The sequence below is a fragment of the Pseudoalteromonas sp. HM-SA03 genome (assembly GCF_002289345.1).
Lineage (GTDB): Bacteria > Pseudomonadota > Gammaproteobacteria > Enterobacterales > Alteromonadaceae > Pseudoalteromonas.
On record NZ_NSDG01000082.1, the window covers coordinates 69,446 to 120,367 of the forward strand.

Annotated in this window: 45 protein-coding genes and 1 tRNA gene (1 of these 46 running past the window's edge); 28 read left to right on the forward strand and 18 right to left on the reverse strand. The window is 44.5% G+C overall.

The annotated features are described in order from the left end of the window. Window positions 1–60: the 5' end (the start) of an NADPH-dependent FMN reductase gene (locus CKO50_RS16425; RefSeq protein WP_095729033.1), read on the reverse strand. Its footprint begins 507 nt before the window's first position; 60 of the gene's 567 nt are visible here — the first part of the coding sequence; the start codon lies at window positions 58–60; the stop codon falls past the left edge of the window. Window positions 61–167: 107 nt separating this feature from the next. On the opposite strand from CKO50_RS16425, the gene CKO50_RS16430 reads away from it, so the two are divergent. Beyond that, window positions 168–1,055 (forward strand): LysR family transcriptional regulator, encoded by an 888-nt coding sequence (locus CKO50_RS16430; RefSeq protein ID WP_095729034.1) that lies wholly within the window; start codon window positions 168–170, stop codon window positions 1,053–1,055. Between the two features lie 23 nt (window positions 1,056–1,078). Here the strand turns inward: CKO50_RS16430 and CKO50_RS16435 are convergent, their stop codons facing one another. From CKO50_RS16435 to CKO50_RS16450, 4 genes are all read right to left on the reverse strand, one after another. Then, a complete protein-coding gene (locus tag CKO50_RS16435) occupies window positions 1,079–1,465 on the reverse strand; it encodes a hypothetical protein (protein ID WP_095729035.1) in 387 nt (128 codons plus the stop codon). Further along, window positions 1,465–2,808 carry a S41 family peptidase gene (locus tag CKO50_RS16440; protein ID WP_255230118.1) on the reverse strand — a complete coding sequence of 448 codons (1,344 nt, stop codon included), beginning with the start codon at window positions 2,806–2,808 and terminating at the stop codon, window positions 1,465–1,467. Before CKO50_RS16440 ends, CKO50_RS16435 begins: the two co-directional genes overlap by 1 nt. 298 nt (window positions 2,809–3,106) lie before the next feature. Beyond that, on the reverse strand, window positions 3,107–3,727 hold the full coding sequence (locus CKO50_RS16445) for an endonuclease (RefSeq protein WP_095729036.1): 621 nt from the start codon (window positions 3,725–3,727) through the stop codon (window positions 3,107–3,109). An 85-nt stretch (window positions 3,728–3,812) separates the two neighbouring features. Beyond that, window positions 3,813–4,523, reverse strand: coding sequence for a hypothetical protein (locus CKO50_RS16450; RefSeq protein ID WP_095729037.1), 711 nt, complete (start codon window positions 4,521–4,523; stop codon window positions 3,813–3,815). A 155-nt stretch (window positions 4,524–4,678) separates the two neighbouring features. On the opposite strand from CKO50_RS16450, the gene CKO50_RS16455 reads away from it, so the two are divergent. After that, window positions 4,679–5,059, forward strand: a complete 381-nt coding sequence (locus CKO50_RS16455; RefSeq protein ID WP_010376275.1) for a hypothetical protein — start codon at window positions 4,679–4,681, stop codon at window positions 5,057–5,059. A 118-nt stretch (window positions 5,060–5,177) separates the two neighbouring features. Continuing rightward, window positions 5,178–6,347: a DUF3103 family protein gene (locus tag CKO50_RS16460; protein ID WP_095729038.1), complete on the forward strand. Its 1,170-nt coding sequence runs from the start codon at window positions 5,178–5,180 to the stop codon at window positions 6,345–6,347. Window positions 6,348–6,415: 68 nt separating this feature from the next. On the opposite strand, the gene CKO50_RS16465 is transcribed toward CKO50_RS16460, so the two are convergent. Then, on the reverse strand, window positions 6,416–8,026 hold the full coding sequence (locus tag CKO50_RS16465; RefSeq protein WP_095729039.1) for an endonuclease: 1,611 nt from the start codon (window positions 8,024–8,026) through the stop codon (window positions 6,416–6,418). Between the two features lie 299 nt (window positions 8,027–8,325). Here CKO50_RS16465 and CKO50_RS16470 point away from each other — a divergent pair, with 299 nt between their 5' ends. The 5 genes from CKO50_RS16470 to CKO50_RS16490 all read left to right on the forward strand — a co-directional run bounded on the left by CKO50_RS16470 (window position 8,326) and on the right by CKO50_RS16490 (window position 14,113). Further along, a complete protein-coding gene (locus CKO50_RS16470) occupies window positions 8,326–10,143 on the forward strand; it encodes an assimilatory sulfite reductase (NADPH) flavoprotein subunit (RefSeq protein ID WP_095729040.1) in 1,818 nt (605 codons plus the stop codon). A 44-nt stretch (window positions 10,144–10,187) separates the two neighbouring features. Next, a complete protein-coding gene (gene cysI, locus CKO50_RS16475; protein WP_095729041.1) occupies window positions 10,188–11,909 on the forward strand; it encodes an assimilatory sulfite reductase (NADPH) hemoprotein subunit in 1,722 nt (573 codons plus the stop codon). Between the two features lie 38 nt (window positions 11,910–11,947). Beyond that, window positions 11,948–12,688 (forward strand): phosphoadenylyl-sulfate reductase, encoded by a 741-nt coding sequence (locus tag CKO50_RS16480; RefSeq protein ID WP_095729042.1) that lies wholly within the window; start codon window positions 11,948–11,950, stop codon window positions 12,686–12,688. Between the two features lie 104 nt (window positions 12,689–12,792). Next, window positions 12,793–13,560, forward strand: a complete 768-nt coding sequence (locus CKO50_RS16485) for an amino acid ABC transporter substrate-binding protein (RefSeq protein ID WP_176474689.1) — start codon at window positions 12,793–12,795, stop codon at window positions 13,558–13,560. A gap of 13 nt (window positions 13,561–13,573) precedes the next feature. After that, the gene (locus CKO50_RS16490; RefSeq protein ID WP_095729043.1) at window positions 13,574–14,113 is read left to right on the forward strand and encodes a DUF4124 domain-containing protein; all 540 of its coding nucleotides are present in this window, start codon (window positions 13,574–13,576) and stop codon (window positions 14,111–14,113) included. On the opposite strand, the gene CKO50_RS16495 is transcribed toward CKO50_RS16490, so the two are convergent. The 3 genes from CKO50_RS16495 to CKO50_RS16505 all read right to left on the reverse strand — a co-directional run bounded on the left by CKO50_RS16495 (window position 14,110) and on the right by CKO50_RS16505 (window position 16,000). Beyond that, window positions 14,110–15,195, reverse strand: a complete 1,086-nt coding sequence (locus tag CKO50_RS16495; protein WP_095729044.1) for an NAD(P)/FAD-dependent oxidoreductase — start codon at window positions 15,193–15,195, stop codon at window positions 14,110–14,112. The genes CKO50_RS16490 and CKO50_RS16495 overlap by 4 nt on opposite strands. 71 nt (window positions 15,196–15,266) lie before the next feature. Beyond that, window positions 15,267–15,485: a hypothetical protein gene (locus CKO50_RS24795; RefSeq protein ID WP_095729045.1), complete on the reverse strand. Its 219-nt coding sequence runs from the start codon at window positions 15,483–15,485 to the stop codon at window positions 15,267–15,269. Window positions 15,486–15,562: 77 nt separating this feature from the next. Further along, a complete protein-coding gene (locus CKO50_RS16505) occupies window positions 15,563–16,000 on the reverse strand; it encodes a hotdog fold thioesterase (protein WP_095729046.1) in 438 nt (145 codons plus the stop codon). Window positions 16,001–16,144: 144 nt separating this feature from the next. Between CKO50_RS16505 and CKO50_RS16510 the strand changes: the two genes are divergently transcribed. Beyond that, window positions 16,145–16,858, forward strand: coding sequence for a hypothetical protein (locus CKO50_RS16510; protein WP_255230132.1), 714 nt, complete (start codon window positions 16,145–16,147; stop codon window positions 16,856–16,858). A gap of 49 nt (window positions 16,859–16,907) precedes the next feature. Here CKO50_RS16510 and acnA read toward each other — a convergent pair whose 3' ends face one another. Further along, a complete protein-coding gene (gene acnA, locus CKO50_RS16515; RefSeq protein ID WP_095729048.1) occupies window positions 16,908–19,643 on the reverse strand; it encodes an aconitate hydratase AcnA in 2,736 nt (911 codons plus the stop codon). Between the two features lie 268 nt (window positions 19,644–19,911). Further along, complete coding sequence (locus CKO50_RS16520) at window positions 19,912–20,280, reverse strand: RNA-binding S4 domain-containing protein (RefSeq protein ID WP_045962213.1); 369 nt, start codon at window positions 20,278–20,280, stop codon at window positions 19,912–19,914. A 198-nt stretch (window positions 20,281–20,478) separates the two neighbouring features. On the opposite strand from CKO50_RS16520, the gene CKO50_RS16525 reads away from it, so the two are divergent. Together CKO50_RS16525 and CKO50_RS16530 are read left to right on the forward strand one after the other, a co-directional pair. Further along, window positions 20,479–20,748 (forward strand): hypothetical protein, encoded by a 270-nt coding sequence (locus CKO50_RS16525; RefSeq protein WP_010607806.1) that lies wholly within the window; start codon window positions 20,479–20,481, stop codon window positions 20,746–20,748. Window positions 20,749–20,833: 85 nt separating this feature from the next. After that, a complete protein-coding gene (locus tag CKO50_RS16530; RefSeq protein WP_095729049.1) occupies window positions 20,834–21,496 on the forward strand; it encodes a hypothetical protein in 663 nt (220 codons plus the stop codon). Here the strand turns inward: CKO50_RS16530 and CKO50_RS16535 are convergent. After that, window positions 21,473–22,480, reverse strand: a complete 1,008-nt coding sequence (locus CKO50_RS16535) for an extracellular solute-binding protein (protein WP_095729050.1) — start codon at window positions 22,478–22,480, stop codon at window positions 21,473–21,475. The two genes, CKO50_RS16530 and CKO50_RS16535, sit on opposite strands and share 24 nt — an antisense overlap. A 129-nt stretch (window positions 22,481–22,609) precedes the next feature. On the opposite strand from CKO50_RS16535, the gene CKO50_RS16540 reads away from it, so the two are divergent. After that, a complete protein-coding gene (locus CKO50_RS16540) occupies window positions 22,610–25,267 on the forward strand; it encodes a bifunctional diguanylate cyclase/phosphodiesterase (RefSeq protein WP_255230156.1) in 2,658 nt (885 codons plus the stop codon). A gap of 141 nt (window positions 25,268–25,408) precedes the next feature. Beyond that, window positions 25,409–26,239, forward strand: a complete 831-nt coding sequence (locus CKO50_RS16545) for an arylamine N-acetyltransferase (protein WP_095729051.1) — start codon at window positions 25,409–25,411, stop codon at window positions 26,237–26,239. A 48-nt stretch (window positions 26,240–26,287) separates the two neighbouring features. Here CKO50_RS16545 and cysQ read toward each other — a convergent pair whose 3' ends face one another. From cysQ to cysG, 6 genes are read right to left on the reverse strand one after another with little or no spacing between them, the layout of a single operon-like run. Further along, the gene (gene cysQ, locus CKO50_RS16550; protein WP_095729052.1) at window positions 26,288–27,058 is read right to left on the reverse strand and encodes a 3'(2'),5'-bisphosphate nucleotidase CysQ; all 771 of its coding nucleotides are present in this window, start codon (window positions 27,056–27,058) and stop codon (window positions 26,288–26,290) included. A 3-nt stretch (window positions 27,059–27,061) separates the two neighbouring features. Continuing rightward, complete coding sequence (gene cysC / locus CKO50_RS16555) at window positions 27,062–27,658, reverse strand: adenylyl-sulfate kinase (protein ID WP_095729053.1); 597 nt, start codon at window positions 27,656–27,658, stop codon at window positions 27,062–27,064. A gap of 11 nt (window positions 27,659–27,669) precedes the next feature. Then, window positions 27,670–29,394: an SLC13 family permease gene (locus tag CKO50_RS16560; protein ID WP_176474690.1), complete on the reverse strand. Its 1,725-nt coding sequence runs from the start codon at window positions 29,392–29,394 to the stop codon at window positions 27,670–27,672. Window positions 29,395–29,427: 33 nt separating this feature from the next. Beyond that, entirely contained in the window at window positions 29,428–30,843 is a 1,416-nt protein-coding gene (cysN, locus tag CKO50_RS16565; protein WP_095729055.1) for a sulfate adenylyltransferase subunit CysN, read from the reverse strand. After that, a complete protein-coding gene (gene cysD, locus CKO50_RS16570) occupies window positions 30,843–31,742 on the reverse strand; it encodes a sulfate adenylyltransferase subunit CysD (protein WP_010376235.1) in 900 nt (299 codons plus the stop codon). Before cysD ends, cysN begins: the two co-directional genes overlap by 1 nt. A gap of 42 nt (window positions 31,743–31,784) precedes the next feature. After that, complete coding sequence (gene cysG / locus CKO50_RS16575) at window positions 31,785–33,206, reverse strand: siroheme synthase CysG (RefSeq protein ID WP_095729056.1); 1,422 nt, start codon at window positions 33,204–33,206, stop codon at window positions 31,785–31,787. Window positions 33,207–33,554: 348 nt separating this feature from the next. Here cysG and deoC point away from each other — a divergent pair, with 348 nt between their 5' ends. From deoC to CKO50_RS16650, 15 genes are all read left to right on the forward strand, one after another. Then, window positions 33,555–34,304: a deoxyribose-phosphate aldolase gene (gene deoC, locus CKO50_RS16580; RefSeq protein WP_095729057.1), complete on the forward strand. Its 750-nt coding sequence runs from the start codon at window positions 33,555–33,557 to the stop codon at window positions 34,302–34,304. Then, complete coding sequence (locus CKO50_RS16585) at window positions 34,288–34,788, forward strand: hypothetical protein (RefSeq protein WP_095729058.1); 501 nt, start codon at window positions 34,288–34,290, stop codon at window positions 34,786–34,788. Before deoC ends, CKO50_RS16585 begins: the two co-directional genes overlap by 17 nt. 96 nt (window positions 34,789–34,884) lie before the next feature. Further along, window positions 34,885–34,961, forward strand: a tRNA-Trp gene (locus CKO50_RS16590). A 133-nt stretch (window positions 34,962–35,094) separates the two neighbouring features. Then, complete coding sequence (gene secE, locus CKO50_RS16595; protein WP_010376231.1) at window positions 35,095–35,472, forward strand: preprotein translocase subunit SecE; 378 nt, start codon at window positions 35,095–35,097, stop codon at window positions 35,470–35,472. Window positions 35,473–35,476: 4 nt separating this feature from the next. Further along, window positions 35,477–36,034 carry a transcription termination/antitermination protein NusG gene (nusG, locus tag CKO50_RS16600; RefSeq protein WP_010376230.1) on the forward strand — a complete coding sequence of 186 codons (558 nt, stop codon included), beginning with the start codon at window positions 35,477–35,479 and terminating at the stop codon, window positions 36,032–36,034. Between the two features lie 167 nt (window positions 36,035–36,201). Continuing rightward, window positions 36,202–36,630 carry a 50S ribosomal protein L11 gene (gene rplK / locus CKO50_RS16605; RefSeq protein WP_010376229.1) on the forward strand — a complete coding sequence of 143 codons (429 nt, stop codon included), beginning with the start codon at window positions 36,202–36,204 and terminating at the stop codon, window positions 36,628–36,630. 6 nt (window positions 36,631–36,636) lie between these two features. Continuing rightward, on the forward strand, window positions 36,637–37,341 hold the full coding sequence (gene rplA / locus CKO50_RS16610; RefSeq protein WP_010376228.1) for a 50S ribosomal protein L1: 705 nt from the start codon (window positions 36,637–36,639) through the stop codon (window positions 37,339–37,341). Window positions 37,342–37,678: 337 nt separating this feature from the next. Continuing rightward, a complete protein-coding gene (rplJ, locus tag CKO50_RS16615; RefSeq protein ID WP_010376227.1) occupies window positions 37,679–38,173 on the forward strand; it encodes a 50S ribosomal protein L10 in 495 nt (164 codons plus the stop codon). 71 nt (window positions 38,174–38,244) lie between these two features. After that, window positions 38,245–38,607: a 50S ribosomal protein L7/L12 gene (rplL, locus tag CKO50_RS16620; RefSeq protein WP_070982798.1), complete on the forward strand. Its 363-nt coding sequence runs from the start codon at window positions 38,245–38,247 to the stop codon at window positions 38,605–38,607. A gap of 349 nt (window positions 38,608–38,956) precedes the next feature. Next, the gene (rpoB, locus tag CKO50_RS16625; protein WP_095729059.1) at window positions 38,957–42,982 is read left to right on the forward strand and encodes a DNA-directed RNA polymerase subunit beta; all 4,026 of its coding nucleotides are present in this window, start codon (window positions 38,957–38,959) and stop codon (window positions 42,980–42,982) included. A gap of 110 nt (window positions 42,983–43,092) precedes the next feature. Continuing rightward, window positions 43,093–47,274, forward strand: coding sequence for a DNA-directed RNA polymerase subunit beta' (gene rpoC / locus CKO50_RS16630; protein ID WP_039494556.1), 4,182 nt, complete (start codon window positions 43,093–43,095; stop codon window positions 47,272–47,274). A gap of 350 nt (window positions 47,275–47,624) precedes the next feature. After that, entirely contained in the window at window positions 47,625–47,999 is a 375-nt protein-coding gene (gene rpsL, locus CKO50_RS16635; RefSeq protein WP_010367657.1) for a 30S ribosomal protein S12, read from the forward strand. A 101-nt stretch (window positions 48,000–48,100) separates the two neighbouring features. Next, complete coding sequence (rpsG, locus tag CKO50_RS16640; RefSeq protein WP_010376219.1) at window positions 48,101–48,571, forward strand: 30S ribosomal protein S7; 471 nt, start codon at window positions 48,101–48,103, stop codon at window positions 48,569–48,571. A 27-nt stretch (window positions 48,572–48,598) separates the two neighbouring features. Continuing rightward, entirely contained in the window at window positions 48,599–50,713 is a 2,115-nt protein-coding gene (gene fusA, locus CKO50_RS16645) for an elongation factor G (RefSeq protein ID WP_095729060.1), read from the forward strand. Window positions 50,714–50,770: 57 nt separating this feature from the next. Further along, window positions 50,771–50,922: GTP-binding protein (locus CKO50_RS16650; RefSeq protein WP_255228785.1), on the forward strand; the 152-nt coding region annotated here is incomplete at its 3' end.

A 50,922-nucleotide genomic window follows, 5' to 3' on the forward strand; every position in this document is an offset into this window, starting at 1 on the left:
TTGGTTATAGCTGTCTTTTCTTAAACTGCCTGCGAGTGCGATAATTTTTGCTGTAGTCATCTTGCTGATACCTTATTTTGTTTCGTTAAAGTGATAGTAGCAAAATTTTACTTGCACAAAACCGAAATAAACGCAAAGCTTGTGTGCATATATGCACAGAGGTGGTTATGGATAAATTCACAGATTGGCAGGATCTTAAGGTCGCTTATACGGTTGCCAAGCTTGGTACCTTATCAGCGGCGGCAGAGCATTTAGAGATCCACCACAGTACGGTACTGAGGCGAATAAATAGCTTAGAAGAAGCACTGGGAACGCGGTTATTTCACCGTCATGCCCGAGGTTATCAGGTAACACAGGCAGGAGAAAAGTTACTTGCGACGGCGAGTCAAATAGACGAGCGCTTGATGGAGTTGAGTGCTTCTATTGTTGCTTCGGACAGCCAGCTTAGAGGTAAGCTTTTGGTGACAACGGTCAGTGGTTTTATGGATATGCTGTCGGAGCCTTGTTTGACTTTTCAGCAATTACACCCACAGGTACAACTTGAAGTCATTCTCGACCAAAAGCGTTTACGCTTAGATCATGGACAGGCGCATGTTGCGGTGAGGGCAGGACCAAAGCCCGATGAGCCCGACTACATAGTGCAGCATCTAAATACTTTAGAAGCAGGCTTGTATGCGTCTTCAAGCTATATCAAGCGTATGGGGATCCCCAAAACACTTGAAGCGTTACAGACGCATTACTTTGTCTCTGGTGTGGCCGGGTTTAATGCAAGAGTGCCATATTTCGCTTGGGTAGATGAACATATCCCTGAGACACAAGTGACACTTAGGGTATCTGAAACGTCAGACGCGTCGCGTGCCATTGTTAACGGTTTAGGTATTGGTGGGCTACAGCACGATGTAGCAAAGCGTTATCCAGATTTACAGCCGGTGTTGCATGATGAGTTAAAATGGTTAAGCCAAGTTTGGCTAGTTACCCATGTACTGGTTCACCGAACTGCAAAAGTACAGGCATTGTGTGACGTGTTAAAGCGCCATTTTGCTAATTTGAGTTGAGGCTAATAGATTGAGCTCAGGCGCTATTTTTCCAGCTTTTTGCAGCTAACTTTACTGAGCACGACATAAGTATCTTTTTTCGGATAGTAGAGTACACACTGGGTGTAACGAAGCTGCAAGATGAAACTCTCATAAGCGAGATTATGGGCACCTAAAATTGGACTGCCATTGCCATCTAGGCTTTGGCCATGCTCAAGCAGTAGTGTTGGACTACGTTGAAAAACGGTGCTTGCGAGCGTCGGTGGTACGCCGCCTTTGAGTTTTACTATAGCTTGCTTGAGTTGTGATAACACCTCGGGCGTAGAAGCCGAGAGTACAGCCTCATTAACCGAAGTTGATGCAGGCGCGCTATTGCATGCTTGCATCAATAAAGCCAAAGCGATGATTTTCACCGCTTTTAGCGGCGCCATTATTGCGGCTCCTTAGGCTTCATTAAAATTGCATTTTCCCGCAGTGGATAGACTGGGAGCGTAACCGCATGCTCCTTATTTGGATACTGTGGCAGAGCAGTAGGCGCAAATTGCGCTACATTTGGGCAACGACCGGTATCTATATGTGTCAGTGCTGCGGCGAAAAGATCTTCCTCTTGACTGCCTAGCGGTGCTGAGAAGTCATCTGCGACAATACAGCCTGGCACTTGTGCGCTTAGGCCAATTTCACCACTGCTTGACGCTCCTGAAGGGGTAAAGCCATCGGCATAAGCATCAAAGCCCTTCGCATTTTCCGAACCAAACTGAATGGTATAGTAAACCGTGCCGCAGTTTTGTGCGGGCACAAAGCCATAGGGCTTACCTCGAGTGGTACCACCGATCAAAAAGACTTCAACATCAATGCCGCGCAGGCCATTAATTACATTTTCACTGGCAGAGGCCGTGCCTCGTGTCGAGAGGATATAAACTCTAGGTAAAGTTACCGTGGGTAAAGAGGTGGTTGTAAACTTGTTTTCAGCCCAGTTAATTGCTCTAGACTCAAAAGCGGTGCGCTCTTCTTCAGCAGTACGCTTGTCATTTAAGGTGCTATAAGTGAAGGTTTTGTTTAGGCTGCTGTTGCCCGCAACCATATAGCCTAGTTGCGCTGCCATAATGACGCGACCACCACCGTTGTAACGCATGTCGAGTACCAGGTCGTCTATTTGCCGTGTTTTAAATAGATTAAATGCTTCAATTAATCCTTCTTGGGCTGTTGGAATAAATTGATTGAACTGCACATACCCAACCTGCTTGCCGCCATAGCTAATGACTTTAGCGTTTTGCACCGGTGAGGTTTCAATATCGACTGAAGTCAGGGTGACGGATTTTTCGTTGCCTGATTTATCTTCTAATACAAAGTTATGTGGCTCGCTTTGCTCTGGTGACAGGCCTGCATTCAGCGCAGCGGTATTATCACTTGCAATAAAGTCGACGCCATCTATCGAGAGGATCTTATCTCCACGTACGATCCCTGCATTCGCGGCTGGTGAATTAGGCTCTACTGCGGCGACAGTAAAGTTACGTGGTGGCGATGTGGATATGGCTGCCCAACGAATGCCATAACCGGTTGCAACGCCCGATTGCGCTTCTTTTTGGAAGCTTTCATAAGATTCGTAGAAATGAAATTGATCTTTGGCATTGCCCGATGCCGTCGTTTGGTTTGTCTTTAATTGCTCGAAGTAATCAATAACAGTATCGAATTGTGTTGGGTCGTTATCTAGTACTTCGTCGTACCAAAGGTAGGTTTCGTTGGTAAAAGAGCGGAGCCACATTTTTTCATGCATCGCCGTACCAACCTTATCGGGATAAGGTTGGTCGTTGTTATATTTGTCTGTACCCGTTCTTGGGGAGGCACAATAATTAATAAACTGACTTGACGCAGGAAATTGATTAAACGTCCAAGTTGGCGGCTCGGTTTGTCCCGTATTATTACTAGGGTTATCGGTGGTTAATGAATCGTTGCCACCGCCACCACANGCTCATTGCTGTTGATGCGAAAACTAGAGTAATACGTTGCATCGTATTCACGTTCCTGTTTTAGTTGTATGACTAAAAACTAGCACCGCTTGGGTTATCTCGCAATCACTGTTTCTGCCAAGCCGTGAATAATTTCCGCTGTTGTGGGGAGATTTTTAGTCCGTAGGTTTTTTCCATATAAAAATACGCCTCAGCAATGCGTTTTCTTGCATATTCTGGTGGTTCAATTCGGCGTAATTTAAAGTCTATTTTCACTGGACATGCGCCATAGTTTGCTTCAGTGTTTGGTAACATGCCGAAACGAAAATTAGAGCGATCCCCATTAATTTCACCAATCGCTGGAGCGAGATTGTGAATATCGGCTTCCATCTTCCTAAATTGTTCACTAACCTTACGGCAGTGCTTTCTGCCGCCATCTTGCCAGCACTGCAACTGATGTCCAAATTCCCACGCGGGCACGATATGCTCCCACTCAATGCGCTGAGCACGGGCGTTTTCTTTGCCATTGCGAGTGTAAGGTAACCTCGGGGTATAACCACAACTTGCGGGATCAGGCACCAGCTTTTTGCCTTGCTTTTTGATATTACAATTACAATAAAGCGTGCGGGTATTGTCGGTAACTTGTTGTGATAAATGTTTCTTTGCTTTTGAGAAAGACGTGAATTCTTGAGCGTTAGCTGTTAATACAAATAAGCTAAGCGCTAAGATATAGCAATATCGTGGCATAACCTCTCACCAAATGGTGGAATACAGGGAATACCACTATATCAAAAAAATCATCAATACCAACAAGCGTATACGGTAAACCCCTTTATTTAATCAGTGCAGGGCGACGTTTTCGCCAAGGTGGAGATTGCAATAATAACAATATCCCTGTTAGACAAAAGAGCACACTCGTAGCGGCGAAAGAAATGAGCAAGGGGTTATTAAAATCCTCACGTTCGTCGTAATCCATAATGTGTAACATCCAAAAAAAATCAAAGATGCGCCACAACGTGCTACGCACCGTCACAACTTCACCGCTAGTTGCACTTAGATACAGCGTGGTGGAGAGGGTATCGTTATATTCGACTCGCCAAACATCTTCCTTGTAACCTGCTTCTCTGGGGGCTGTGGCAAGTCGTTCAATATGGCTCACATCCGCTGCAATTAATAGGTGTTGCTTGGCCTGTTGTATTATTTGCTGTTGATTTGGAGTGGTAAAAGGTGCGCCTGTTATTCCGTTGAAAATGAGCTTTTCATCTTGGTTTAGCTTGATGATGGGAGTATCGAGAAAATGGCCGAACTGGATTTGGCGCACTTGCACCGTGCTTTGTACTAACTGATTGAGATCAGCTTGGTACGCGGCGGTGGGAAAGGGGTTGTCTAAGCTTCTATGCGCTAAGTGTTTACCATGGATCTTTGCCAATGGGATCGCGCTCATGACCAGCCCGCCTAATAGCCAAGCAAAGATCTGTAAAAACAATAAATAGCCAAGGTACTTGTGGAGTTTACGTGCGGGTTTTAGCAGTTTTTTAATCATCACAATATGTTATTCTAGTTGCTCGTGAGTATGATAACTATAATGCACGGTGCTTAGAATGTGACAAATTGTCGCATTGTCCAATAAGTAATGTCCTTATCACACTGATAAATAAGTCATTACTAGATTTAGCTTTACAAGGTAGCTTTTAATACATGTCTGAAATTCAATTTTTAAATGTCGATTTGGAACTGGAGTCAAAGCAGGATATCAGTGCGCTAGTTTCGGATTTAAAGAAAAATGCTATCGTGCTGCATTACGATCAAGATGACTATCGTCAATTGGCTCGCATCGAAGCAAATACCAATGAATTAACCCCTGATAAAGCGATTAACCAACTGTGTGAGTTAATTGAGTCTTGCTCTAAAGCGGCACTTAAGCAATGGCTAGGTTGTACCAAGCGAACTTTTGACATTGGCTTTAACTCAGGCAAGTCACCCAAGTGCTTTTCGCAAGCACTACAGGCCGATACGTTGCTTAGGATCTCTGCAATAGGTGCCGGTATAGAAATTACTATCTACCCAGTAGAAGAATAAAAACTCTAAAAGCTAGATTAAATTGTTTTATATGTTAACCATGTTAACGTGTTGATAATTTACTTTTGTTGTTTTATCTTGTTTATTCCATAACACGGATTATTTCTAGGAACGCAAGATGAAACAACATGTAACCCTCTCTACACTAATGATAGCCATGCTCGGCGGAATGTCTTTCGCAAGTTCTGCGGCAGACAAGGTTAATCTTAATACCTACAGTTCACTTAAGCAGCTTGATAAATTTAACGCTGCACCAGTTCAAGTTGCTGATATAAAAAAGCAAATTGCGAAAAAATTAGCGCTATCACTTAATCACTTAGGTCCCCAAGTTCAAACTCAACTTAGCCAGTATCAGGATGCAGTTTCACTGGAGCAGCTACAAGTTCAGGGGTCAACTAAGCAGCTCATGACAGAAGCGAGCCAGTACACTCGCTCATTAAAAGGCCTGACTGACTATAGCTCTAATCTATACCAGCTGCGTATTGCTTCTAGCGAAATGCTAACAAAGTGGCAACAAGGTGAAGCGCCATTAATTGCTTTTGCGCCTAAAGGTGATGATAAGCACTGGCAATATGTAGAGGCTTTTGATGAGCACGGTCAATTGCATTTACTTGACGCACATACAATGCCAGAGCGACCTGTGCTAATCGTTGAACTTGATAGTGATAAGGTAAAACAAGAAGGCATTCAGGTAATGAAGCAAGTGTTTGCCAAGCAAGGCTTGGCAATGCCACCAACAGCTGTGCAGAGCAACGATGATGCTGAGCCGATTTCAACCAGTGTATTGAAGAAAATCAGACTAAATGACGATGAAGAGCCTTGGGTATCTGGGGCTGCGGAAGTTTACGGCATTGTAACAGGCGTCAACCCATCCCGAGATGAGCCTGTTCTAGATATTGTGGATATGCCATATTTGGACCACGATGGTACGGACTATACGCCTAACCAAATTATCATTCATTGGGAGCGATATCGTTGGCAAGCGGCAGATTTATTGCTGATGGAGCAAGACGACAATACTAACTATCAAGACTTAGCAACAACACTTTTGGATATTGTGACGCAAGTGATGCGCGCTATTCCTGATCCTAATGTTCAAGGCTATGCGATTATCCCGCAACTGACGAATCAATTGATCAAAGCAATGCCAAGCCATTGGTTTACTAACGATGATGACTATGTTGATGTATTTTACACCTTGTTTGAAGGACAAACTTACAACGGGCATATGGGCGCAAGTGGTAATGCGAAAGTGACGATTGAGCCACTTACAATTAATCCTCGCTAAATATTAGCCAAAATGATGTTATCGAAAAAGGCCAGTTACTGGCCTTTTTTATTTCTTTTTATTTATAGTTACCAAATTGCTTCGACAAACTCTGGATGGTCTACAAATGGATTTCGGTTACCCTGAAATTCATAAGCCGCTTGGTTGCGCGTTTGCTCTAGGGCATCGACAGGATCTTCGTTATGCCATCTTTTTAGCATGTTGACGACCCAAGTTTCGAATACCTGGTGTTGTGTGCCATTGAGTACTGCATTGCTGTAGCTGGTATTATTTTGCCAGTTTGCAATCACATCTTGATAACGTGTTGCCATATAAAAGTAGACACGAGCAAAATCGCCTTTGAAATTGTCAATTGGCTCAAATACAGTGCCACTGTAATTAATACCAGATGCTGAACCTAGACGACTCCCGTTACTAGAGGTATAAGAAGCGCTTCCTACTTCACCAAATGGATAATTACTGCGCTTTGAATTTACATAGCCATCGGAAGCAAAAATATGATGGATATCCGAATTCATCGGTTCTACTTGACCGCCAAACCAAGATTTGGGGAAGGAGTGTTCTCGGTTATAGCAATCGCCTTCGCTTCTGTAACTGCCGCACTGGGATCCTGTAGAAACATAGCTAACACTATCATTTGCCGTTGGCTTCTCAGAGTAGCGATCTAAGATGCTGTTATCTTTTTCAAAATGGCGATCGCGCTCGTTCTGATCGATAAAGCCCCAAATAGCAGAATAACCTTGTGATTGGTGGTTACGAATAATCTGGTGTAACTCTGTTTTCAGTGCATAACCGCTAAGTCCAGCAGTGGAAGCATAGTAACCATCGCCTGAAGGAGGAGGCGTGGTTGTGCCAAGCGTAAAGGTATGATCTTGACGATTGCTGAACTGGCTGCCGGAAGCGAGCGTTGTACCCGCATGCGTTAAGGTATATTGGCCATTACCATTGGTGCAACAAATCCCGTCGCCATAGCTGTCTAAAATCGTAAAGGTATAACTACCGTCGTTAAGGCATAGGTTTTCGTTTACCGATTGATTATTGCTATAGCCACTACCACTAGCAACGGTTGTGTTTGCTGTATTAGTGATTTGCCAGCTTGTTTCGCTACCATAATTATCGGTCATCAAAGCGAGAGTGACACTATTATTTTGACAGCTCTGAGGCGGCTCTGGCGTGGTAGAAGTTGGACCAAAGCCGTCAACGTAGACAATTTCATTACCGTCAAAACCACTGCCATCGTAAAAACGTAAGCCAACATTAATCGCAGTGGTTGCAGTTGCGGTATAGGTATAGCTAAGTTGTTGCCACTGCCCGACATTGAACTGATCAGAATAGCCATGATAGCCGTCCACCACTAATCGTGCTTTGACACCACCTTCTGTGTGATAGACCCAAGTGCTAAATTGATAGCTTTTACCCGCTTCAACGTTTACTTGCTGTTGTAAGTCTGTGCTACTTTGTGTTGCAGTAGTTACCTGCACCGCTGCGGCAAGATTACCGTCTTTTATTGGCGTCGTAACCGAGCTAAGTGTGATGCCCGAGTCTATCGTCGTCCATCCACTAGGGACTTGACCACTCCAGCTCTCGAAACTGCCATTTGTCACCTGTGCGGTAGCGCTAATACTCAGTAAAGCGCAGCATGATCCGAAGATCAGACCTTTATATTTCCCGTGTTTCATTATTACTCTCATTATTTTGATTATCTATATTATAGTTTGTCTGTATATGACAGTTTGATTTTGCATCAAAACTGTTACGGCAATGTTAAACTTTTTAGCGGTTAAATATCGAACTTCTTTTAATCTGTTTTCTTTGGACTTTTCAATCTTCAATAACTAAAAGGAATATAAAAGCAGATTCTATTCTTTTTGATCTCTCAATTTGCCACGTATGCTTCACGCTAATAAAAGTAGGCTACGCTCTGTGCGAGCCAGTTATGCAATGAGCAAGCAAAACCTTTTGGGTACGGGGATCCATGATGTTGTTAAGTCAACTTAATGCTGCAGCAAGTCCGCTGACACATGAACAACTGCAAAAACTACAAGGCTTAGTTGGAGAGTTAAATCCAATCCAACAGGCATGGGTAAGCGGCTATTTAGCTGCAACCGCAAATTCAGCTGCATTATCAGGTATTGCTGGACAAGCAACAGCGGGCGCTGACGAGTCTGCACCTCTGACTATTTTATTTGGTTCACAAACCGGTAACGCAAAAGGGGTTGCAAACCAAATTAAAGCTCAGGCGGAAGCGCGTGGCTTGACGACTAAGTTGGTCAATATGGCTGACTACAAACCTGCCAACCTGAAGAAAGAGAAATTCTTAGTGATTGCTGTCTCTACTTACGGAGAGGGGGAGCCACCAGAAGATGCAGAAGCATTGCATGAATTCTTAGCGGGTAAGAAGGCGCCTAAACTGGAAGGTGTAAAGCAAGCTGTGATTGGCCTTGGTGATTCAAGTTATGAATTCTTCTGCCAAACGGCAAAGGATTTTGAAGCGCGCTTGGCTGCCCTTGGTGCTGAAATTGTTGTGCCGCGAGCTGACTTAGATGTGGATTATGAAGCTGAAGCCGAGGCGTGGATCGCACAGGCGCTAGATGCATTAGAGCCTGCGCTTAAAGCTCAGCAGCAAGCAGGTGGTGGTAACGTTATCAGCATGCCGTTTGGCGTTCCTCAGGCAGCAGCGAGCCAATATACAAAGCAAAACCCATTTGCGGCTGAGTTGAGTGTGGTACAAAAGATCACTGGCAGAAACTCAAGCAAAGATGTGCGTCACATTGAAATTTCGCTTGAAGGTTCCGATATCACTTATCAGCCGGGTGATTCACTTGGCGTGTATTTCTTAAATGACCCACAAGAAGTGGCGGCGGTGATCGATGCCTTAAAACTCGACAAAGCACAAACCGTAAAAATAGGTGAACTCACCGTTTCATTAGAAACGGCGTTAATTGAACATCTTGAGCTAACACAGTCGTATCCTGGCTTTGTTGAAAAGTATGCGATTGCGACTGGGAATGAGGAGCTAAGCGCACTTGCAAACGATAAAGCGGCATTGCGTGCTTATATTGAAGAGCGTCAAATCTTTGATGTGATTAAGCAAAACCCTGAGAGCATTGAGGCGCAAGCACTAGTTGATTGCTGTCGAAAATTACAAGCGCGCCTGTACTCTATCGCGTCAAGCCAAGCAGAGGTGGAAGAAGAGGTGCATTTAACCGTAGGTTTAGTTGAATTTGATACCTTTGGTGAAAAGCATTTTGGCGGCTGTTCAGGTTATTTAGCGAATCGTGCTGAAGAAGGTACGAAAGTGAAAGTATTCAGTGAGCATAACGACAACTTTAGGTTACCTGTCGACAATGCTACACCTGTGATCATGGTTGGCCCAGGTACAGGTATCGCACCGTTCAGAGCCTTCTTGCAAGAGCGTGAGGCGCGTGACGCTGAGGGTGAAAACTGGCTGTTCTTTGGTAATCCACACTTTACAGAAGATTTCCTTTATCAAGTAGAAATTCAAAATTACGTAAAGTCGGGTTTATTAACACATGTAGATTTGGCATTTAGTCGTGATCAGGCTGAAAAGATTTACGTGCAAGATAGACTGCGCGAGAAGGGCGAAGCTGTATTTGCATGGCTTGAAAAGGGCGCCCATTTTTATGTCTGTGGTGACGCTAGCAGAATGGCCAAAGATGTACACCAAGCACTTATCGACATCATTAAAACCCATGGAGGGAAAGATGATGAACAAGCTGAGCAATATCTTAAAGCATTGCGTAGCGCAAACCGTTATCAGAAAGACGTTTACTAACGCGTCTTGTTATACCGTCAGCCAATTTTAATGTAGGAAAGACAATGAGCAACTCTGAAATAAAACCGAATAGTAAGCTCGATGCAAGCGCAAAGTTTTCTGATAATGAGCGTTTGAAGTCACAAAGTGCCCACTTACGTGGCACAATTTCAACGGATCTGACCGATCAACTAACCGGCGGCTTTACTGCGGATAACTTCCAATTAATCCGTTTCCACGGTATGTATCAGCAAGACGACCGCGATATCCGCCCAGAGCGCACTAAGCAACGCCTTGAGCCACTGCATAACGTGATGCTTCGTGCTCGTATGCCTGGTGGTATCATTAAACCACATCAGTGGTTGGCGATTGATGAGTTTGCAGCGGATAAAACCATGTATGGCAGCATTCGTCTGACAACGCGTCAAACTTTCCAGTTTCACGGTGTACTGAAGCCAAACATCAAAGGGATGCACCAGCTGCTGAATAGCGTAGGTATCGATTCTATTGCGACGGCGGGGGATGTAAACCGCAACGTGTTATGTACAACTAATCCGGTCGAGTCTGAGTTACACCAAGAAGCGTACGAGTGGGCGGCTAAAATTTCAGAGCACTTGCTGCCAAAAACTAAAGCTTACGCTGAGATCTGGCTGAACGGTGAAAAAACCGAGACAACGGCAGAGCCGATTTTGGGTGATACGTATTTACCACGTAAGTTCAAAACTACTGTGACTATCCCTCCGAACAATGAAGTCGATGTGCATGCCAATGACCTCAACTTTGTTGCTATTGCAGATGAGGGCAAGCTAGTTGGCTTTAATGTGCTAGTGGGTGGTGGTTTGGCGATGACCCATGGTGACGTTAATACCTATCCACGTAAAGCAGATGAGCTTGGCTTTATTCCGCTTGAGCATACACTTGCCGTTGCTGAGCATGTGGTTTCTGTGCAACGTGACTGGGGTAACCGAGTAAACCGTAAAAATGCAAAAACCAAATATACGCTAGATACATTTGGTACTGAGGTGTTTAAAGCGGAAGTTGAAAACCGTGCCGGTATGACGTTTGAGCCAAGCCGTCCTTATGAATTCACTCACCGTGGCGACCGCTTTGGTTGGGTTGAAGGTATTGATGGTAAGCATCACTTAACAGTGTTTATCGAAAATGGCCGTATTTTAGATTTCCCAGATAAACCACTTAAAACAGGTTGTCGCAAAATTGCAGAAATCCACAAAGGGGATTTCCGCATGACTGCAAACCAAAACTTAATTATTGCTGGAGTTGCAGCTGAGGATAAAGCGCAAATCGAACAAATTGCCCGCGAGCATGGTTTGATAGATAGCAAACATTCAGAGCAGCGCAAAAACTCGATGGCGTGTGTATCGCTACCGACGTGTCCACTTGCGATGGCAGAGGCGGAGCGTTATTTACCTGAGCTTGTGACAAAGGTAGAAGGGTTGCTCGCCAAGCATGAGGTTGCTGAAGAGAATATTATCCTTCGTGTAGTTGGCTGCCCTAACGGCTGTGGCCGAGCGATGCTAGCCGAGGTTGGATTCGTGGGTAAAGGACCTGGTAAATACAATATGTATTTAGGTGGTAACCGTGCTGGTACTCGCATTCCTAAGCTGTACTTGGAGAATGTTGGCGAAGACGTATTCTTGCCAGCGCTAGATGAGTTGATTGGTCAGTGGGTCAGTGAGCGCAACGAAGATGAATGTTTTGGTGACTATGTCATCCGCAAAGAAATCGTTGCGGAAGTAAAAGTGTCAAAAACTGATTTCCACGCTTGATATAGAACGGGCAGCTACGTTGCCCATTGGATGAGAAAATGAGTGATTTTAAGCAAATATTGACTCTGGACCGTGCAACTCAGCAGATGCTACTCGCGGATGCTAATGCCCTACTGAGTGATAAAACTGCCGAGCAGAGAGTGGCTTGGGCATTGGAAAACTTACCGGATACTCACTTTTTGTCTTCTAGTTTCGGTATCCAAGCTGCGGTTATGTTACATCTTTTGACTCAGCAGCAGCCTGATATCCCCGTGGTACTTACCGATACGGGCTATTTGTTTCCTGAGACGTATCAATTTATTGAGTCACTGTCAGATCGTTTGGCACTCAATCTTAAGATATACCGTGCAAAGCAGAGTCCTGCTTGGCAAGAGGCTGTGTATGGTAAGTTATGGGAGCAAGGCGAAGAAGGTATTAAAAAATACAATACGCTAAACAAAGTTGAGCCGATGACTCAAGCGTTACGCGAACTTAGCGCAGGTACTTGGTTCAGTGGCTTACGTCGTCAGCAATCTTCAACGCGTGCGGATAAGCCAATCGTTGAGCTCAGTCGCGGCACGGTCAAGTTTTACCCTATTATTGATTGGCATAATCGTGACGTGTATCAATATCTTACAAAATTTGATTTGCCTTATCATCCGCTCTGGGAACAAGGCTATGTTTCTATGGGGGATGTTCACACCACCCGTAAACTTGAGCCTGGCATGACAGAGGAAGAAACACGCTTCTTCGGTCTGAATCGTGAATGTGGGTTGCATATTGATGGTGATGGTATTTAGATCCGTAATGTTCATTTAGTAGATTTGAGTGTGGCAGGCTTTTTGACTTGGAAATTCCCAGCGATCGGCCATACTTAGTCTATTATTTGTTCAAGGTCTTGGAGGTGGCTTTGATCTACTTTCCAAAGACGATATTATTATTGCTACTTAGTTGTACTCTGTCTTTTCCCGGCCATGCTAAAACAGCAAAAGAGGGCAAAACATTTATCAACTTTGCAGTGCAATATTATCCTCCCTTTATTATCGAACATGCCCAAGAGCAGGGCGTACTCATTGATATTTTCGAGCTGTTTGCAGCACAATACCATTACCAACCAAATTACCCTGTTTATCCAGAAAAGCGTTCGTCTATAGAAATCGAGCGAGGAAATGTTGATGTGCGGATGGAGTCTGAACATTGGTATCGTGGCACAATGCAAATGTGTTGGAGTGAGCCAATTTACACAATCGAAGATGTATTTGTTACACACAAGCAGGCTGAACAATTTGATGTAAACGGCTTCAATGAACATCTATTTTTAGGTCGATTTGGTTACACCTATCCTCAGTTAGAGCCGTATTTTGACAGTAATTTGCTGCAGCGCAAAGACTATTACTCGGAATTTGATATCTTATCCGTGCTTGCAGGCGGAAGTGACAAAAGTCTCGCTTTTTCTATTGTTGGCGAACCAACACTGCGTTGGTTACAGCTGAAATATCCAGTATTAAAAAGTACTATCAGCGTGCGCGGCGTTTCGGATGTGGCGCCGTTACAATTGCAGTTTGGTCGCACTCAAAGAGCAAAAAAGTTGTGTGATGACTTTAATCACTTTTATGCTGACTTTAAAAAAACGGAGCAATTTAAGCAGATACTGTTAAAGTATGGGCTCTAAGGAAAGTCAGAGTATGAAGATGAAAGCCGCAAGTTACTTGATGATTATGATAATGCTGGTGGCGTTAGCCAGTTTATTTGTATTGAAGCGCCCTGATGGAAAACCATGGTTAAGTGTAAATTCTTTGACCAACAAGGTTGAGCAGCAGGTAACAGAATTAACGGTTCAAGGTGTGACAGCGCTTGATAAAGTAAAAACACACACGAAGAAGCTAGTGAGTGACGACACTCAACAGCCCACATCTGGGGTACAAGTATATCGTTGGCAGGACGCAAAAGGGCAATGGCATTACTCAGATAAACCCAATCCAAACGGCGAGTCGCAGCATTATCAACTAGATGAGCGCAAAATTACCGTGATAGCAGCTGAAGACACAAGCATTCTGAATAAACAGCCAGAGCAAGCCGCAAGTAAAGAAACCGCTTCGGCATTACCAACTGTATTAAATCCAAAAGCGGTAAAACAGGTCATGGAGGATGCGAAAAACATCCAACAGCTGATGGATGATAGAACGAAACAGCTCGACAAGGCACTGGAGGAAAACCAGCGCTAAAGTCGTTGTTCAATATATTCAGCAATGGCAAGACTTGCAGTCAGTCCCGGTGACTCAATCGCCATTAAGTTAACAAAGCCTGATATTCCATGGTTTGCCTCGAACTGGATTACAAAGTCGCTTTGCCGATCTTTGCTTAATTTAGGTCTTATCCCAGTGTAATCCGCTGTGAGCCTACTCTCATCCAGAGTCGGCCAGTATCGCTTTATTGCGGTGACAAAGCGCGCTTTTTGGGAGTCATCAAACTGATAATCTATGTTTTCAATATAGTCGGTATCAGGGCCAAACTTGAGTTGCCCAGCTAAATCCAATGTCGCGTGTACGCCTAATCCATGCGTGTTAGGGAGAGGGTAGATGAGCTGTTGAAAAGGGTGCTTACCTTGGTAGCGATAGTAACGGCCGCGACAATAATAGGCGATGGCTTTGTCGCTATCACCGGTAATTTTATTGAGTACATCAGGGGCGTTCAGCCCAGCGCTGTTTATCAGCTGGCTACAGCCCATTTCGAACTGCTCGCCATCGCAGCGCAACGCAACAATAAAATCACTGCCTAATTGCTGTGCGTGCATAAACTCACTTTGCGTCGCAACAATCCCCCCATTACTTTCAATCTCAGCGATGAGTGACAGCATAAATTGGTGGCTGTCTACAATACCGGTGGAGGGAGAGAATAGTGCGCTATGTATTTTCAAATAGCTGAGCTGTTGCTCGATGGTCTTGGATGAAGCAAAGTCAAGATCCGTGACAGAGTTAGCGTGGGCACGCGTCTTTATTTGTTCTAAGCTTTGCGCTTCCTCTTCGGTTGTCGCAACAATGAATTTACCGAGTCGCTGAAAGGGGATGTTTAGCTGTTCACAGTGTGTGTAAAGGAGTGCTTTTCCTCGAATGCAGAGCTGGTGCTTTAAGCTACCATAAGGGTAGTAAATGCCCGCATGGATCACTTCGCTATTACGGCTACTCGTATGCTCACCCACACGAGATTCTTTATCGATAACAATAACGCTGCGGCTATGGCTGAGTTTTGCTGCTATTGCTAAGCCTACAACGCCAGCGCCAATAATTAGGGTGTCGACCTTTTCCACAAACTGAGTACCTTCATAAACGTAGACGCTCAGGGTGCAGTAAAACCAACCCAATATCAAGCTGGTATACGCTAATCTCGGTGCTCTCGACGCATTAGCAAAATGGTCAGATATATTTTAGTCGGTAAAGAACAAATGAGACCGAGCGCGACACAGCTCGCACCAATTATAAAGCCGCTCGGGCCTAAATCATTTAACCAGTCGCTCGTTAACATGGTGTGGCCCGTGAAAATTAAAATCAATCCAGTCACGATGAGCATATGTAGAGGCCAAAGCCTTGGAGTTGACACAGCGCTACCTCACTATTCTTTGTGTTGCAACAATAATGAGGTGGGTTTGACTTTTTGTAGTTGTGATAGATCAAGTTTTAGCGTGATACTACGGCGGCGGTCATTCTGGAAATGCAGCATAGTTCATTGCGACTGTTTGTGATGCGGATCTCCCATACAGATGAACGTTTTCCTAGGTGCACCGGCTTAGCAATAGCTGTGAGCATGCCTGTTCTCGATGCTTTTAAGTGATTAGCATTGATCTCTTGCCCTACACAGTAGAATTGTTCGGTATCTACAACAAAGTTTGCTGCGTAACTTGCAACGGTTTCCGCTAAAGCAACGTTTGCGCCGCCATGGACCATACCCATGGGGTTGTGATGTTTAGGAATCGCAGGCATAGTCGCAACTAAGTAGTCGTCACCCACCTCGCTGATTTCTATTCCTAACGTTTTCATAAGCGTACCTTTACCTGTCATGCCGTCTTCCAGTTTTTTGCATAACTCTACACTTACGGGTTTGAACCAGATTGCCATACTTGTCTCTCTTTTAAATACATATGCTTACATTTTTTTACTATGGCGGTTTTTTTTCACAGTTACAATCGTTGCCTTGATATGAAGGGGGGAATTATGAAGGCATTATCACTGATCGGGCTGTTATTTTATTCAGGATTTAGTATGGCTAATTCTCACGAAATAAGCGTTGGCTTTGGTGAATTCTTAGAAGTTGAAGAGGGATTCTTGGGCGTTCAGTATCGACACTACCTTACTGAGTTAGAGAATGATGGTACACCCTATGGTTTACAGGGGTATCTGCAAAAGAGTAACAACTTCTCTGTAGGCGGTTTTAGAAATGATGATTGGCATCTTTACCAAGCTGATGCTGAATTTTTTATTGGGCGCGATTGGCGAGTTGCTGTTGATGTAACCCAATTTAGAGATGACTCTGCACTTTTTACTGCGACGCGAGATACGATAGCGTTGGTACAAGTGGGACGTTTTGTTAGTGAGAATATGCAGCTTGGTGTTACGCTCATCGGTGAGCGCTCAGAATTTGATAATTATGGAATGGATGAACGAGAAACAGAAACGGCAATAGCGCCATTTTTTCGTTATACAGAGATTGATAACGGTGTTGGATGGGATGTAAAAATGCAAAAAGTCGCAGCCGACATCGATTTTTGGCAGATCCATGCTGGTTATTATTTGGCTAAGGACTGGCAGGTGTCTGTATCAGCTCGATTACGTGAAGATGATTTTGATCAATCGGTAGTGGAATTACAGACCGATTATTGGTTTAGTTCACAATCGGCACTGAAGTTTGGAATTGGCAGTGCGCTTGATGATGGTGGCATCAATACCATTACGCTGATTTACACTCGCAGGTTTTAGAAAAGACGGGCGGTGCCGTCTTTTCCATTAAAGTATTGCCAAAAGAGACCTATAACATTTGCCTCAATACATACTGCAAAATACCGCCATGTTGGTAGTACTCCCACTCTTTAGGGGTATCGATCCGGATATCCGCCGAAAACTTGATTTCTTTGCCATCCGCATTTGTTGCCGTGACTATCACTTCGGTTGATGTGTCGTATATCCCTTCAATTTCAAACGCTTCTTCGCCAGTTAATCCCAGCTCTTCGTGGCCATCATTCGATTTAAATTGTAGCGGTAAAACCCCCATACCAATGAGGTTTGAACGGTGAATACGCTCGTAGCTTTTAGCAAGTACGGCTTTAATCCCAAGTAGTAAAGACCCTTTAGCGGCCCAGTCTCGTGATGAACCCGTGCCGTACTCACTGCCCGCGAGCACAACGAGTGGCGTATTACGCTGCTGGTATTGCTCTGCCGCATCGAAAATACTCATAAGTTCGCCCTCAGGTAATAGGCGAGTAATACCACCTTCGGTACCCGGAGCCAATTGATTGCGTAAACGTACGTTTGCAAACGTACCTCGCATCATGACTTCGTGGTTACCACGACGCGAACCATAAGAGTTAAAATCAGCTTGTTTCACTCCTTGCGCTTGTAAATACTCCCCAGCTGGTGCCGAAGCTTTAATATTACCTGCTGGAGAAATGTGATCAGTCGTCACTGAGTCGCCCAGTTTGGCGAGACAGCGTGCGCCTTTGATACTGGGGATCCCTGGCGGCTCTTTACTCATATCATCAAAGAAAGGGGCTTTTCGTATATAAGTAGATCTATCTTGCCAATCATAGCGTTCACTCTGATTTACCGCGATTTGTTGCCAATGTTGGTCGCCTTGGTAAACGTCTGCATAGTTCTTCTCAAACATGGCTTGTGTGACTGTCTGAGACACAAGTTCACTGACTTCAGAGACCGATGGCCAAATGTCTTTTAAGAACACATCCTGGCCATCTTCGGTTTGGCACAATGGCTCATTGTAGACATCGATATCAGTGCGACCTGCAAGTGCATAGGCAACAACAAGTGGCGGCGAGGCGAGGAAGTTCATTTTGACATCTTGGTGGATCCGTCCCTCAAAGTTACGGTTTCCTGATAAGATGGAACTGACAACCAGCTGATGTTTAACGATGGCTTCGTTAATTTCTTTCGGTAAGGGACCTGAGTTGCCGATACAAGTCGTACAGCCATAGCCCACTAAATCAAAACCTAGCTCTGCAAGTGGTTCCAATAGGTCGGCTTGTTTTAGGTAATCGGTAACTACTTTTGAGCCTGGAGCCAATGAGGTTTTCACCCAAGGCTTAGGTTTTAAGCCAAGTGTCTTTGCTTTTTGTGCAACAAGGCCAGCGGCAAGAATAACACTTGGGTTAGAGGTGTTTGTGCAACTGGTGATGGCGGCAATAACACAGGTGCCATCGACCAATTCAAACTCTTGATCTTTAAATGTAACCTTACCGACGCCAAGCGTCGCGGGCTCATCTTGATCAACTCGAGAAGTCCCGCCTTCACCAACAGTGCGAGCTTCATCTTGATCTGACACGGCTTTTTTTTCACTGCGCTCATGTTGGAATTCACCTAAATGGGCTTGAATTGTTTTGCCTGCGTCATTGAGAGGAATTCTATCTTGTGGTCGCTTTGGACCTGCAAGGCTTGGAACCACTGTCGCTAAGTCTAGTGTCAGTACGTCGGTGTAAAGTGGTTCATCTCCTGGTTCTCGCCACATGCCTTGATGTTTGGCATAACCTTCGATTAATGCAATTTTTTCTTCATCACGATTGGTTAGTCGTAGATACTCCAAGGTTTCGTTATCAATGGGGAAAATACCGCAGGTTGCCCCATATTCAGGTGCCATGTTGGCGATGGTGGCACGATCGGCAAGTGGTAAGTCTGCTAAACCATCACCAAAGAATTCGACAAACTTACCCACTACGCCGTGTTCACGTAGCATTTGTGTCACGGTGAGTACCAGATCGGTTGCGGTTGTGCCTTCAGGTAACTGTCCTTCCAGTTTAAAACCAACGACCTGAGGAATGAGCAGCGAAATTGGCTGACCAAGCATGGCGGCTTCGGCCTCAATGCCGCCTACGCCCCAACCTAAAATGCCAAGACCGTTGATCATTGTGGTATGAGAGTCAGTTCCCACTAATGTGTCAGGGTAGGCGAATGGCATACCATCGATTTCTTTTTCGAATACGACACGTGCTAAATACTCTAGGTTAACTTGGTGCACGATCCCGGTTGCGGGTGGCACCACTTTTAGATTGTCAAACGCGCCTTGCCCCCAGCGCAAAAATTCATAGCGCTCTTTGTTGCGTTGGTACTCTAACTTAGCATTAAGGTCAAAGGCACCATCGTGGCCATATTCGTCTACTTGTACTGAGTGGTCTATGACCATTTCAGCGGGTGATAAGGGGTTGATTTTATTTGGATCGCCGCCGAGTTTTGCCATAGCGTCACGCATTGCTGCAAGATCCACGATGGCTGGTACGCCTGTGAAGTCTTGCATTACGACGCGCGCGGGCGTAAAAGCAACTTCTTTACTTGGTTTATCTTCCGGCTTCCAGTTGAGCAAGGCATCGATGTCTTGTGCAGTCACGTTTTTGCCATCTTCATGACGCAGTAAATTTTCTAATAAAATTTTAAGCGAAAACGGTAATCTTCTTGCCCTATCGCTTAAAGCTGGAAGTGAGTGAATATGGACCTGACGCTCGCCGACGGTAAGCTGAGTCAGGGTGTTATATGAATTATTCATGCTTGACCCTTTCCTTATACCAACTGCACTTAAGATTTGCTCTATATAAGAGGGGAGTAGAGCATCCAATTAAATGAATTGGTTTTGTTCTAAAAATGCATAACAAGGTGCATAGAATGTACCAGTTGCAGACTTGCCGTTTTTTTGTACTGCTATAGTCCTAGTGTTGATTGGACACTTTTTCAAGGGGGAAGTGCACTTTCGCGAAGCATCGGTGCACTAAAAAGGTGAGCATTTTTGTAATTAAATACGTCAGCGTGTGAGATTGCTAGCCAAAGGAAATGGGTTTTCGGCCTGTATTTTTGTCCACTTGTGTGTAAGATTTTCCTGACTTTTGTCGTTTTTTCTTACTCGGCGTTGGTGCCGTTTCGGCGCGTGGAGTGGCAACTGCACGCGGTTGCGGCGTTGCATCAGGTGCTAAGGTTAAATGAAATTCATCACCATCAAAATGCAGAATATCGCCTGAATAAATCTTTTTACGTTTTTGCGTACATATTTCATCGTTGACTGCTACATAACCTTCAGTGATCAATAACTTAGCATGTCCACCAGTTTCTGCTAAGTCGAGCACTTTCAAAAGGTTACACAATTCTATCGGCTCTTCTTCGAGCTCAATTTCAATAAACCCATCTTGCATTTTCATAACCTCAACATGCCGTATTTACCTAACACAGCCAGTGTCTTATTGCCTTATACGACAGTATATAAAATTACTGCGGTGAATGACGAAACTTTTTCGTTAAATCCGGGGTCTTTAACATTACTGAAGCATTTGGTGTGTATCTTGCACGCCGTCCACGCGATTTGTTTTTATCAGTATTTTATGGAGGCAACGATGGGTATTCGCACAGCATTAAGAAAAGAGCTTATGAATGTAGATAAGACAGATCTAATGACCGCGGATGATGTACGTCACTATGTCAATGAGTCTCTCACACAAGCCAAGGATAAGCTTTCTGTCATCTCCCGATTTAATGAGCATCATAGTCAGGTGCAAGCAGGGCTGCCAAGTCAGGAACTACACCTACGTCATCAACAGCATCGATTGTTTAAAGATATTCTTTACCCTAAATCTTCTGTTGAAAATTGGTTGTCTAGGTGTTAATTTGAAGTCTTAATAAGACTGAGGTTGAAGCATACTTCCCTAGGAAGGTGCATTTCAAACCGAGGCGATAACACCAAGGATGACAATGCAACGTATCTTCGCAATTGCTACTTTATTATTGGGCGGCTGTAGCACCCAAACTTTACATATCTTTGAATCCGGCCTCGATGAAGGTACTAGAGCTAACTTAGTTCAAGCATTAGAAAAGCGAGATATTCATTATCGTTTTACCGAGCTTCCCGTACCGCTACAATATGAGAGCGCACAATTAAATATTCCACCGATGACTTCAGGCGACAATTGGCTTAGGGATGTTGAATATGTAGTGAAAGAGATTGGTTTTGATACGCTGACAATTTCAGAATTTAATATGGAAGGGCACCGTTATACACCGAATAACGCGGGGTTGTATCTGGTGCAAAACAGAGCTGCTCAAGCATTGCCAGATCTATTGTTTGCCCACCAATGTAAAGATGATTCTATCCAATTGCAGCTGAAACCCAATGGTCATTGGCAGCAGGTTGGCACTGAGTATCGGGGGCGTTGGACCTATAAAAGTAATTCTCTTACGCTCACGTGGCATGAGAAATCCGAGCAGCACCCCTACCAGCAAGTGTATGCCGAGCGTGAACATACAGTGCAGACATTACAGGGACCCAAGCCTGCAAAAACATTTACCCGCCAGCAGCTTTTCGATGGGCCTGTGCCTGTATTTAACTGTGACTTACAAGTGATCTTTGCTGAGTGAGTTAATAACTCGTTGGGCTCGTGACACTTGCTGCAGGCCGAGTTTCACCTGTTTCGTGGCGGGGACAAATGGAGTAGGAGCCGTTTGCGAGCTTTGAATCACAGGATATTCATGAAGCAAATTAGCATACATGGATTGAGTACTCGGTTTCAGCAAGAAATCAATAAATAGCTCGGCATTGTGTGCATTGGGTGAATGCTTTGCTATCGCAACCGTGGTGGTAGATATAGGCGTTTTTCCCGAGTGCATTTTCAGAAAGTGGATCTCTAGCTGTTCGGCAAGTGCCTTATCGCGCTTATTCTCGGAGTGCTGCATCATGCTCCAGTAATAGTGATTCGCCAGCGCAAATTCACATTGACCTTGCGCAAGCGCTCGGAGTTGATCTCTATCTCCCCCCACAGGACGCTTTGCTAATAGCGTATTAGCGTGGTTGAGCCATGAGGAGTCATTATTGTTTGAAGAAGCATAGAGGCTCGATGCTAACGTCAAGTTATAACTATGAGACCACTGGCGAATGCAAAACTTACCCTTGTAAAGCGATTTATCTAAATCCGAAAAGTGTTCGGGCAAGGGTGTAGAAACACCTTTTTTACGGAATAATGCGCGTGTCCTTATCGAAACACTGAGCCAACGCTTATCATCATCCTTGAGTTCAGGATTTACTGCTTGCCAATTTGTGATCTTGTCGATAGGACGCAGTAGTGCTTTGTAATCATGCAGCTGAATTAGATCGGAGGTGAGCAACACATCGGCCTTTGAGTCCGCGCCATCGCTTTTGAGACGCTCAAGCAGTTGTGCTGATTTACCATTTACGAGGTTTACGGTGATCCCAGTCTCTTTTTCAAATGCCTGGAGGACAGGTTGAATTAATTCATATTTTCTAAATGAATAGACGTTTACTTGCGAGGTGTGGGGTTGCTTCGCAACCGCTTGACCAAAATGTACCCAAAAGAGTAAAAAAAGGAAAAGTTTACTTTTATTCATTGCAAATAAGAATTATTATCGAATGGGTGTAGCATACAATGTTCGATGAAGATGTCCAGACTTAAACGACGCGTTTTTACAAATGCCATTCTCCATAGCGCTCAGCAGGTTTTTAAGCGAAGGCTTCCTGTGCTGGGGTTCATCTTGCTGTTCGCCTGTTTGATATATGTTGGCTTGATAGCGAATGTTTACTACCAAAACCAATCAGAAAGCAAAAGCGCGCAGGAGCTGACGCGGTTAGAGTACTTGCTGGATAGTAAGTTGCAACACGTTGCCCATCTACTGTATTCGATAGACGCCTATCTCAACACCCATCAAGATGCAGACTTTTATGAGATAGCGCAATCACAGCTTACCACGGCGAATTTAGGGTTGAGTATGGAAACACACGCAGTGGTTTCACCTGGACAATTCTCCATATTAGAGAAAGTGCAGCGAGAAAGAGGGTATTTTGACTTTAAAATTAGAGGCAATCTAGATAAACACGCTAAGCAATGGTTAGTGGTGACCCGTGCTGCACCTGTGTCTGAAGTTGGTCAGACCGTCGGGCAGGCGGAGGTGCTTGAGAGAGATATTTTTGCAGAGCGGGATGAGAATGACTTAACGACCTATGTCTGGCCAAATAGGCAAAAACTCAGTGTATTGATTGAGCAACCGCGTTTTGGAGAGTTTAAAACGCTACTGGGATTAAGTTTTGAGTTACCTTTTTTATTGGATTCATTATTTGGCCAATTATATCAGCAGCGCAAGCAACACTTATTGGTCTCTTCAAAAAAAGAAATTATTTATAGCTCCGATTGGCAGAAGCGCTTCGACCTTCATAATTTAACGCCAAGTGCGGTGCACACCATTAATTTTTATGGTTTGCCCATTACCATGCAGTTGTATGATGAGGCGTGTTTACATCCAAGTTGGTTAAATAACCATAGCGTACTGATTGTACTCTTTTTAGCTATTCTGGCCGCCTGTATTTTATTGGTGTGGCTCCAGCTAAGACAACTGAAAAATCGCAATGACACCGTCAATAATTTAGTTGTTGAAAGAACTAAAAGCCTAGAGGTGTCTAAGCACAGGTTACAAGTCGAATCTAATAAGCGCTTAGGGGCTTTGCAGCAACAGGTCGCTGCAGAGCGTAAGTATAAAAGTTTATTCGTTAATAGCCATGAAGGTTTATTTGTACTAGACCGCCGGGGCTACATTATTGACTCCAACCCCGCTTTCAATGCGTTACTTTTTGGTGGGCGTATTCCTTCGCCAAATACAGACTTTAGTGCACTTATGCAAGACTCTGAGTGTCATGAGCAGTGGAACCTGATTGTTGCCACGAAGCAAGCTCACCAAGAAATGGAGTGGTTAGCAAAAGCAGAATCAGGAGAGCATATCTGGCTTAGACATTCTGGGCATTGGCTGCATCAACCGGATAGTTGCCTGTATGAGGGGAGAGTGACGGACATTACTCAGGCTAAACTGTTCCAAGAACAATTGCGATATAAAGCGCAACATGACAGCTTGACCGATCTGCTAAATCGTCAGAGCTTTGTGTCTTTGGTTGATAAGCTCCGTGAGCGTAAACGCGCCAAGTTTACTTTGCTATATATTGACTTAGACCGCTTTAAGTTAATAAATGATACCTTAGGCCATCAAGCCGGCGATAAGCTGCTTATCGAGTTTGCAACAAGAATGCGTATGCTGCTTAGTAGCTATGCCGATATAGCCCGGCTTGGCGGTGATGAATTCGCCGTTCTTATTTACGATGAGCATCTACATGAACCAATAGAGGGTGTGCTTGAAGATATTCTTGCGCGGATCCGAGCGCCATTTCTGTATCAGGGTAACAGTCATTGTGTTAGTGGTAGCGTTGGCGTACGCCACTTTACCGTTCCGTGTCTACATTGCGATGCTGAGAAGCTACTACATGATGCCGATATTGCAATGTATGAGGCAAAGAAGCGAGGTAAGAACACTTATCATATATTCACGAATGCTATCGCTTGCGAAGCAGGTCGAAAGATCCAGATTGAGCAAGCGCTACAGGCAATAGTGATGTCTCGCGAACTAAGCCTGAATTTGCAACCCGTTTATTGTCAAAAAGGGCAGAATTTAAAAGGGTTCGAAGCGCTACTACGCTGGAATAGTCCAACGCTCGGAGAAGTAAGTCCTGCTGAATTTATTCCCATCGCAGAACAATGTGCGAAGATTTCAGAGCTTGGTCGCTGGGTATTTGATCAGGCGCTCAATTTTATCAATGTCATAGGAGACAGTACCCTTTTTGTCGCGGTTAATGTTTCTCCGTTGCAACTCCAGTCGCAGGAATTTATCGATTGGTTAGTGTCTCGCTGTGAGGATGAAAATGTTGCGATGAAACAAATTAAGCTTGAGTTGACAGAATCAGCCATGATGGCAGAAGAAAACATGCTTATAGGGCCGCTGGAGCAACTTCATCAAGCGGGATTTGGCATCTATATTGATGACTTCGGCACAGGTTATAGCAGCCTTGCGCGGCTTAATCATCTTCCCGTGGATGGTATTAAAATAGATAGGGCTTTTATGTCCGACATTGAGCTGGGCGGTAAGGCGACGCAACTCATTGAAGCGATTTGCGCGATTGCGCACAGCTTTAACCTTGTAGTGACAGCCGAGGGCATTGAAACGGCAGCGCAGCTTGATACGTTATCAAGGCTTTATTGTCATCAAACGCAGGGCTATCTTATGTCGAAGCCGCTGGTTGTGGCCGAAGCCAAACGCCTTGTTTCACCGAACAAAAAAGTGCATCAGTTATTTGCTTAGTTAAATAAGTAAGCAGAGGTTTGGATAACAAGGTGACATTTTATTAGGTGATAGAAATAATGGCTGAAAAAGTAAAAATACCTATTGACCTTAACATGGGTTGAGGTTTTAACCTGTCTCCATCAACTTTAGGAGTCAGTCATGGAATTAGAAGCGAATATCAATCAATATCTTAGCAGCTTATCGTTACAGCACTTTGCTGGGGTTGAGCTGGTCACCGAGTTACAACAAAAACACCTTTCTCGCTACGCCTTCTCAAGTATTAATGCCATGTATGGTGAGCGTCTGTTACTTGACCCATCACCACTATTTAGCCGTTTAGTGACCAACAAACAAGGTGGCTATTGCTTTGAGCATAACAAGGTGGCATTTTTAGCGCTGCAACAGCTTGGTTTTACGGTAAGGCCGGTTCTTGCGAGAGTAATGCTAAATGGTAGCCTCTCTAATCCTCGTTCTCACCGGATGACATTGCTTAATTTGGATGGTGAGCAGTATTTGGTTGATGTGGGGTTTGGAGTGAAGTCTCCTCGTGTACCGATTAATATCAATCAAGCCTTAACTATCCAAGGGCGTCAGACTTATCAGGTACAAAAAACAGCAGACACAGTCAAAGTGACTTTGTTAGAGGAGGGAGAAGCACCGCTCACCCTATATCATGTCGACCTTGCTGAAGTGTTCGAATCCGATTGTGAAGTGGCACACTTTTATTCCCATCAACATCCTGAAGCGGCGTTTGTGAACAACTTAGTGGTTTCTCGAATTACTGATTGTCATCGTTATTTACTGCGTAATCAGAGTTATTTTGAGTGGCATGAATGTGATGGCAGTGTTACCGAAACTACAGTTGAGAGCTTTGCTCAGCTGGAGCAGTTGGTAAAAGAGACATTTTTGCTTGAAACGCCAAAAGCAGTTTTAAAAAGCGTATACGATACAGTCCTCACTCGTGCCGCAAATAAACCAGTCGAGCGTTAATTCGACTGGTTTTATGTGAATTAGTTTACGGTATTACCACCTTCTAGCTTAGTCTTCCAACCTAGAAACCACAAAATAGGGGTTAAGGTACTCGGCTTTTTGATTGTAGCGCAGAGGCTCGCCATTCACTTGGCTGACCTTTGCCCCAGCGATACTCGCCACTGCGTGTCCGGCCCCGGTATCCCACTCTGAAGTTGGGCCAAGGCGAGGGTAAACATCGGCTTTACTTTCTGCCACTAAGCATAACTTAAGTGAACTGCCTTTAGGTACCATGTCGACTTGCTCGAAGCGGGTAAGGTACTCAGCTAAATCTGGTGAAGGGTGTGAGCGCGAGCCAACCACCTTAATTAAACCCTGATTGGGCTTGGTGGTGACTTTGAGCTCTATGCGAGCTTCACCCGTTTGCTTGAACGCGCCAATACTTTTTTCTGCAAGGTAGCTTTCATTAAGTGCTGGAGCATGAACAACACCAAGAATGGGGTCACCGTTATTGATAAGTGCAATATTTACCGTAAATTCACCATTTTTCTTGATGAATTCTTTGGTGCCATCAATGGGGTCAACCAGCCAATACTCTTGCCATTGTTGGCGCTCTTGCCAATCTATTCCTGCGCTTTCTTCGCTTAATATCGGCATTTCGGGAGTGAGGGTTTTAAGGCCTGCAACAATAATTTTATGTGCAGCGAGATCTGCCTCAGTGACGGGACTTTCATCTTCTTTATATTCAACATTAAAGTCCTTGGCATAAATCTCCATAATCGCTTCACCAGCGCGAATACTCAGATTTAATACTTCTTCCAGCAGATCCGTATGATTCATGACTTACCCTATTAAATTTTTTGACAGTAGATAGTGTATTAGCTGCTGGACAGATTCTTCCAGCGACTGCTCGGAAGTATTTAAACATATTTCTGGGCTAATTGGGGGCTCATACGCCGAATCTATGCCAGTAAAATGTTTTATTTCTCCTGCGCGCGCTTTTTTATACAAACCTTTAGGGTCTCGTTGCTCGCAAACTGCAAGCGGCGTATCTAGGTATACTTCAATAAACTCGCCGCTTGCGACTAAGTTACGCACCATGTCTCGTTCAGCTTGAAAAGGAGAGATAAAAGCGGTGAGTACCATTAGCCCCGCATCGACCATAAGTTTGCTGAGTTCACCCACTCGACGAATGTTTTCGACGCGGTCCTCATCGCTGAACCCTAGGTCTTTACATAACCCATGCCTGACATTATCTCCATCAAGGAGATAGGTATGTATGCCTTTTCCTTGCAATGCATGCTCAAGTGCATTGGCCACGGTGCTTTTACCTGAGCCTGAAAAGCCTGTAAACCAAAGCACGCAAGGCTTATGACCTTTTAATTCACTACGTTTTGTTTTATCTACGGCATAGTTATGCCAAACAATATTTTCGTCCATACTTTGCTCTATTAAAATGGAAAGACAGATGGAATAACAGTCAGTACCGTCGCTGAATAAATCAATGACAAGGGCAGTCCCATGGTGACGTAATCACGAATTCGATAGTTGCCTGCGCTATACACCATGAGGTTAGTTTGATAGCCAAAAGGTGAGATAAAGCTTGCGGATGCGCCAAAGGCTACTGCCATTACAAATGGCAGTGGATTTACATCAAAGCCACTTGCCAGTGCATAAGCTACAGGGAATGAAAGTGCTGCCGCGGCATTGTTAGTGATGAGTTCGGTAAATATCACAGTCATCACAAAAATGGCGATAAATGCGCCGTAAGGACCAAAATCCCCTAACAACCACAATAAGCTCGAGGAAATCTCTGCTGCCAGTCCGGTTTCAATCATTAACTTAGCCAGCCCTATCGCACTGCCAACAATAGCGACAAGCTCAATAGGAAAGCGACGTTTCATCTCTGGGACTTTGATTGTACCGAGCACGACAAGTGCGGCGAGTAACACAATTAACCCTTTTACCAGCGGTACAACCCCAAAGATGCTAAGGCCAACCACTGTCGCAAAACTCGCAAGTACCGTGTTGGACTTATTGCGAGATAGATGTGTTTGTAAATCTAGGCCAGAAATATACACAAATTCGCGTTTGAGATTGGGGAGTGCATAAAAATCGCTGCTTGGGGCTAGTATTAAAGAGTCACCCGCTTGTAATTCGACCTGACCAATTCCACCTTGTAGGCGATCATGACCACGGCGTATCGCAATAATAGCGGCATGGAACTGCTCCCTAAAGCGGATCTCTCTAATGGTTTTTCCAAGAAAGCGCGAAGACTGACTGACGACCACTTCCACCAAGTGCTCAACGTCTTTCTCGTGTTTATCATGGACTATCTTTAATCCATCGAAACGCTGTAACAGTGGCACTGAGTTGATGTCGCCCACAAATAGCAGAACATCACCAGCAAGAATTTCTTGTTGTGGCGTAACGGCGCAGATCCGTCGTTCACCGCGAATGATTTCAGCAAGAAATAAGTCTTTGAGGTCGCGCAGGCCGTTTTCTTCAACCGTGCGACCAACTAGCTTAGAGCTTGGCTCAACTTTTCCTTCTAAATAGAACGGCACGACCTCATCATTATTTTTGCCGTTGTCGGGCAAATATTTGAGCATAATCGTGATGGTCAATAAACCAACACTCAGGACGGCGAGACCAACTAAGGTAAAGTCAAAAAAGCCCAGCGGCGCCATCCCAGCCTCTACGGCAAAGCCATTAACAATAAGATTGGTAGAAGTACCTATCAGCGTTAACGTACCACCTAAAATAGCGGTATAAGAAAGCGGTAATAGTAGCTTAGAAGGCGCGTGTGTTTTGCTCTCTTTAACGGTAGTGATCAGCGAAGCAACCACCGCTGTGTTATTGGTAAAAGAAGACAAAAAGGCAGTAGATAAACCCAGTTTAATTACCGCTTTTGCGAGACTACCTTGTGCCATTGAGTGGGCGAGTTTTTTGACTAAGGTTGTTTTTTCAATCGCAATAGAAACCAAGATAAGTAGCACAAGCGTGATTAAAGACGGATTCGCATAATTCACCAACATTGATTCAAGATCGATGAGGCCAGTCAAATAACTGGTGGCGATTGCGCCTGTGAATAGCCATGCAGCGTTAATGCGTGTGGCAAAAAGACACACGACTAACGCTAGCATAATGCCTGTTAAAATGACTTGTTCCATAATGACGTCATACCTCGACTAACAGGCTAAATTGCATTATTTTAGCTTCGAAATATCAAGCGCTTGCCAATGAGGGAAGTGCTTGCGAACTAATGCATTAAACTCAATCTCAAATTCACTAAACTGACTTGAGGACGTTGCTGTTGCTGCTTCAACCGTTTCCACCATACCCGCACCTATGGTTAGGTTTGATAGGCGATCAATTAAGATAAACGAGCCAGTTTCACGATTATTTAAATACTCATCCGCAACGACATTTTCTGTCAGCTCGATGGTCACGATAGCAATTTCATTCAATGACAATGAATCGGCTTGACCGTGCTCAAGTGTATTCACATCGATAGTGTGCTCGATATTTTTCACGATTGCCGCGGTTTTCTTGCTACCCAATTTAAGGTTATAACTTTTACCCAATTGTAGTGGTGTTTCGTGCATCCATACCAGCTTAGCAGTGATCTGATTCGTCACCTGAGCAGTCGACTCTGCAGGCACAATCACATCGCCACGACTCACATCGACTTCATCTGCTAGGGTGATAGTGAATGCTTGTCCGGTTTCCACTTGGGTTAGATTGCCATCAAAAGTCACGAGTTCTTTAATGGTTGAAGTCTTACCTGATGGCAATACTTTAACCGCTTGGCCAACGCTTAAACTACCAGAAGTTAATGTGCCTTGGAAACCACGAAAATCTAGGTTAGGACGTACTACATATTGCACTGGGAAGCGCGCTTCAAAACCATGATTAGGCTCTGCTGCTGGAGAATCTTCCAGCAGTTCCAGCAATGGTTTGTCTTGATAATAAGGCGTGTTTTCTGAGCGGTTTACAACATTGTCGCCTTTAAGTGCTGACATTGGCACAAAGCGAATATCTCGTACATTCAGTTGCTCAGCAAACTTCAAGTAGTCGGCCTTTATGCGCTCAAATACGGCCTCATCAAAGTCAACAATATCCATCTTGTTTATCGCGACAACGAACTGTCTGATACCCAGTGAATCACAGATAAAGCTATGGCGTTTAGTCTGAACTTGTACACCATAACGGGCATCGACAAGGATAATCGCCAAATCGCTGGTCGAAGCACCTGTAACCATATTACGTGTGTATTGCTCGTGTCCTGGTGTATCGGCAATAATAAATTTACGCTTCGCAGTTGAGAAATAGCGGTAAGCCACATCAATGGTAATCCCTTGCTCACGCTCTGCCTGTAAGCCATCAACAAGTAACGCTAAATCTAGATCTTCACCCGCATTGCCGACTTTTTCATTGTCTTTGTGTAGCGCAGCTAATTGATCTTCATAGATTTGATGGCTATCGTGTAGCAAACGGCCGATCAGCGTTGATTTACCATCATCTACGCTACCGCAGGTCATCATGCGCAACAAGCTCTTGTCTTGCTGACGCGCTAAGTAGGTTTCAATGCCTAATTCTTTCACTTCATTTGCTGTTGACATTAGAAATACCCCTCGCGCTTTTTCTTCTCCATTGATCCTGATGAATCATGATCAATCACTCGTCCTTCACGTTCTGATGACGTAGATAACAACATTTCTTCGATAATTCCAGTGAGCGTATCGGCCTCTGATTCAACTGCTCCCGTTAGTGGGTAACAGCCAAGCGTTCTGAAGCGTACTGATTTCATTTCTGGCACTTCACCTTCGGCAAGTGGCATGCGGTCGTCATCGACCATAATTAACGTCCCGTTACGCTCAACAACCGGTCTTGGCTTCGAGAGGTAAAGTGGCACTATCTCAATACCTTCTTGGTAGATATATTGCCAAATATCGAGCTCTGTCCAGTTTGATAATGGGAAAACTCGAATGCTTTCACCAGGGTTCACTTGACCGTTATACGTATTCCATAACTCCGGACGTTGGTTTTTAGGATCCCAGCGGTGGTGTTTATCTCTAAATGAATAGACTCGTTCTTTTGCGCGAGACTTTTCTTCATCACGGCGCGCACCACCAAAGGCCGCATCAAAGCCATATTGATCTAGCGCTTGTTTCAGGCCTTGCGTTTTCATGATATCGGTATGCTTAGATGAACCATGAACAAATGGACTGATGTTCATCTCAAGTCCTTCTGGATTTTTGTGCACAAGCAGTTCAAATCCATACTCTTTTGCTAATCTATCGCGAAATTCGATCATTTCTCTAAACTTCCAATTGGTATCAACATGGAGTAGAGGAAAAGGGATCTTCGCAGGGTAGAAAGCCTTACGAGCAAGGTGAAGCAGTACCGACGAGTCTTTACCAATCGAATACAGCATTACCGGGTTTTCAAACTCTGCGGCAACCTCTCGGATGATCTTTATGCTCTCAGCTTCGAGTTGCTGGAGATGGGTTAAAGCCATGATTAATGTCCTACTTATAAATTTAACTATCTTGTACTTTAATTACGCGACTTGCGTAATGGGTTGAGCAAAGCTACTGATTTGATTGTTTTTATTAAACCAAGCTAATTGCTCATGTAATGCTGCTACTTCACCAATAATCAATAGTGCTGGCGACTGAATATCATGCGCAGTAATAGTCTCTGCAAGTTGACCTAATTGTGTTCTTACGACACGCTGAGATTTGCGCGTGCCATTCTCAACAATGGCTACAGGTGTATTCGGCGAGCGACCGTGAGCGAGTAATTGTGCCTGAATATGCGGCGATTTTATCACTCCCATGTATACAGCAAGCGTTTGATTCGCCTTAGCCAAGCCTTCCCAGTCGAGTTCTTGTCCATCTTGCTTGCAATGCCCAGTCACAAATTGAATAGCTTGAGCATAGTCTCTATGAGTTAATGGAATACCAGCGTACGCGCTACACCCTGCAGCAGCAGTAATGCCAGGAACAATTTGATATTTCACGTTATTTTCTGCTAATACTTGTACTTCTTCGCCACCGCGACCGTAAATAAATGGGTCGCCGCCTTTTATCCTACAAACCTTTTTACCTTGTTTGGCTAAATCAACCAAAATCTCATTGGTGTGTTCTTGTTTAACACTATGATTACCGGCTTTTTTACCCACGCAGATTAAATCAGCGTCACGACGTACAAGATCCATGATTTCGTCAGATACCAGATAATCATACACTACCACATCGGCTTGTTGCATTAGTTGTAATGCCTTAAGTGTCAGTAGCTCAGGGTCGCCAGGACCCGCACCGACGACATAAACCTCGCCTTCAGGGGAGGGAGTGCTTTCTAGCATGGCTTCAAGTTGAATTTGCGCATTTTCATTGTTACCAGCTTGTACTTCACTTACCACATTTGAATCAAAGACGGATTCCCAAAACTGACGGCGGTCAGCAAAGTGTTTAAAACGTGCTTTCACTTTATGTCTGAATTGACCAACAAGCGTTGCCAGCGGACCAATATGCTGTGGAATAAGGGTTTCTAACTTCTCTCGTAATCGTCTTGCAAGGACGGGCGCAGTTCCTGCACTGGATATGGCAATCGTTATAGGGTTTCTATCCACGATTGAAGGAAAAATAAAATTACACTTTGGTTGGTCGTCGACGACGTTGACGAAAAGGTTACGAGCTTCAGCAAGCTTTGCCACCTCTGCATTTACTATTTCAATATTCGTTGCCGCAACGACTAACATGGCCTTGTCTAGGTCTGATGCGTCAAACGGCTTATGCCGAAGTACAACGCTTGAGTCTGCTGCTAGTGATAAAAGCTCAGGGCAAAACTCAGGTGAAACCAAAGTGACTGCTGCATTGACTTTTAGAAAGGCGCGACACTTTCTCAGCGCAACCTCACCACCACCTACAATTAATACAGGTTTATTTTCTAGTCTGGTAAAAATTGGCAAGTATTGCACGATAACCTCTGCTGAACATCACGACGGTTGATATCAATATTAATTGATATCGGTAATAGAGCGCAGCATATAGAGTTGCAAATGTGGGAAAAAATAATTTAAACCGACTCTATATAGCTAAAAGTTATAAAGAAAGCGGTTAAATCTCACTTTCTTTTTATTTCATATAGTTAGCCAGTATTTTACCGTGATTTTATGATTATAGTGTTTGGTTATGAGATATTCATTTTATGAACAATAGAAGAAACAGCGTCCGAGAGGTAATTGTATGCGGACATTTGTCCTATTGTTGGTCCTGCTGTATGCATTTAACTAGGCTTATTACATAGAGTGAAAAGGAACACGGTAATGACTTTACAATCTGATGCTCGGTTGTCGCTGAGTTTAATGGATTTGACCTCTTTGAAAGAGGACGATACGCCGGCAAGTATTCTCGCGTTATTGAATAGCATTAACCCTGATATTGGACTACCAGCGGCTATTTGTGTGTATCCGCAGTTTGTGACGTTAGTAAAAGAAGAGTTGGAAAAGCGTGAGTGGCCGCAGATAAAAGTGGCAACGGTGACCAACTTCCCATCTGGAAAACAAAAGCTCCAGCAGGTCGTTGCACAAACTCATTCAGCAATCGCAGATGGTGCCGACGAAATTGATCTTGTGCTTCCTTATCAGCAGCTGATGGCGGGTGACCCAGATACACCTTGGCAATATGTGCATTCAAGCAAGCTTGCTTGTCAAGGTAAAGCAAAGCTCAAGGTCATCATCGAAAGTGGCGTATTGGCTAAGCCAAAGCTCATTGCGGAAGCCGCGCAGCTTGCCATAATGGCGGGCGCGGACTTTGTTAAAACAAGTACAGGAAAGGTTGCTGTCAATGCTACACCTGAAGCGGCTGAAGTTATCCTTAAGACAATCAAAAGCAGCGGTAAATCGGTTGGATTTAAAGCGGCCGGTGGAGTAAAGTCAGTGGTTGAAGCGCAGCGATATTTACGATTGGCTGAAGAAATTATGGGGGCCGAGTGGCTCAATGCCAAGAATTTTAGATTCGGTGCTTCAAGCTTATTGAGTGATGTAGCAGTGGTTGTGAATGGACAGAGCGAGTGAAGCAGAAAAAATAAAACTTGAGCATGACGCGGCTAAACTGTTTTTACGCAGTTATGAAAAGCAGTTTGCAGTGCATATGCGCCATATTTGGCACAATGAGCCCAATAAACCAGACGTCAGTTGTTATCAAGGAAAAATACAGCTTGATATAGAAATATCCCATTTTTATGCCAGTGAGAAAGAAGCGATGGCTGTGCTTGGGCGTCAGCTGTCTCTCTCCACGCAAAGAGAGCTGGCAGCAATGAGTCAAGCCGCTGACTCCGATCAACTGAGTATCGGCTTACAGCGGCTGCTCAATCAAAAAGCCAAAAAACATTATGATTCACAACGTGTTTGGTTGTTAATTCGAAATGCCAGCCCCATTTATCATCTTGACGATTTTAAGCGCTTAAAAGCCACTTGGGAGATCCCTGATTGTCATCCATTTGAGCAAGTTTGGGTGCTTTGTGATTTTTATCACGGAGATTTATTGCGTCTTTTCTGAAGACGTCGCAAAACTAAGTTTAGATTAAATGTTACTTTGCATATCTTTTACACTTGTTTTCGTTTGCTTCGTCAGTATAATGGGCATCCACTTTGCAGGGGCGTAGTTCCAATTGGTAGAACAGCGGTCTCCAAAACCGATGGTTGCGGGTTCGAGTCCTGCCGCCCCTGCCAATTCAGCAACAAGTCCACATTTAAAATAACGTGACCCAAAACCACTTAAGTCGCTTATTTGTAAATTTGGATTGAATGGATTTACCCTGTTCTATGCAGGGTTGTTGTGTCTGTATTTAAGGTAAAATTGATTATGAGCACTAATGTTGAAAACTCGTCAAGCTCGATGGACACGGTAAAGTGGCTAGCTGCTATTGCACTTCTAACTGGTGCCGTAGTTGGTAATTATCTATATGCCGATTTATCTGTTTTAGTACGCGCTGTTGGCGTAGTTGCAGCTATCGCTGCGGCTTTGGGCATTTTGGTAACGACTGAAAAAGGCCGTACCTTTATCGCTTTTGCTAAAGAATCACGTATTGAAGTACGTAAGGTTATCTGGCCAACGCGTCAGGAAGCGACTCACACTACTTTCATCGTGATCATTGCAACGGTGATTATGGCATTAATCCTATGGGGATTAGATGGTATACTTTTCCGTGCAGTAGGCTTTTTAACTGGATTGGAGATCTGATCCCATGTCGGATGAGAACAAAGAAAAGAAATTACGTTGGTACGTGATCCAAGCGTTTTCAGGTTTTGAAAAACGCGTAGCACAAACCATTATCGAGCATATTAAAATCGAAGGGTTAGAAGACCTATTCGGTGAGATCCTTGTGCCGACTGAAGAAGTGGTTGAAATGCGTGCAGGTCAGAAACGTAAATCTGAGCGTAAATTCTTCCCTGGCTACGTATTAGTTCAAATGGTGATGGATGATGCCTCTTGGCACTTGGTGAATAGTACACCGCGTGTAATGGGCTTTGTTGGTGGTACGTCAGACCGTCCTGCACCAATCAGTCAAAAAGAAGCGGATCGTATTCTTAACCGTCTGCAAGAAAATGCTGAAGCACCGAAACCTGCTACTTTATTTGAGCCGGGTGAAGTGGTTCGTGTTACAGATGGTCCATTTGCTGATTTCAACGGTGTGGTTGAAGAAGTGGATTACGAAAAGAGTCGCCTGAAAGTATCGGTACTTATTTTCGGTCGTTCAACGCCTGTAGACCTAGAATTTGGTCAGGTTGAGAAAGACAAATAAATTCTAACTTGAAAAAGTTGTCAAAGGCCGCTGATTAATCTATAATCAGCGGCCTTTTTGTTGTACGCAAAAATATGCGGCAAAAAGACTGAATTTTTTAACTGGGAAGCCGTTTGAGTACGCGTCCTCGCGCGCACGAGGCAAAGACCCACAATTGAGGTATTATCATGGCTAAGAAAGTTGAAGCTCTAATCAAGCTACAAGTTGCTGCTGGTATGGCTAACCCTAGTCCTCCAGTAGGTCCTGCACTAGGTCAACACGGTGTAAACATCATGGAATTCTGTAAAGCGTTCAACGCACGTACAGAGTCTATCGAAAAAGGCGCACCTGTTCCTGTTGTTATTTCTGTTTACAGTGACCGTTCTTTCACTTTTGAAATGAAGACTCCACCTGCGGCATACCTTCTTAAGAAGGCTGCTGGTATCAAGTCTGGTTCTGGTCGTCCTAACACTGAAAAAGTTGGTACAGTTACTCGTGCTCAACTTGAAGAGATCGTTGAGACGAAACGTCCAGATCTTACTGCTGCTGATATGGACGCAGCTGTACGCACGATTGCAGGTTCTGCACGTGCAATGGGCTTGAACGTAGAGGAGTAATTGAGAATGGCTAAATTAACTAAGCGTATGCGTACTATCCGCGAGAAAGTGGATGCGACTAAAGAGTACGAAATCAACGAAGCTGTTGCTCTTCTAAAAGAACTTGCTACTGCTAAGTTCGTTGAAAGTGTTGACGTTGCTGTAAACCTAGGTATCGATGCTCGTAAATCTGACCAAAACGTACGTGGTGCAACTGTACTACCTCACGGTACTGGTCGTGATGTACGCGTAGCGGTATTCACTCAAGGTGCAAATGCTGAAGCTGCTAAAGAAGCTGGTGCTGATTTAGTAGGTATGGAAGACCTTGCAGAGCAAGTTAAGAAAGGCGAAATGAACTTTGACGTTGTTGTTGCTTCTCCAGATGCAATGCGCGTTGTTGGTCAACTAGGTCAAATCCTAGGTCCACGTGGTCTTATGCCTAACCCTAAGACAGGTACTGTAACGCCTAACGTTGCAGAAGCTGTTAAGAACGCTAAAGCTGGTCAGGTTCGTTACCGTAACGATAAGAACGGTATCATCCACACTACTATCGGTAAAGTAGACTTTGATGCTAACCAACTTCAAGAAAACCTTGAAGCGCTAATCATCGCGCTTAAGAAGGCTAAGCCTTCTACTGCAAAAGGTACTTTTGTGAAGAAAGTAAGCATCTCTACTACGATGGGTGCTGGTGTTGCTTTAGACCAAGCTACTCTAAATACTCAAGTAGTATAATTTAGAGTTTAGCGTTTACATGGCGTAAAAATTAGACTATAATTTTGCGCCATTTTGTAGAGAAGTGTGCTTCTTTACAAAGCAAAGAATTCGGGTTGAAGCGCATAATTTCGAAAATTGTTTCCATCATGGTCTACAATGAATCGATAAATTGCGCTTCCGTCCAAGACCGTAGGTGGCTTCGGCCTTAATCGTCCTACGTAGACGGTGTGAATCCCAGCTAGATTTTCCTAATCTTCTGGCTCTCGCCGTAAAAAGCATCTCTGCTAAATTTGTTAGCAGGGTAGAGTAGAACTGAAAAACATGTTTGTTTTTCTATAAACCAGGAGTAACACCCATGGCTTTAAATCTTCAAGACAAAAAAGCAATTGTTGCTGAAGTCAACGAAGCTGCCAAAGGTGCTCTTTCAGCAGTTGTTGCTGATTCTCGTGGTGTAACAGTAGGTGCAATCACTGCTCTTCGTAAAGAAGCTCGTGAAGCTGGTGTATGGATGAAAGTTGTTCGTAACACCCTAGCTAGACGTGCGGTTGAAGGCACTGATTACGAATGCCTTAATGAATCACTAGTTGGTCCAAGCCTAATCGCTTTCTCTTCAGAGCACCCTGGTGCTGCTGCGCGTATCTTTGCAGATTTCGCGAAAAAGAACGAAGCATTTGAGCTTAAAACTGCTGCATTCGAAGGCAAAATCGTTGATGTAGATATGCTTGCTAAGCTACCTACTTACGACGAAGCTGTTGCACGCTTAATGAGCGCTATGAAAGAAGCGTCTGCTGGCAAATTGTGTAAAACAATTGAAGCGGTACGTGTACAGAAAGCTGAGCAAGCTGCTTAATTTAAGCAACGCTCCTTTCTTTAATAAATTTTTTGAACCGCATGGGTTCGTAAATAATTAGGAAATTTGAAATGTCTGTAACTAAAGACCAAATCCTTGACGCTATTGCTGAAATGTCAGTAATGGAAGTTGTTGAACTAGTTGAAGCTATGGAAGAGAAGTTCGGTGTAACTGCAGCTGCTGCTGTTGTTGCTGCTGGTCCTGCTGAAGCTGCTGAAGAAAAAACTGAGTTCGACGTAATCCTAGCTGCTGCTGGCGGTAACAAAGTTGCTGCAATCAAAGCGGTACGTGGCGCAACAGGTCTAGGCCTTAAAGAAGCTAAAGCGCTAGTTGAGTCTGCTCCTGCACCTATCAAAGAAGGTGTATCTAAGGAAGAAGCTGAAGCGCTTAAGAAAGATCTTGAAGAAGCTGGTGCTGAAGTTGAGATCAAGTAATCTAGCTCCCGCTAGGTTCGCTGCCTGAGAAATCAGGCAAGGGCTGGTGATTATTTAATCACCGGCCCTTTTGCGCTATAGAGATATGCATTTCTATCGTGCATAAATCTTCGAATTTCACTGTAATTTTCAATAACTTAGAAGTTTTGTTGAAAATCGCAATGGCATTTGAAGTAACACTGAGTTGATGACATTAACGATTTGAATATAGCCTGAATGGAGCTCATTTAAACCGTTAGTTAAGCAAGTTAGTGTGACAATTTAGATGTTGTTATCATGGCTTAGATGCCAGTGAAGTCTGTTCAATTTTGGACAGGTTGGGTCAAAGATCAGCAAGCTGAGGAACCCCATGGCTTACTCTTATTCTGAAAAGAAACGTATCCGTAAGGATTTTGGTAAACGTCCACAGGTTTTGGACATACCTTTCCTACTGCAAATGCAGTTGGAATCGTTCGATAAGTTCATTGCGCCTGATGCCGATGGCGATACTGGATTGGAAGCTGCTTTCCGTTCTGTATTCCCTATCAAGAGCTACTCGGGCAACTCTGAACTTCAATACGTCAGTTATCGTATTGGCGAGCCAGTATTTGACGTTAAAGAATGTCAAATTCGCGGTGTGACATATTCTGCTCCACTTCGCGTTAAACTACGTCTTGTGCTAATGGACAAAGATGCACCTGGCACAGTCAAAGACATAAAAGAGCAAGAAGTTTACATGGGCGAAATCCCGCTCATGACAGACACCGGTACTTTTGTAATCAATGGTACTGAGCGTGTTATCGTTTCTCAGCTACACCGTTCACCTGGTGTATTCTTTGATAACGACCGTGGTAAATCACACTCATCTGGTAAAGTGTTGTATAACGCACGTGTGATCCCTTACCGTGGTTCATGGCTTGATTTTGAATTCGACGTTAAAGATAACCTTTACGTTCGTATTGACCGTCGCCGTAAACTACCAGCATCTATCATCTTACGTGCACTAGAGTTCACTTCAGACGAAATCTTGGCACTATTCTTTGAAACCACAAGTTTCGAAGTAAAAGATGGCAAAGTGTTGATGGAACTTGTGCCTTCACGCCTACGTGGTGAAACCGCTGCATTTGATATTAAAGATGCAAACGGTGACGTATTGGTTGAGAAAGGCCGTCGTATTACTGCACGCCACATTAAGAGCATCGAAAAGCAAGGCATCGACACTCTTGAAGTACCGCATGAGTACATCATCGGTCGCGTTGTTGCTAAAAACTATATCGACGAATCAACAGGCGAAGTGATTGCAGAAGCGAACACTGAACTATCACTAGAGCTTATGGCTGAATTGGTGAAGGCGGGTCACTCAAAGATCGATACGCTTTACATCAACGAAGTAGACAGCGGTGCGTACATGTCAGAGACATTACGTGTTGATTCTACTAACAATCGCCTAGAAGCATTGGTAGAAATCTATCGCATGATGCGCCCTGGTGAGCCACCAACAAAAGAAGCTGCAGAAGCGTTATTTGATAACCTATTCTTCTCTGAAGAGCGCTACGACCTTTCAACCGTTGGTCGTATGAAGTTCAATAGCCGTGTTGGTTATGATTCAGACGAAGGTGACGGCACGCTATCTAAAGAAGATATCGTGAGCGTGATGAAGGTATTGATCGACATCCGTAACGGTAAAGGCGATGTTGATGACATTGACCACTTAGGTAACCGTCGTATCCGTTCTGTAGGTGAAATGGCTGAAAACCAATTCCGTGTAGGTCTTGTACGTGTTGAGCGTGCAGTACGTGAGCGTCTAAGTCTTGGTGACCTAGATAACGTTATGCCACAGGATTTGATCAACGCTAAGCCAATCTCTGCAGCAGTAAAAGAATTCTTTGGTTCTTCACAGCTTTCACAGTTTATGGACCAGAACAACCCGCTTTCAGAAGTAACGCACAAGCGTCGTATTTCTGCATTAGGTCCGGGTGGTCTAACTCGTGAGCGTGCTGGCTTCGAAGTACGTGACGTACACGTAACGCACTACGGTCGTGTTTGTCCTATCGAAACGCCTGAAGGTCCAAACATCGGTCTAATCAACTCGCTATCTACTTACGCGCGTACAAACGACTATGGTTTCTTAGAGACTCCATACCGCAAAGTAGTAGACGGTATCGTTACTGACGATGTTGATTACCTATCAGCAATTGAAGAAGGTCAGTTCGTTATCGCACAGGCGAATACAACGCTAACTGATGATAACCAATTTGCTGAAGAATTGATTCCATGTCGTTTTAAAGGTGAATCAACCTTTATGCCAAGCGACAGCATTCAGTATATGGACGTATCTCCACAGCAGGTAATCTCTGTGGCTGCAGCGCTTATCCCATTCCTAGAACACGATGACGCGAACCGCGCATTGATGGGATCGAACATGCAACGTCAAGCTGTACCTACACTACGTGCTGATAAGCCGCTAGTTGGTACTGGTATTGAGCGTACACTAGCGAAAGACTCTGGTGTAACAATCGTTGCTAAGCGTGGCGGTATCGTTAAGTATGCTGATGCAAGCCGTATTGTTGTTAACGTTAATGAAGATGAGCGCATCCAAGGTGAAGCGGGCATCGACATCTATAACTTAACTAAGTACACACGTTCAAACCAAAACACTTGTATCAACCAGAAACCAACTTGTATGGTTGGTGAGCCGGTGGTACGTGGTGACGTGCTTGCTGATGGTCCCTCAACAGACCTAGGTGATTTAGCACTTGGTCAGAACCTACGTGTAGCGTTCATGCCTTGGAATGGTTACAACTTCGAGGATTCAATCCTACTTTCAGAGAATGTTGTAAAAGAAGATCGTCTAACGACTATCCACATTCAAGAGCTTCAGTGTATTGCTCGTGATACTAAGCTTGGTCCAGAAGAAATCACTGCGGATATTCCAAACGTAGGTGAGTCTGCACTAGGTAAGCTTGACGAATCAGGCGTTGTATATATCGGTGCTGAAGTGAAAGGCGGCGACATCCTTGTAGGTAAAGTAACGCCTAAAGGTGAAACGCAGCTAACACCTGAAGAAAAGCTACTACGTGCTATCTTCGGTGAAAAAGCGTCTGACGTTAAAGACAGCTCACTACGTGTACCAAACTCTGTATCTGGTACGGTTATCGACGTACAAGTGTTTACGCGTGACGGTGTTGAAAAAGACAAACGTGCACTAGAAGTTGAAGATATGCAGCTTCGCGAAGCGAAGAAAGACTTCAACGAAGAGTTCAGAATCCTTGAAGGCGGTATCCTGACTCACGCTCGTAACCTACTGATTAAATCAGGTATGAGTGAAGAGCAGCTTGCTGGCTTTAACACTGAGAAGTTACTAACGCAAAGTCTTGCTGATGAAGAGCATCAAGCAGAGCTTGAGCAACTAGCTGCACAGTATGACGAGCTTAAAGCTGACTACGATAAGCGTTTCGAGAACAAGCGTCGTAAGATCACTCAAGGTGATGACCTAGCGCCTGGCGTACTTAAGATTGTTAAAGTATACCTAGCTGTTAAACGTCGTATCCAACCTGGTGATAAGATGGCGGGTCGTCACGGTAACAAGGGTGTAATATCAACTATCGTTCCTGTTGAAGACATGCCTTACGATGATAAAGGTCGTACTGTAGATATCGTACTTAACCCGCTGGGTGTACCATCTCGTATGAACATCGGTCAGATCCTAGAAACTCACATGGGTCTAGCTGCTCGTGGTATCGGTGAACGTCTTGAAGAAATGATGAAAGAGCAACGTGAAATTCACGAGCTACGCGAATTCATCAAGAAAGCTTACGAAATCGGTGACTGCCGTCAGAAAGTAGATATTGCTAACTTCTCTGATGATGAAATCCGTCGCTTGGCAGATAACCTTAAAGGTGGTCTTCCAATCGCAACACCAGCATTTGATGGTGCACGTGAAGCTGAAATCAAAGACATGCTAGAGCTTGGTGGTTATCCAAGAAGTGGTCAGGTAACGTTATATGATGGTCGTACTGGTGATGCATTTGAGCGTCAAGTAACAGTAGGCTACATGTACATGCTGAAACTGAACCACCTTGTTGATGACAAGATGCACGCGCGTTCAACAGGTTCTTACAGCCTAGTTACTCAGCAGCCGCTGGGTGGTAAGGCACAGTTCGGTGGTCAGCGTTTCGGTGAGATGGAAGTATGGGCACTAGAAGCATACGGTGCTGCCTACACGCTACAAGAAATGTTGACAGTGAAGTCGGATGACGTTAACGGTCGTACTAAGATGTATAAGAACATCGTAGACGGTAACCACAAGATGGAACCGGGTATGCCTGAGTCGTTCAACGTACTGTTGAAAGAAATCCGCTCGCTAGGTATCAACATCGAGTTGGAAGAAATTTAATCCGACCGCCGCAGTGCGCTGCGGCGTTGCATAACTGCAACCGGACTGAAAAGAATGTAGGGGCAAGCATGGCTTNGCCCTCAAGATTAACCTCCGACAGGAGAGCTAAGGTGAAAGACTTACTTAAGTTTCTGAAGCAACAAAATAAGACCGAAGAATTCGATGCAATTCGCATTGGTCTAGCTTCGCCAGACATGGTGCGTTCATGGTCTTACGGTGAAGTAAAGAAACCTGAGACAATCAACTACCGTACTTTCAAGCCTGAGCGTGATGGCTTATTCTGTGCCCGTATCTTCGGCCCAGTAAAAGATTACGAGTGTTTGTGTGGTAAATACAAGCGCTTGAAGCACCGTGGTGTTATCTGTGAAAAGTGTGGCGTTGAAGTAACGCTAACAAAAGTACGTCGTGACCGTATGGGTCACATCGAGCTGGCTAGCCCAGTTGCGCATATTTGGTTCTTGAAATCACTTCCGTCACGTATCGGCCTAATGCTAGATATGACGCTTCGTGATATCGAGCGCGTACTTTATTTCGAATCATTCGTGGTAACTGAGCCAGGTATGACTACGCTTGAGCGCGGTCAACTACTAGGTGAAGAAGAATACCTAGATGCACTTGAAGAGCACGGTGATGAGTTTGAAGCGAAGATGGGTGCAGAAGCTGTACTTGATCTACTTCGTGACCTAGACCTTGGTCAGTTAATCGCTGAAATGCGTGAAGAGTTGCCAACAATCAACTCTGAAACTAAGCGTAAGAAAATCACTAAGCGTCTTAAACTAATGGAAGCGTTCCACCAATCAGGTAACAACCCTGAGTGGATGGTAATGAGCGTGCTACCGGTTCTTCCACCAGATCTACGTCCTCTAGTACCACTAGATGGCGGTCGTTTTGCGACTTCAGATCTGAACGATCTTTACCGTCGTGTGATCAACCGTAACAACCGTTTGAAGCGTCTTCTAGACCTAGCTGCACCAGACATCATCGTACGTAACGAAAAGCGTATGCTTCAAGAAGCGGTTGATGCGCTACTTGATAATGGTCGTCGTGGCCGTGCAATTACGGGTTCTAACAAGCGTCCACTGAAGTCGCTTGCTGACATGATCAAAGGTAAGCAAGGTCGTTTCCGTCAAAACCTTCTAGGTAAGCGTGTTGACTACTCAGGCCGTTCTGTTATCACCGTTGGTCCTACGCTGAAACTACATCAGTGTGGTCTACCTAAGAAGATGGCACTTGAGCTATTCAAGCCATTTATCTACGGTAAACTAGAGCGCCGTGGTATGGCGACAACCATCAAAGCTGCGAAGAAGATGGTTGAGCGTGAAGTACCTGAAGTTTGGGACGTACTAGACGAAGTTATCCGTGAGCACCCGGTTTTACTTAACCGTGCGCCAACACTTCACCGTCTAGGTATCCAAGCATTCGAACCTGTACTTATTGAAGGTAAAGCGATTCACCTGCACCCGCTAGTGTGTGCGGCGTATAACGCTGACTTCGATGGTGACCAAATGGCTGTTCACGTACCACTGACGCTTGAAGCGCAGTTGGAAGCGCGTGCATTGATGATGTCTACCAACAACATCCTAGCGCCAGCTAACGGTGAACCAATCATCGTTCCTTCACAGGACGTTGTACTAGGTCTTTACTACATGACTCGCGATCGCATCAACGGTAAAGGTGAAGGCACTGTATTTAAAGATGCTAAAGAAGCTGAAAAAGCATACCGTGTAGGTGCAGCTGAGCTTCACGCTCGTGTTAAAGTACGTATCACAGAAGTGACTATCGACGAAGAAACACGTGAGCGCGGCACGTTAACTCACCTAGTAGATACGACAGTAGGTCGTGCAATCCTTTCATTGAATATCCCTGAAGGCTTGCCGTTTGAACTGATCAACAAACCACTAGGTAAGAAACAAATTTCTGGTCTTCTTAACGAGTGTTACCGTCGTCTAGGTCTTAAAGATACTGTTATCTTTGCTGACCAAGTGATGTATACCGGTTTCCACTACGCGATGAAGTCAGGTGTTTCTATCGGTATCAATGACATGGTAATCCCACCAACTAAAGGTGAGATCATCGATCGTGCGGAAGCTGAAGTTGCAGAAATCAACCAACAGTTCCAATCAGGTCTTGTAACTGCCGGTGAGAAATACAACAAAGTTATCGATATCTGGTCACGTGTAAACGAAAACCTTTCTCGTGAGATGATGGCTAACCTTTCAAAAGAAACGGTCATCAACGCTGAAGGCAACGAAGAAGAGCAACCGTCATTTAACTCAGTGTTTATGATGGCAGACTCTGGCGCTCGTGGTAGTGCTGCTCAGATCCGTCAGCTAGCGGGTATGCGTGGTCTAATGGCACGTCCAGATGGTTCAATCATCGAAACGCCAATTACAGCGAACTTCCGTGAAGGTCTAAACGTACTACAGTACTTTATCTCGACGCACGGTGCGCGTAAGGGTCTAGCGGATACGGCACTTAAGACAGCGAACTCGGGTTACCTAACTCGTCGTCTAGTAGACGTAGCACAGGATTTGGTTATCAATGAATCAGACTGTGGTACCGAAGAAGGTCTAGTAATGAAGCCGCTAATTGAAGGTGGTGACGTTGTAGAGCCGCTTCGTGAGCGTGTACTAGGTCGTGTTGTTGCTGAAGACGTGGTTAAGCCAGGTACAACAGAAGTACTGGTTGAACGTAACGTAATGATTGACGAAAAACTGTGTGACCTTCTAGAAGAGCACTCAGTGGACGAAGTTAAAGTACGTTCTGTAATCACCTGTCAAAACGACTTTGGTGTGTGTGCACACTGTTATGGTCGTGACTTGGCACGTGGCCACATCATCAACCCTGGTGAAGCAGTTGGTGTAATCGCGGCACAGTCAATCGGTGAGCCGGGTACACAGCTTACGATGCGTACATTCCACATCGGTGGTGCGGCATCACGAGCTTCTGCAGAGAACAGTGTTCAAGTTAAGAACAATGGTAATCTGAAACTTCACAATGCGAAGTTTGTAATCAATGCTGATGGCAAAATCGTTATCACGTCTCGTTCAACTGAGATCACGATAATCGATGAGCACGGTCGTGAGAAAGAGCGTTATAAAGTTCCTTACGGTGCAGTATTAACTGTACAAGATGGTGCTGACGTTAAAGGTAACGATATCGTTGCTACTTGGGACCCGCATAGTCACCCAATCATCATTGAACATGAGTCAAAAGTATCGTTCAGCGATATCGATGATTCAAACACTGAAGCACAGACTGATGAATTAACTGGTCTAACACGTGTGGTTGTTAAGGATCTTGCGAAAGTAAACGCGAAAGAGCCAAAACTAATCATTGAGAACGAAGAACGTGGTCTTCAAGAGATCCGTCTACCTTCATTCACAACGATTGAAATCACAGATGGTGCAACAGTACTACCTGGTTCGGTACTGGCTCGTATTCCACAAGAAGGTTCGAAGACTCGTGACATCACGGGTGGTCTACCTCGAGTTGCTGACCTATTCGAAGCGCGTAAGCCAAAAGATCCTGCAATCCTTGCAGAAATCACAGGTACCGTTAGCTTCGGTAAAGAGACTAAAGGTAAGAAACGTCTTGTGATCACACCGGAAGAGGGTGATGCATACGAAGAGATGATCCCGAAATGGCGTCAGCTTAACGTGTTCGAAGGTGAGCAAGTGGCTAAAGGTGAAGTAATCGCCGATGGTCCAGAGTCTCCGCACGACATCCTACGTCTACGTGGTGTTACTGATGTATCTAACTACATCACTAACGAAGTACAAGAAGTATACCGCCTACAGGGCGTAAAGATTAACGATAAGCACATTGAGACTATCGTTCGTCAGATGCTTCGTAAGTGTATCATCCTTGATGGTGGTGACAGTGAGTTCCTAGTAGGCGAGCAAGCTGAAGTTGCACGTGTAAACATCGCTAACCGTGAACTAGAAATGCAAGGTAAGATCCCAGCTAAGTTTGAAATCCAACTAATGGGTATTACTAAAGCGTCACTTGCGACTGAATCGTTTATTTCTGCGGCATCGTTCCAGGAAACAACACGTGTTCTAACCGAAGCTGCGGTTAACGGTAAGAGCGATGAGCTACGTGGTCTGAAAGAAAACGTAATCGTGGGTCGTTTGATCCCTGCGGGTACAGGTTTCGCGTACCATGAAGAGCGCATCAACCGTCGTAAGCAAGGTGAAGCAGCTGTTGAAGAGCAAACAGTAAGTGCTGAAGAGGCAACTCAAGCGCTAACAGACGCACTAAACGCTGATTTACTAGGTGGCAACGAGTAATCCTCGCCATTTAGCGAATTAATTGAAAAACCGCTGTGTGAATACAGCGGTTTTTTTATGTCTTTTCAACTCGCAGGTCGAATTGCCATCAAAGCGTCACATCAATATGTATACTGCAACAAAGGTTTTTCAATGCAATCGCTAACTTTTGTTAACTTTCAATAGCTTCGCAGACAAAACCATCCGAATTGCATGCATTTACTTAGCGCTGATGACGACTTTTGGTTGACAGGTTAAACTTTGGTCATTAAAATTCGGCCACCCATTTTAGTCGTTCAAGAAAATTGGATTTGACCTAAATGGTAAGATTTTATTTTTCAGTAGTAATTTATTAATTCAGGAGCTATTTAATGGCAACTATTAACCAGCTAGTGCGTAAGCCACGTCGTAGCAAGGTTACAAAGAGCAACTCAGCTGCTCTTAAAGCTTGTCCACAAAAGCGTGGTGTATGTACTCGTGTATATACAACAACACCTAAGAAACCAAACTCTGCATTACGTAAAGTAGCGCGTGTACGTTTAACTAACGGTTTCGAAGTAACTTCATACATTGGTGGTGAAGGTCACAACCTACAAGAGCACAGTGTAATCCTAATCCGTGGTGGTCGTGTTAAAGACTTACCAGGTGTGCGTTTCCACACTGTTCGTGGTGCACTTGACTGTGCAGGCGTAAACGACCGTAGACAGGCTCGTTCTAAGTACGGTGCAAAACGTCCTAAGGGCTAATGGTTCTCCGTTAGTAAGGCCAAGCACTTAAGTTTTAAATTTTTATATATTGTTTTGGGAATCCGTGTTTAGCACGGACCTGAAGATACCGGAGAAAGAAAATGCCTAGAAGACGCGTAATAGGTCAACGTAAAATTCTTCCAGATCCGAAGTTCGGATCAGAGCTTCTTGCTAAATTCGTTAACGTAGTAATGCTTGACGGCAAGAAATCTACTGCTGAAAAAATCGTATATGGTGCGCTAGACGTGGCTGCTGAAAAATCAGGCAAGTCGCACCTAGAAATCTTTGAATCTGCACTTGATAACGTTCGCCCACAGGTAGAGGTTAAATCTCGCCGTGTTGGTGGTTCAACGTACCAAGTACCAGTTGAAGTACGTCCAGTGCGTCGTAACGCACTAGGTATGCGTTGGTTGGTTGAAGCTGCACGTAAGCGTGGCGAGAAATCAATGGGTCTTCGTCTTGCTCAAGAGATGATCGACGCTGCTGAAAACAAAGGCACTGCGGTTAAGAAACGTGAAGACGTTCACCGTATGGCTGAAGCGAACAAAGCATTCGCTCACTACCGTTGGTAATCTGCTAACACCCTTTAAGAGGATATTATGGCACGGACAACTCCGATTGAGCGTTACCGTAACATCGGTATATGCGCTCACGTAGATGCGGGTAAGACAACTACAACCGAACGTGTACTTTTCTATACTGGTCTTTCTCATAAGATTGGTGAAGTACACGACGGCGCCGCAACTATGGACTGGATGGAGCAGGAGCAAGAGCGTGGTATCACGATCACTTCTGCTGCAACAACGTGTTTCTGGAAAGGAATGGATGCTCAGTTTGATGAGCATCGTGTAAACATCATCGATACTCCAGGACACGTAGATTTTACTATCGAAGTAGAGCGCTCATTGCGCGTACTTGATGGTGCTGTTGTTGTGTTATGTGCTTCATCAGGTGTGCAACCGCAAACTGAGACCGTTTGGCGTCAGGCAAACAAATACGAAGTACCACGTATGATTTTCGTCAATAAGATGGATCGTACGGGGGCAAACTTCTTGTCTGTTGTTGAACAAGTTAAAAAGCGTCTCGGTGCTACACCTGTGCCTATTCAGCTACCAATTGGTGCTGAAGATGAATTTAAAGGTGTTATTGACCTTATCAAGATGAAAGCGATTAACTGGAATGAAGAAGACCAGGGGATGACTTTCAACTATGAAGAGGTCCCTGCAGATCTTCTTGAGCTTGCTGAAGAATGGCGTTCTCATCTAATTGAGAGCGCTGCAGAAGCTTCTGAAGAGCTAATGGAAAAATATCTTGAAGATGGTGAGTTGAGCGAAGAAGAGATTAAATCAGCCCTTCGCCAACGCACATTGGCCAATGAAATTGTGCCAATGACGACAGGTAGTGCATTCAAGAATAAAGGTGTTCAGGCTGTGCTTGACGCTGTGATTGAATTCATGCCTTCGCCTACTGAAGTAAAAGCTATCCAAGGTGTCTTAGAAGACGAAACCGAAGATACGCGTGAAGCTGACGATAATGCACCGTTTGCGGCGCTTGCATTTAAGATCGCAACCGATCCATTCGTTGGCACACTTACTTTCTTCCGAGTTTACTCTGGTAAAGTTAGCCAGGGTGATTCGGTACTAAATCCTGTTAAAGGTAAAAAAGAGCGTTTTGGACGTATTGTTCAAATGCACTCAAATTCGCGTGAAGAGATTAAAGAAGTTCATGCGGGTGACATCGCGGCTGCTATCGGTCTAAAAGATGTAACTACTGGTGATACACTTTGTGCTCAAGAAGCGCCAATTACGTTAGAACGTATGGAGTTCCCTGAGCCTGTAATCTCAGTCGCAGTAGAACCTAAAACAGTAGCTGACCAAGAAAAAATGGGCGTTGCGCTTGGTAAACTTGCAGCAGAAGATCCTTCATTTCGTGTAGAAACGGATGAAGAATCAGGTCAGACGATTATCTCTGGTATGGGTGAACTTCACTTAGATATCATTGTCGATCGTATGAAGCGTGAGTTTAACGTTGTGTGTAACGTTGGTAAGCCTCAGGTTGCATACCGCGAAACTATCCGAGCTTCTGTTGAAGCTGAAGGTAAGTTTGTGCGTCAATCTGGTGGTCGTGGTCAATATGGTCACGTTTGGTTGAAGCTAGAACCAATGGATGTCTCTGATGATGATGCGCCAATATACGAATTCGTTAACGAAATCGTAGGAGGTACAGTACCAAAAGAGTATATCCCAGCGGTTGATAAAGGTATTCAAGAGCAGATGAAGCAAGGTGTGCTTGCTGGTTATCCGCTATTGGGTGTTAAAGCTACCCTGTTTGATGGCTCGTTCCACGATGTTGACTCAAACGAGATGGCGTTTAAGATCGCAGGTTCGATGGGCTTTAGAAAGGGCGCGCTAGAAGCAAGTCCGGTTCTACTTGAGCCTGTCATGAAAGTAGAAGTAATCACCCCTGAAGAAAACATGGGTGATGTAGTAGGCGACTTAAACCGTCGTCGTGGCATAATTGAAGGCATGGAAGAAGCATTTGGTGGCTCGAAGCAAATTAATGCTCAGGTACCGCTTTCTGAAATGTTTGGTTATGCAACAGATTTACGCTCTGCTACACAAGGGCGCGCATCATACTCTATGGAATTCCTAAAGTATGCTGAAGCGGCTAAAAACGTAGCTGATGCAATAATTGCAGCTCGCGCTGTTAAGTAATTTTAGTTCGGTCCGGTCTTAGGGCTGGACTTTAATTTCTTTATAGGAAATTTGAAAATGGCAAAAGAAAAGTTTGAACGCGTAAAACCGCACGTAAACGTAGGTACTATCGGCCACGTTGACCACGGTAAAACAACACTAACTGCAGCAATCACTAACGTACTTGCAAAAGTATACGGTGGTGAAGCAAAAGACTTCGCATCAATCGA

Excerpts from the sequence above, each read along its gene's own strand:
- CKO50_RS16480 (WP_095729042.1), top strand. The coding sequence starts at position 11,948 with ATGAGTGATTTTAAGCAAATATTGACTCTGGACCGTGCAACTCAGCAG.
- cysC (WP_095729053.1), bottom strand. The coding sequence starts at position 27,658 with ATGGACGAAAATATTGTTTGGCATAACTATGCCGTAGATAAAACAAAA.
- cysN (WP_095729055.1), bottom strand. The coding sequence starts at position 30,843 with ATGTCAACAGCAAATGAAGTGAAAGAATTAGGCATTGAAACCTACTTA.
- CKO50_RS16505 (WP_095729046.1), bottom strand. The coding sequence starts at position 16,000 with ATGGCAATCTGGTTCAAACCCGTAAGTGTAGAGTTATGCAAAAAACTG.
- CKO50_RS16470 (WP_095729040.1), top strand. The coding sequence starts at position 8,326 with ATGTTGTTAAGTCAACTTAATGCTGCAGCAAGTCCGCTGACACATGAA.
- CKO50_RS16430 (WP_095729034.1), top strand. The coding sequence starts at position 168 with ATGGATAAATTCACAGATTGGCAGGATCTTAAGGTCGCTTATACGGTT.
- CKO50_RS16445 (WP_095729036.1), bottom strand. The coding sequence starts at position 3,727 with ATGCCACGATATTGCTATATCTTAGCGCTTAGCTTATTTGTATTAACA.
- rplJ (WP_010376227.1), top strand. The coding sequence starts at position 37,679 with ATGGCTTTAAATCTTCAAGACAAAAAAGCAATTGTTGCTGAAGTCAAC.
- CKO50_RS16450 (WP_095729037.1), bottom strand. The coding sequence starts at position 4,523 with ATGATTAAAAAACTGCTAAAACCCGCACGTAAACTCCACAAGTACCTT.
- CKO50_RS16545 (WP_095729051.1), top strand. The coding sequence starts at position 25,409 with ATGGAATTAGAAGCGAATATCAATCAATATCTTAGCAGCTTATCGTTA.
- CKO50_RS16460 (WP_095729038.1), top strand. The coding sequence starts at position 5,178 with ATGAAACAACATGTAACCCTCTCTACACTAATGATAGCCATGCTCGGC.
- CKO50_RS16510 (WP_255230132.1), top strand. The coding sequence starts at position 16,145 with ATGGCTAATTCTCACGAAATAAGCGTTGGCTTTGGTGAATTCTTAGAA.
- CKO50_RS16585 (WP_095729058.1), top strand. The coding sequence starts at position 34,288 with ATGGACAGAGCGAGTGAAGCAGAAAAAATAAAACTTGAGCATGACGCG.
- rplA (WP_010376228.1), top strand. The coding sequence starts at position 36,637 with ATGGCTAAATTAACTAAGCGTATGCGTACTATCCGCGAGAAAGTGGAT.
- CKO50_RS16490 (WP_095729043.1), top strand. The coding sequence starts at position 13,574 with ATGAAGATGAAAGCCGCAAGTTACTTGATGATTATGATAATGCTGGTG.
- rpoB (WP_095729059.1), top strand. The coding sequence starts at position 38,957 with ATGGCTTACTCTTATTCTGAAAAGAAACGTATCCGTAAGGATTTTGGT.
- rpsL (WP_010367657.1), top strand. The coding sequence starts at position 47,625 with ATGGCAACTATTAACCAGCTAGTGCGTAAGCCACGTCGTAGCAAGGTT.
- rpsG (WP_010376219.1), top strand. The coding sequence starts at position 48,101 with ATGCCTAGAAGACGCGTAATAGGTCAACGTAAAATTCTTCCAGATCCG.
- CKO50_RS16440 (WP_255230118.1), bottom strand. The coding sequence starts at position 2,808 with ATGCATGAAAAAATGTGGCTCCGCTCTTTTACCAACGAAACCTACCTT.
- cysQ (WP_095729052.1), bottom strand. The coding sequence starts at position 27,058 with ATGAATCATACGGATCTGCTGGAAGAAGTATTAAATCTGAGTATTCGC.
- CKO50_RS16535 (WP_095729050.1), bottom strand. The coding sequence starts at position 22,480 with ATGAATAAAAGTAAACTTTTCCTTTTTTTACTCTTTTGGGTACATTTT.
- fusA (WP_095729060.1), top strand. The coding sequence starts at position 48,599 with ATGGCACGGACAACTCCGATTGAGCGTTACCGTAACATCGGTATATGC.
- cysI (WP_095729041.1), top strand. The coding sequence starts at position 10,188 with ATGAGCAACTCTGAAATAAAACCGAATAGTAAGCTCGATGCAAGCGCA.
- rplL (WP_070982798.1), top strand. The coding sequence starts at position 38,245 with ATGTCTGTAACTAAAGACCAAATCCTTGACGCTATTGCTGAAATGTCA.
- acnA (WP_095729048.1), bottom strand. The coding sequence starts at position 19,643 with ATGAATAATTCATATAACACCCTGACTCAGCTTACCGTCGGCGAGCGT.
- cysD (WP_010376235.1), bottom strand. The coding sequence starts at position 31,742 with ATGGCTTTAACCCATCTCCAGCAACTCGAAGCTGAGAGCATAAAGATC.
- deoC (WP_095729057.1), top strand. The coding sequence starts at position 33,555 with ATGACTTTACAATCTGATGCTCGGTTGTCGCTGAGTTTAATGGATTTG.
- CKO50_RS16530 (WP_095729049.1), top strand. The coding sequence starts at position 20,834 with ATGCAACGTATCTTCGCAATTGCTACTTTATTATTGGGCGGCTGTAGC.
- rplK (WP_010376229.1), top strand. The coding sequence starts at position 36,202 with ATGGCTAAGAAAGTTGAAGCTCTAATCAAGCTACAAGTTGCTGCTGGT.
- nusG (WP_010376230.1), top strand. The coding sequence starts at position 35,477 with ATGTCGGATGAGAACAAAGAAAAGAAATTACGTTGGTACGTGATCCAA.
- secE (WP_010376231.1), top strand. The coding sequence starts at position 35,095 with ATGAGCACTAATGTTGAAAACTCGTCAAGCTCGATGGACACGGTAAAG.
- CKO50_RS16465 (WP_095729039.1), bottom strand. The coding sequence starts at position 8,026 with ATGAAACACGGGAAATATAAAGGTCTGATCTTCGGATCATGCTGCGCT.
- CKO50_RS16525 (WP_010607806.1), top strand. The coding sequence starts at position 20,479 with ATGGGTATTCGCACAGCATTAAGAAAAGAGCTTATGAATGTAGATAAG.
- CKO50_RS16435 (WP_095729035.1), bottom strand. The coding sequence starts at position 1,465 with ATGGCGCCGCTAAAAGCGGTGAAAATCATCGCTTTGGCTTTATTGATG.
- CKO50_RS16455 (WP_010376275.1), top strand. The coding sequence starts at position 4,679 with ATGTCTGAAATTCAATTTTTAAATGTCGATTTGGAACTGGAGTCAAAG.
- CKO50_RS16520 (WP_045962213.1), bottom strand. The coding sequence starts at position 20,280 with ATGCAAGATGGGTTTATTGAAATTGAGCTCGAAGAAGAGCCGATAGAA.